Raw genomic sequence first — 54872 nt, forward strand, 5'->3', positions numbered from 1 at the left:
GTCGTAGGCCGCGCGGGCCCGTAAGGCACCGGAGCGAGGGGACCCCGAAGCGTAGCGTAGGGGCCGTATGATGGGAGCAGGCGGCTTTGCCTACTTTGGCCAAGACCAAAGTAGGCCGCCGCAAGGGCGGAAAGGTGACTAAAAGTCGCCATCGTCGCCGAATGCGCATACATCTATCGAAACAAACACTCTGAAAGCCGAAGCCGAAGCCGAAGCCGAAGCCGAAGCCGAAGCCGAAGCCCAAATCAATGCGCCCCAGCCCCCTTACTCAAATCACTCTCCGCCCATTCGGTATAAATACAGGCATCCGCCACCGCCCACCGCACCTTGACCTTATCCCCCGCCCGCATCGGCATCCCCGCCGCCGACAGCGCCTTGACCGTCATCTCCGTGCCACCCTGGGTCACCACATGACAAGTCTGGCTTTCACCCAGGAACAGCACCTCACCCACCGTGGCACCCACCTCGTTCCACCCCGCCGGCAACGGCTCGCGCGCCGCCTGCTCGACAGTCAAAGCCAGGGCCTTCTCCGGCCGCACCATGATCAGCGCATCCTGCTCGGCGGCCAGCCCCGGGGTCAGGCGAATCGCCAACTGCTGCCCCTCGAAAGCCCCAGCCCCATGGCTGCTGGCCCTGATCCGCAGGAAGTTGGAATTGCCCAGGAACGAAGCGACAAACGCGTTCGGCGGGTTCTGGTACAGGTCATACCCAGTTCCCAGCCCCACGATCTTGCCGTGGCTGAAGATGGCGATGCGCTGGGACAGGCGCATCGCCTCTTCCTGGTCGTGGGTCACGTAGACGATGGTGATCCCCAGCCGACGGTGCAACTGACGCAGCTCGTCCTGCAGGTCTTCACGCAGTTTCTTGTCCAGTGCGCCGAGCGGCTCGTCCATCAGCAGGATGCGCGGCTCGTACACCAGCGCCCGGGCGATCGCCACCCGCTGCTGCTGCCCGCCGGACATCTGCGAGGGTTTGCGATGGGCGAACTTCTCCAACTGCACCAGCTTGAGCATGGCGTCCACGCGCTTGTTGGTCTCGGCCGCGCCGAGTTTGCGGATGGCCAGGGGGAAGGCAATGTTGTCGCGCACGTTCAGGTGCGGGAACAACGAGTAGCGCTGGAACACCATGCCGATGTCACGCTTGTGCGGCGGCACGTTGACCAGCGACTGGCCGTCCACCAGGATCTCGCCGCTGCTGGGGGTCTCGAACCCGGCCAGCATCGACAGGGTGGTGGACTTGCCCGAGCCGCTGGAGCCGAGGAAGGTGAGGAACTCGCCGTCCTGGATCTCCAGGTCGAGGTTGTCCACGGCGGTGAAGTCGCCGTAGTGCTTGTTCAAGCCGCGCAGGCTGACCAGGGTCTTGTTCGGCGCGTCGTCTTTGATCACTGCACTCATTGTTGTTTTCTCCGGGCGCTCAGGCGTTGTTTTCGGTGCGCCGGCGCAAGGCGGCGGCAATGACCATGACCAGCAGCGACAGGCCGATCAGCAGCGTCGAGGCGACGGCGATCACCGGGCTGAGGTCCTGGCGCAGGGTGGTCCACATTTTTACCGGCAGGGTCTGCAGGTCGGGGCTGGCCATCATCACACTCAGCACCACCTCGTCCCACGACACCAGGAAGGCGAACAGGCCGCCGGCGATCATCCCCGGGCGGATCGCCGGGAAGGTCACCTTGACGATCGCCTGCAGGCGCGAGGCGCCGCAGATCACCGCGGCATCCTCGATCGACTGGTCGAACAGCTTCAGCGAGTTGATGATCGAGATGATGGTGAAGGGCAGGGCGACGATCACGTGGCTGACCACGAAGGCGAACAGCGTGCCGGTGTAGCCCAGCTTGAGAAACAGCGCGTACACCGCCACGGCGATGATCACCAGCGGTACGATCATCGGCATGGTGAACAGGCCGTACAGCAGCTCACGGCCCGGGAAGCGGCCGCGCACCAGGGCGAACGCGGTGGGCAGGCCGAGGGCCACGGCGGCGAAGGTGGTCAGTACGGCGACCTTGAGGCTGGCCAGCGCGGCGTCCATCCACTCGGGGTTGGAGAAGAACTGCACGTACCATTTCACGGTCCAGTCCGGCGGCGGGAACACCAGCCATTGGGACGAGCCGAACGACAGCAGGATGATGAACACCACCGGCAGCAGCAGGAACGCGGCGATGACCCCGGTGGTCAGGTACAGGCCCGTGCGCAACGGGCGGCTCATGGCATTGGGTGACAGCAGCATGGCGGATTACCTCGCGTTACCGACCGGGGATTCCGGCTGCAGTTTCAGGTACAGGTAGAAGAGCACCAGGGTGATCAGCACCAACAGGGCGGCCGCAGCACTGGCCAGGCCCCAGTTCAGGAACGATTGCACCTGCTGGATGATGAACTCGGGCAGCATCATGTTCTGCGCGCCGCCCAGCAGGGCCGGCGTCACGTAGTAACCGAGGGACATGACGAACACCATCAGCGCGCCGGAGAACAGCCCCGAGCGGCACAGCGGCAGGAACACCTTCCAGAAGTTGGTCCAGGGGCTGGCGCCGCAGATGGAACCGGCCTGCAGCACCATCGGGTCGATGGCGTGCATGGTCGCCTGCAGCGGCAGCACGATGAACGGGATCATGATGTAGCTCATGCCGATCACCACGCCGGTGAGGTTGTGCACCATCTCCAGCGGCGCATCGATGATGCCCAGCGCCATCAACACCTTGTTGATCACCCCCGAACTCTGCAGCAGCACCAGCCAGGAGTAGGTGCGCGCCAGCAGGCTGGTCCACATCGACAGCAGCACGATGTTCAGCAGCCAGCGGCCCCAGCCCTTGGGCACCAGGGTGATCGCCCAGGCCAGCGGGAAGCCCAGCAGCACGCTGATCAGGGTCACCAGGCCAGCTACCGAGAAGGTGTTGAACAGCACCCGGGCGTAGGCCGAGTTGGCGAACAACTGCTCGTAGTTGCCCAGCCCCGGCACCGGCTCCAGTACACCGCGCAGCAACAGGCCGATCAGCGGGGCGAAGAAGAACAGGCCAAGAAACAGCAGGGCCGGCAGCAGGTTACGGCTGCCGCGCCAGCGTTGGCTCAGGGGCGGGCGGCGGTCGTCCGCCCGTGGCGCGCCGGTGCCGCTGGGGGCACCTTGCGCGTTGTGCAGGGCATTGATGGCGACTTTCATTTGACCAGCCACTCATTCCAGCGGGCCGCGATGGCCTGGCCGTTCTTGGCCCAGTAGGCGAAGTCCAGGGTCACCTGGTCCTGGGCGTAGGCGGTCGGCAGGTTCTTGGCGAGGTCCTTGTCGAGCTTGGCGACGCTGTCGACGTTCACCGGTGCATAGGCGGTCTTGTTGGCGAACTCGGCCTGGCCTTCGGCGCTGCTGGCGTTGGCCAGGAACTTCATGGCCGCGTCCTTGTTCTTGGCGCCTTTGGGGATGACCAGGAAATCGGCCATGACCAGGTTCTGTTTCCAGCTCACGCCGACCGGCGCGCCGTCCTGCTGCAGGGCATACACGCGGCCGTTCCAGAACTGCCCGAGCGAGGCTTCACCCGAGGCCAGCAGTTGCTGCGACTGGGCGCCGCCGCCCCACCAGACGATGTCCTGCTTGATGGTGTCGAGCTTCTTGAAGGCGCGGTCCAGGTCCAGCGGGTAGAGCTTGTCGGGGGCTACGCCGTCGGCCAGCAGGGCCAGTTCGAGCACGCCGGGGCTGGGCCATTTGTACAGGGCGCGTTTGCCGGGGTAGGTCTTGGTGTCGAACAGGGCCGACCAGTCCACTGGCTTGTTGGCGCCGAGCTTGCCCTCGTTGTAGCCGAGCACGAAGGAGAAGAAGAACGAGCCGACGCCATGGTCGGAGACGAAGCGCGGGTCGATCTTGTCGCGCTTGATCTGGTTGAAATCGAGGGGTTCGAGCAGGCCTTCGCTGGCGGCGCGCAGGGCAAAGTCGGCTTCGACGTCGACCACGTCCCACTGCACGTTGCCGCTTTCGACCATGGCCTTGAGCTTGCCGTAGTCGGTGGGGCCGTCCTGCACGACCTTGATCCCGGACGCCTTGCTGAAAGGTTCGGCCCATGCCGCTTTCTGCGCATCCTGGGTGGTGCCGCCCCAGCTGACGAAGTTCAGGCTATCGGCCGCCTGGGTGGCCTGGCAGGCCAGGGTCAGCAGGCTGGCGGACAGCACTGCGGTTACTCGTTTGCTCAACAGCATGGTTACGCCCTCGTTACTTTTGTTATTCGAGGCGGGGCTGGTGGTGCGCCCGCCAATAATGTTCGGGGAGCTGCTTTCACTGTGTGTCGCGTGGCCGTCTTGTGATTGTAGGTACGGCCGAAGAATTCAAGGTCTACGGGATATCATATTATGGTATTCCAAACTTTTCGCAAGAGGGATGGGCGACCGGCCATCACTCTGTTGCCCGCGAAAACGACGCGGACCCTGTGGGAGCCGGCTTGCCGGCGATTGCGCCAGTTCAGGCACCACCGCTATGCCAACTGACTCAATCGCTGGCAAGCCAGCTCCCACAGGGTCCGCGCTGTTACACAAGGGTTGAATCAGCCAACCATCCCAGGCTCGAACGGAATGCTCTGCACCACCTCCAGCTCATACCCCGCCAACCCCGCATACTTCAGCGGCGGCCCCAGGTGGCGCAGCTTGCCCACGCCCAGGTCCTGCAGGATCTGCGCGCCGGTGCCGACTTCCGAATACACCTTCGACTGGCCGCGCTGGTAGGGGCGCAGCGGCTGCGTCAGTTGCGGTACACGCTCCAGCAGCGCCTGGGAAGACTCATGGTTGGCGAGGATCACCACCACCCCGGCGCCTTCCGCGGCTACCTTCTGCAGCGCCGCCCACAGGGTCCAGTTGGCGGGCCCTGCATACTCGGCGCCGACCAGGTCACGCAGCGGGTCAATCACATGCACGCGCACCAGCGTCGGCTGCTCGCGGCGAATGTCACCCATGACCATGGCCATGTGCACACCGCCCTCGATGCGGTCTTCATAGGTGACCAGGCGGAATGTGCCGTGCACGGTGGGCAGTTCGCGCTCACCGATGCGCTTGATGGTCTGCTCGGTGCTCAGGCGGTAGTGGATCAGGTCGGCGATGGTGCCGATCTTGATCCCGTGACGGGCGGCGAATACTTCCAGGTCCGGGCGCCGGGCCATGGTGCCGTCGTCGTTGAGCACTTCGACGATCACCGAGGCCGGGGTGAAGCCGGCCAGGCGGGCCAGGTCGCAGCCGGCCTCGGTATGGCCGGCGCGGGTCAGCACGCCGCCTTCACGGGCACGCAGGGGGAAGATGTGGCCGGGTTGTACCAGGTCTTCCGGGCGGGCATCGGCGGCCATGGCGGCGGCCACGGTACGGGCCCGGTCGGCGGCGGAGATGCCGGTGGTGACGCCGCTGGCGGCCTCGATCGACACGGTGAAAGCGGTGCTGAACACGCTGCCGTTGGCCGGCACCATCTGCTCGAGGCCCAGGCGCTGGCAGTGGTCGTCGGTGAGGGTCAGGCAGATCAGGCCACGCGCCTCGCGGGCCATGAAGTTGATGGCCTGGGCGTCGCAACGCTCGGCGGCGATCAGCAGGTCGCCCTCGTTTTCGCGGTCTTCGTCATCCACCAGCAGGACCATCTTGCCCTGGCGGTAATCCTCGAGGAGTTCTTCGATGCTGTTGAATGCCATGTTGCACGCTCACGGTGATGGGGTGATTATTATGGTATACCATCATACATAAATATCACTGAAGCAGGAGTACGACGCATGAAGGCCTACTGGATCGCCCATGTGGACGTCAGCGACCCCGAGCAGTACCAGCAGTACACCCAGCGCGCCCCGGCGGCGTTCGTTGCCTTCGGTGGGCGCTTTCTTGCCCGTGGCGGGCGCAGCGAGGCGATGGAGGGGCGGCCCACTCCTCAGCGTAGCGTGGTGATCGAGTTCGATTCGTATGAGCAGGCGCTGGCGTGCTATCGCTCGGATCTGTATCAGGAGGCTTGCCGCCACCGCCAGGGGGTGGCGAAGGCGGAGGTGATCATTGTCGAGGGGGTTGAGCCCTGATGCTTGAGCTGGGGTACTGGGGCTGCTTCGCAGCCCTTCGCGGGTAAACCCGCTCCCACAGGGATAACCCAGGCCAGCAATGTGGGAGCGGATTTACCCGCGAAGGGCCGCAAGGCGGCCCCATTCACACGTCTTCTTTCGCCTGCCCGCGGGTACGCAGCAGCGACAACAGCACCCCGCCCAGCAACAGCCCGAACGTCACGCCCAGCGACACCCCCGCCGGCACCTTGCCCACCAGCCCGTGCCAGAAGATCTTGCAGCCGATGAAGATCAGCACCATCGCCAGCGCGTACTTGAGGTAGACGAAGCGGTGCATCAACGCCGCCAGGGCGAAGTACAGCGAGCGCAGGCCGAGGATGGCGAAGATGTTCGAGGTGTAGACGATGAATGGGTCCTGGGTGATGGCGAAGATCGCCGGCACGCTGTCGACGGCAAACACCAGGTCGGCCAGCTCGATCAGCACCAGGGCGAGGAACAGCGGTGTGGCGTAGCGGATGGCCTGTTGCTCCCCGGGCGGGGTGAGCCGCACGAAGAAGCGCGGGCCGTGGATCTGTTCGGTAACCCGCATGTGCCGGCGCACGAAACGCAACACCGGGTTGTTGGCCAGGTCCGGGTGGCTGTCGTCCTTCGACAGCGCCATCTTCACCCCGGTGAACAGCAGGAAGGCGCCGAAGATGTACAGCACCCAGGCAAAGTGCTGTACCAGTGCCGCGCCCACGCCGATCATGATCGCCCGCAACACCACCACCCCGAGGATGCCCCAGAACAGCACGCGGTGCTGGTAGCGGCGGGGGATGGCGAAGAAGCTGAAGATCATCGCCATGACGAACACGTTGTCCATCGACAGCGATTGCTCCACCAGGAACCCGGTGTAGAACTCCAGCGCCGACTGCGCGCCCAGCTCGTGCCAGACCCACACGCCAAACAGCACGCCGACACTGAAGTAGCCGGAATACAGCAGCAGGCTTTCGCGCATTTCGATCTCGCGTTCCTGGCGGTGCAGCACACCCAGGTCAAGCACGAGCAAGGCGATGACAATTGCGATGAACACCAGCCACAACCAGGTGCTGGTACCGAGGAATGGATTAACGAGAAATGCATGCAGAGCTGTCATGAGCCCCTCCTTGATTGTCGACGTTGCCAGGCAACAGTGATTCCGACATGGCGGCGCAAACCGTCAGAGGGGCCCGGCATCACATGGTCTTGAGGCTAGTTCTGAATGCCGGGGATGCCGATGACAGGGCTGTTACATTTCTTTTCCAACAAGGCATTTATTACGAATCATTAGCAATTGTAAAAATTTCGTAAAAACCCTAGGATGCGCCGCAGCCGTCGCAGAACGGGCGCGCCACTTGGCGTAGCGCAGGTACAACCATAAAAAATGGCAGTGATTAGCCCCTTACGTAGCGAGCTTCACAACACACTAGGGGTCGACAAGCGTGCAACAGCAGTACTCTCTGAACACGGTTCAAGGGGCAGGGAACGCCACCACCGTCCGCCAGCGCCACCCGCTGGCCTTGGCCATTCTCGCCGCCACCCTCGCCACGCCGGTCGGCATGGCCTGGGCAGAGCAGGCCGGCGGCACGGGCACCCTGGAGCTGGGCGCCACCTCCATCACCGACTCGTCGCTGGGTGAAACCACCGAAGGCAGCGGCTCCTACACCACCGGCGCCACCCGCACCGCCACGCGCATGGCGCTGTCGCCGCGCGAGACGCCGCAGTCGGTGAGCGTGATCACCCGCCAGCAGATGGATGACCAGAACCTCACCAGCATCAGCGATGTCCTGAGCAAGACCCCGGGCGTCACCGTCAACAAGCTCGACAGCAACCGCGCCAGCTTCAAGGCCCGTGGCTTCGACATCGACAACTTCCAGGTTGATGGCATCCCGGCGGCATTCCGTTTCGGCAACGGCATCGACCAGACCGACATGGTCATCTATGACCGGGTGGAGGTGCTGCGTGGCGCCACGGGCCTGCTCAGTGGCTTCGGCAGCCCTTCGGCGACCGTCAACCTGGTGCGCAAGCGGCCTACCCGCGAGCTGTCGGGCTATGTGTCGCTGGGTGCTGGCAGCTGGGACACCTACCGCGGTGAATTCGACATCGGCGGCGCGCTGACCCCCGAAGGCAATGTGCGCGGGCGCTTGGTCACGGCCTATGAAGACGGCCAGTCGTTCATGGACAACCTGTCCGAGAAGAAACAGGTGATGTACGGCATCGTCGAAACCGACCTGAGCGAAGACACCCTGCTCAGCGTTGGCCTGAGCCGTCAGACCAACCGCCCGGAGGGTTCCTCCTGGGGGCCATCGACGCCTCTGCTGGACAACAAGGGCAACGAGTTCGGCATGTCGCGCTCGTTCAACCCGGGCGCCAAGTGGAGCGCCTGGGACAATACCGCCGACAACCTGTTCGTCACCCTCGAGCAGCGCCTGGCCAACGACTGGACCCTCAAGGCCTCGGCCACCCGCAGCGAGACCGATTCGCCAATCACCCTCGGCTCTGCGGCCAGTGGTTATCCGGACTCGGCCACCGGTGCCGGCATGGGCGTGTGGCTGGGGCGCTACCGCTACCAGACCGACCAGAACGCTTACGACCTGTATGCCAGCGGGCCGTTCCAGATGCTCGGCCGTGAGCACGAGCTGGTGGCCGGGATCTCCCATCGCGACACCCGGGCCCATGAAGAGAGCTGGCCGTTCCTGTTCGGCAGCGCCAACATCTACCAATGGAACGGCGACTACCCCGAACAGGATTGGGGCCGCCCGTTGTCGAAGGTCGACACCCGTCTGCGCGAAGATGCCGCCTACCTGACCGGTCGCTTCAAACCCACCGACCGGCTCTCGATCATCCTCGGCGGGCGCCTGTCCAACTGGCAGCTCGACAGCACCCGCCTGGACACTACCAGCGGCGAGCGCAGCAAGACCCAGGACCTGGAAGAGAACGGCGTGGTGGTGCCCTATGCCGGCCTGGTCTACGACCTGGACGACACCTGGTCGGTGTACGGCAGCTACACCAGCATCTTCAAACCGCACGAAAGCGAGCAGGACGCCAGCGGCAAGATGATCGAGCCGGAGGAGGGCGATGCCTACGAGCTGGGCCTGAAGGGCGAGTTCTTCGATGGCCGCCTGAACGCCAGCCTTGCCGTGTTTGAAGTGCAGCAGGACAACCTGGCGGAGCTCGAACGTACCGACCCGACCACCAACCGCGGCATCTACCGCTCGATCCAGGGCGCCAAGACCCGAGGCTTCGAGCTTGAGCTGGCGGGTGAGTTGACGCCGAACTGGCAGGTGCAAGGCGGTTTCACCCACCGCATCACCCGTGATGGCGAGCACGACAAGATCTCCACCATCGAACCGGAGAACCTGCTGCGCCTGTCCACCAGCTACCGCCTGCCCGGGGTATGGAACAAGCTGACCGTGGGGGGCTCGGCCAACTGGCAGAGCAAGGTGTGGAAGGACCTCGACAGCCCGGTGGCGGCTGACCAGACCATTCGCTACACCCAGTCGGACTACCTGATCCTCGACGCCATGGCCCGCTACCAGGTGACCGAGCAGTTGTCGGTGACCCTCAACGGCAACAATCTCACCGACAAGAAGTACTTCAACAACCTGGGCTTCTATAACGGTGGCTTCTACGGTGATCCGCGCAACTTCATGCTGACCACCCGCTACGCCTTCTGAGCCTGACCTCGCCTGTTGCGCACGTACCGGGGTTGCCCCGTGCGTGCGCAGTCAATTACCGATGCTTGACGGCATACGCCTGGCGCACATCGCTGGCCCAGCCATCGAGCACGGCCTTTACGTTGTCGGCGGTCATCGGCTGGCGGTCGTTTTCCAGCGGCACGCCAGTCCCGGTGAGTACCGCCGCGCCGATCAGCCTGCCGCTGGTGCCCGCCTCGAAACGCAGCTCGCTGGCAATTTCACTGTCCAGGTCTCGCCAGCCTGCAGCGCTGCTCACCCCGGCCGCAACCAGGGTCACCGGCAGCCATTCATAGAAGCGCAAACCTTGGATATGGGCGTCGACCCGGCTGATGACCGGCCTGATCACCAGGGTGTTCGGGCCTGGGCGCTCGACCACGGTCATGACCTTGCCCAGCTCGTTGCGCAGCGCCGCGTCGTAGTAGCCGGTGATGCTGGCCAGCGTGCTCTGTGGGATGCGAGCGGTCGGCGTGGGCGCAGGGTAGAGCTGGCTTGGTGCGAGGTACACCTGGATATAGCGGCCGCGCGGCAGTTTAGGGTCGACCCAGGTCAGGGCGGTGCCGCCCGAAGGCGTCGGGTGCGGGCTCAGCACGCTGTAGTCCGGCAGGTAGCCGGCAGGCGGCGGCGTCTTGCTGCTGCACGCAGACACGCCCAATACGCAGGTCAGCAGCACGGCACGGGCAGGCATGCGCTTCATGCTTGGCCTGCGGCGGCATCGCTCGCCACGTCCTGTGGCGAATGCTCGATGTGCAGTTGCCCCTTGGCCATCATCCAGTGGATGAGTTCGTTCGCCGTCACCGTATGGCTGTATTCCACCCATTCGCCGTGCGCCGGGCTGTAATGTTCGAAGTAGCGCCGCAGGACGATCTGGCCATTGTGCTCGCCCAGTTCAAGGCTTGCCTGCTGGATGGTCAGGGCTGCGCCGTCGCCACGAGTGCTGGTGCGCTGGTTGAGGATCAGGGCAGGGCCCTCGGTGCTGGTGCTGCGGTGCGAGACGTTCATCGGTGCCCCCTGTGATCGAAGGCCTGCAGGGTGCCCCAGGTTGTTTGCCGGCGAATGTCGGGGTGATGTCCACACTGTAGGAATGTTACGCGGTTGAAATAAATGACCGCAGCCGCGCAATGGTTTTAGATACGCCCTTTTTCTGGACCCAGTGACCGTGAGCAGACTGCTGATCGTCGACGACGACGTGGAAATCCTGGCCCTGCTGAAGCAGTTCTTCATGCAGCATGCCTACGAGGTCGAGTTGGCCGCCGACGGCCAGGCCATGTGGGCGGCCATTGCCCGGCAAGCCCCGGACATCATCATCCTCGACCTGATGCTGCCGGGCGAGGGCGGCCTGAGCCTGTGCCAGAAGGTCCGTGCCCAGACCGGCATCCCGATCGTCATGCTCACCGCCATGGCCGAGCTGAGCGACCGTATCGTCGGCCTGGAACTGGGCGCCGACGACTACCTGACCAAACCCTTCGACCCGCGTGAGCTGCTGGCCCGCCTGCGCGCCGTGCAGCGCCGGGCCGGTGGCCAACTGCCCCGTGCCGAGGCCGTGCGGCCGCTGATCGGCTTCGCCGGCTGGCAGCTGGATGTCACCTGCCGCGAGCTGCGCTCGCCCGAGCAGGTGATGATCCCGTTGTCCGGCGCCGAGTTCGACCTGCTGGTGGTGTTCCTCGAGCACCCGCAGCGCATCCTCACCCGCGAGCAACTGATCGACCTGACCCGTGGCCAGGGGCATGACGCCTTCGACCGCAGCATCGATGTGCAGGTCAGCCGGCTGCGGCGCAAGATCGAGCCCGACAGCAAGCGGCCGGACTTGATCCGTACCGTGCGCAACGGCGGCTACCTGTTCACTGCCAAGGTCACCCGCTCATGATCGGCCGGTTGTTGCGACGCGACACCCTGCGCTGGCGGATCGCCCTGACCATCTTCGCCGCCATGCTGGCGTCGCTGGCGCTCAATGCGCTGTTCGTCCAGGTGGCTGGCACCTGGGCGCGCCCGCCGATCGAGCGTACCGGCCTGCTCGAACAGATCGCCGTGACCACGCGCCTGCTGGAGGCGGCGCCGGTACCGTTGCGCGGGCAACTGGCGCAGGCGGCGAGCAGCCCGGCCTTGCAGGTGACCTGGAGCGGCCAGCGTGAAGCGCTCGGGCTGCCTGCCGCGGGCATGGTGGTGGAGGCCGAGCGGATCCCGGCGTTGCGGCCATTACTGGGGCAGGGCAGGACGATCGAGGCGTTCAACCCCTCGGATTGGCCAGCGGGCAGTGCCCAGGCGCATTACGGCGCACTGGTGCGCCTGGCCGATGGCAGCTGGCTGACGTTCGTCCCGCCCGAGCGCAGCTGGGGGCTCAGCGCGCCGTCACGCATTGCGGTGATCCTCGGCCTGGGGCTGATCGCCACGCTGCTGGTGGCCTGGCTGGCCACGCGGCAACTGGCCAACCCGCTGCAGCGCTTCGCCAGCGCGGCGCGCCGCTTCGGCGGCGACCTGCAGGCCCCGCCCATCGATATCGAGGGGCCGCAGGAGATCCGCCAGGCCATCGTCGCGTTCAACACCATGCAGGCGCAGATCCAGCATTTCGTGCGCGAGCGCACGCAGATGCTCGCGGCCATCTCCCATGACTTGCGTGCACCACTGACACGCCTGCGCCTGCGCAGCGAGTTCATGGAGGACCTGGAACACCAGCGCAAGCTGGTGCGCGATGTCGACGAGATGCAATCGATGATCAACGCGGCCCTGGCGTTCTTCCGCGAAGGCACGCAATTGGAGCAGGCGACGGTGTTCGACTTGTCCGAGCTGCTGCAGACCATCCTCGACGACTACTGCGACCAGCACATCGACGTCGACTTCAGCGGCCCCGCACACCTGGTGCATTGGGGCCGGCCGTTGGCGCTCAAGCGTGTGGTGGTCAACCTGCTGGAGAACGCGATCAAGTATGCGCGCGCCCCGCGCATCGCCTTGAGCCGTGAGGCCCATCGGGTGCTGATCGAAATCAGCGACGAGGGGCCGGGCATCCCCGAAGCGGCACTGCAGCAGGTGTTCGAGCCGTTCTTCCGCCTGGAGGGCTCACGCAACCGGCATACCGGCGGCGTCGGGCTTGGCTTGTCGGCGGCGCGGGCGATGGTGCGCGAGCAGGGTGGCGAGCTGACCTTGCACAACCGCCGGGGCGCGGGGCTGGTGGCACGGATCGAGCTGCCAGACTACCGCTGAGGCTCAGTACACCCAGACCTCGACCCGGCGGTTGCGCAAGCGCCCCTGTTCCAGGTCGTTGCCCGCGACCGGCAGCTCGTCGCCCATACCGGTCACTTCCTTGACCTCCACGCCCTGGCGCGCCAGCTCACGGCGTACCGCCATGGCCCGCAGGCGCGAGAGCAGGGCGGCGCGCCCCGGGGTTTCCTTGGGGTCGCCAAAACCCACCAGGACCGCCTTGCGCTGCAACTTGCCGGCCTGGCGCAGGTAGTCGCCGACCCGCTGCACATCGCGCAGGGCCTTGTTGTCGAGGCCGGCGCTGCCCTCCTGGAAACGGAAGTTGACCGTCAGGCGGTTGGCTTCGCGGGCAAGGCTCAGGTAGCGCACTGGCATGTCCGCTTGCGCCGGCACCGGCAGCGCCTTGATCTGCTGCGAGACGAAGCCCTGCTCGGCGACGATGGCCTGGCCGGCGGGGCTCTGGGCGAACTCGGCCAGGGCCCGGGCCTGGGGGATCGCGTTGGCCGGCAGGTAGAAGAACAGGCGCCGCGACAGCGGGTAGTCCTCGCTGGCCACCAGCGCGCGGCTGGGTGGCAGGGCAGCGGCTTCACCGTCGGCCACCGCCAGTACCTTGGCCCCGTGCACCGTGGCCAGGCCGCTGAAACCGATGGCCTGGCGGTCGGCCTTGACCTGTTCGGCCAAGGCGTCGGCGGCTTCGAAGCGCCGGGCCTGGGCCGACAGTTCGCCGTGTCGTGGGTCGAGCACCAGCGCCTTGAAGGTTTCGAAGGTGCCCGAGCGGTCGTCGCGGGCGTACAGGTGGATAGCGCCGCCGGGCACCCCCAACTGCTCCCAGCGTGAGAGCTGGCCGGAGAAGATCTGCGCCAGTTGCACGGTGGTCAACTGCGCCAGCGGGTTGTCGGGGTGGACGATAACCGCCACCCCATCCAGGCCGATCACCTGTTCCGAACCAGCCCCGCGCAGGTCGCCCAGGGCTTGCAGTTGCTGCGCTTCGCGGTCGCTGATTGGCCGCGAGGCGGCGGCCAGGTCGGCATCTCCCCGGGCCAGGGCGGCAAAGCCTGTGCTCGAACCATGGGCGGCGATGTCGATACGCAGCGGCTGGCCGTTGCGGCTCTGGGCGCGGATCAGGGTCTCGTTGGCTGCTGCGCCGGGCTGGCTGTCGATCGCACTGGCGCCTTGCGCCTGCAGCAGCCCGCGCACCAGCGCCGGGCCCAGTGCGGCGCCGATGGTGTTGGAGCCCTGGATGCGCAGTTGCACAGGTTCAGCCACGGCCAGCGCGGGGATCAGGCAGAGCAGAAGGGTGAACAGGCGGTGCATGCCGGGGACCTTTGGCACAGAGTTGCGCCGCAGATTACGACAGGGGCGTGACTGTTGGATGACAGGTACCGGCAGCTGACTTTTGATGCCTTCAGGTGTATGGCGACAGGTTTGCAGCGCTCTCAAGATCGAGCGCCGCCCGCGCGGCGCTTCGCGGGTAAACCCGCTCCCACAGTTTGTTTCGGGCCAGTCTTTCCTGTGCCATCACCTGGTCCGCCTTGTTGGTACGACGCGGTTTCAGTGTGGGCGTTGCCGCCGCCCCACAGGGCTCAAGGCATGCACCAAGGCAGGCGCCGGTACTTTCCCAGGAATAATTGGCCCGAAACAAACTGTGGGAGCGGGTTTACCCGCGAAGCGCCGCGCGGGCGGCGCTCGATCTCATAGGCGCTGCAAAAATATCGGCGAGCCCCAGGTGGCCCTCACCAAGCTTCCCGCCAAATCAACGCGCCTCAGGCACGATGATGTGCGACGGCACCTCACTGGCCCGCCGCCGGGCAACGCAGTAATACAGCACACTCGGCACCACCAGCCCGATCAGCCAGGACACATCCACGCCGCCCATGTGCGCAACCATGGGCCCGGTATACAGCTTGGTGTCGATGAACGGCATCTGCACCAGCACGCCGAAGGTGTACACGCCGATCCCCGGCCAGTTCCAGCGGCCATAGCGGCCGTTGGGGTCGGCCAGTGCCGGAATGTCGTAGCGTTCCTTGGTGATGAAGTAGTAATCCACCAGGTTCACCGCGCTCCAGGGCACGAAGAAGGTCAGCAGGAACAGGATGAACGACTTGAACGCCGTGAGGAACGAGTGCTGGCCGAGCAGGGCGACCAGCGTGGCGGCGCCGACGATGGCCAGCACGAACACCAGGCGCTGGGCGCGGCTGATCGACAGGTGGCCACGAAAACCGCTGATGATCGTGGCGATGCACATGAAGCTGCCGTAGCTGTTGAGCGTAGAGATGGTCACCTTGCCGAATGCGATGCAGAAGTACAGCAGCGCCGCCGTGGTGCCGGCGCCGCCCAGGCCGACGATGTAGGCCACTTCACGCCCGGAGAACTGCCCACCGGCGATGGCGACGGCGAACACCCCCAGGACCATCGACGCTTGGGCGCCGAGCACCGAACCCAGGCCGGCGGCAAGGAACGTCTTGAGGGGCGAGGTGTTGCTGGGCAGGTAGCGCGAATAGTCGGCCACATAGGGGCCGAAGGCGATCTGCCAGGACGCCGCCAGGGAGACCGCGAGCAGGAAGGTCGACCAGCTGAAATGGCGGTTGGCGAGCAGTTCGTTGATGTCGGCCAGCATCAGGATGCGGCTGAACAGATAGACGAAGGCAATGATCCCCAGCACGCTGGCCACGCGGCCGATCCAGTGAATCACCCGGTAGCCGGCCAGGGTCGCCAGCACGATCACCCCGGCGAACAGCAGAATGCCGGTGCTGTCGCTGACGCTGAGCAATTGGCCGATGGCCTGGCCGGACAGCACCGTGCCGGTGGCGGTGAAGCCCATGTACATCAGGCACACCAGCACCATGGGGATGGCTGCGCCGTAGACCCCGAACTGCACGCGGCTGGAGATCATCTGCGGCAGCCCCAGGCGCGGGCCCTGAGCGGCATGCAGGGCCATCACCGCGCCGCCGATCAGTTGGCCGATGAACAGGCCGATCAGCGACCAGAACACATCGCCGCCGAGCACCACGGCCAGGGCGCCGGTGACGATCGCGGTAATCTGCAGGTTGGCACCCAGCCACAGGGTGAACTGGCTGTAGACGCGTCCATGGCGTTCGGTTTCGGGGATGTAGTCGATCGAGCGCCGCTCGATCACAGGTTTGCTGGACATCGGGGAGTGCTCCGCTTCGTTGTTTTTGTGAAGGGCGGCGGCTATCGGCAGGACGCAGGGCGGATGGCCGAGGCTTGATCTGAGCATGTCTATACAAGTCCGGTCAAGTGAAGCTTGCGGCCGATTTTTCCTACTGTCATGGAGCCGATACAGCGCACTGTTACGCAAGGTCGGTACACAACTGTGCTGGTCCCTTGGCTTGCAACCGCCTTATGCTGTAACGAAATATGTCTAGAACAAGCCTGCAGAAGGAAAGCGTGCCATGCCACTCAAGGACCTGCTGATCGCCCTGGTGGTGATCATCGCCTGGGGCGTCAATTTCGTGGTCATCAAGGTCGGCCTCGACGGCCTGCCGCCGATGCTGCTGGGTGCCTTGCGCTTTCTGCTGGTGGCGTTTCCGGCGGTGTTGCTGGTGCGGCGCCCGAATTTGCCGTGGCGCTGGCTGATCGCCTACGGTGCGACCATCTCCCTGGGGCAGTTCGCTTTCCTGTTCCAGGCCATGTACAGCGGCATGCCGCCGGGGCTGGCGTCGCTGGTGCTGCAATCGCAGGCGTTCTTTACCCTCGGTTTCGCTGCGCTGTTCCTCGGTGAGCGGCTGCGCCTGGCCAGTGTGCTCGGGCTGCTGGTGGCGGCCGGGGGGCTGGCGGTGATCGGCAGCGAGCACAGCAGCCACGTGCCGCTGATCGCCTTGCTGCTGACCCTGTGCGGCGGCGCCATGTGGGGCATGGGCAACATCATTACCCGGCGTTTCGGCAAGGTTGACCTGGTGGCGCTGGTGATCTGGGGCGGGCTGATCCCGCCGCTGCCGTTTTTGGCGCTGTCGTGGTGGCTGGAAGGGCCGGAGCTGATCGCCCATGCACTGCTCAACATCAGTTGGAGCTCTGTGCTGGCCCTGGCCTACCTGGCGTTCGTCGCCACCATGGTCGGCTACAGCCTGTGGAGCACGCTGCTGTCGCGCCACCCGGCAGGCAAGGTGGCGCCGTTCTCGCTGCTGGTGCCGGTGATCGGCCTGAGTTCCTCGGCGTTGCTGCTGGGCGAGCGCTTGAGCCAGATGCAGGTCTGGGGTGGCCTGCTGGTGATGCTGGGGCTGCTGATCAATGTGTTCGGGCCACGGTTGGGGCAGCGCTTGAAGGCAGCCAGCGCGTAGGGCTTCAGGGGGCATAGGTCGGTATTACGGGGTTGGTGCGGTAGCAACTGTCTTGTATTGCTTGTTCTGGCCTCATCGCCGGCAAGCCGGCTCCCACACCGTCCGCACGAGCCTCAAGCCAGGCGCTGTCCCTGTGGGAGCCGGCTTGCCGGCGATGCCGCACACCCTCTGTTAGACTCGGCCTCTTTTGCCATGTCAACGGAGCAGCCCATGATCATCTCTACCACCAGCCAACTCGAAGGCCGCCCCGTGGCCGAGTACCTCGGCGTGGTCAGCGCCGAATCGGTGCAGGGGATCAACTTCGTGCGTGATTTCTTCGCACGCTTTCGCGACGTCTTCGGCGGCCGTTCGCAGACCCTGGAAGGCGCACTGAAGCTGGCCCGCGAGCAGGCCACCGAGGAGTTGCAGGCGCGGGCACGGCAGTTGCAAGCCGATGCAGTGCTGGGCGTGGACTTCGAGATCAGCATGCCGTCGGTGCAGGGCGGCATGGTCGTGGTGTTCGCCACCGGCACGGCGGTGCGCCTGAAATAGCAAAATGCCATTGGTCGGGCCAGGGGATTTTGTCCGACTGGTCTGCAAATGACCGGCTAGTCTCACTTCATCAGGCCGCCGCTTCACTTGGGCAAACACGCTGTTTGCCGGCGCGGTCAGCATTGGAGGGAGTCACGGGCATGAACGAATCCTACGTCGAAGACTTGAACGATTCATTTCCGATCAACAATCAGGTGTGGTGCGGCCAGTCGGCGTTCCGGCTGGGTTTCGCCAACATGACCCTGGACGAGTCGGAGCAGCTGCAACCGGCGCACCTGCAGCGCGCCAAGAAGGGTCGCTTCACCCCGCGGCTACCGCCGAAAAAGTGAACCTGCGCAACCAACACCCCGCCCAACGGCGGGGTTTTTTTTGCATTCATTGATCCTGCGCATGGCAACGCAGGGTCGTGCTCGTCGCAGGCCGGCCGCTGTGGTTTGCTTGCGCGATTCACTCAGGGAGTACCGATTCAATGCGTATCAGGGAAGAAACCTACTGGCAGTGGGCTGACCCACAGTTGCACAGCCGCAGCCACGACGAGGCGCTGAGCGACGGCACCTGCATCGAGGTGCAGGTGCGTCTGTCGCGCCTGGGCGCCACGCAGATGTTCCTTGGGGTGTATGCCCAGGGTGGCAGGGCGTTGGTGGAGGAGTACTACCCGGCACGCCCTGGCGAAACCATGACCCGCGCGCTGGTGTGGGGCGTGGACCGGGCCCGCGCCCTGGCTACGGGTGCCTTGCCGCTGCCCGTGCCGGCGCCGCGCCGGCTTCAGGCCTGAGGGTGGCGGTTGCGGCTGGCCTGGACGATACGTTCGGCGGGCACCCGTAGCTGGCGCAACAGGTATTCGGCAAAGTCGGCGGGCCAGGGTTGCAGGGCAATGGCCCGGGCCATGCAGTCCAGCCACTGCGCGCTGTGGCTTTCGTCGATTGGCCATTGCGCGTGGAACGACGGAATGGCGATCGAGCCATAGCGCTCGCTGTACAGGCTCGGCCCGCCCAGCCAGCCACTGAGAAAGCACGCCAGCTTGTCACGCGAAGCAGACAGGTCGTGCGGGTGCATGCGCCGTAGGGGCGCGGCATCCGGCCGCTCATCCATCAACCGATAGAAATCGTCGACCAGCCGGCGCAGGCCATCGATGCCGCCGGCGGCCTGGTAAGAGGCATCGTCGGTGCCGTAGGTGGGGGTGTTCATCAGATGCTCCGCTGCACAGAAGCGGCCATTCTAGCAGGCATGAAAAAGCCCGGCCTTGTGGGGCCGGGCTCAAGCTGTGGTGGACGACGGGGTGTGTCAGTTCAGCGTGTCGATCACCTTGACTGCCTGGTGCTCGCGGGCGCCGGGCCATTCTTGTTGCAGGGTCTGCAGTACGCGGCCGACGAAACCGGTGTCGGCGGCGGCCTTCTTGCCGACGTAGCCTTGGCCACGGCGGTAGACCTTGAAGCGGGCACGCATGCTGGGCATGTGCGATTCGAATTCGTTTTCGACCGTGTTTGGCGGCAGGCGGTCCAGGCGTACTTCGCCGGACTGGCTGACCCACAGCAGATGGTCGTCGAGGCTGTCCTTGCGCGCGGCGAACAGCTGGGCCAATTGGTCGATGGTTGGATTGTTGTTCAAGTTCATCATAAAGCCCCCATTACCCTATTCGTTGGGTGAAGTTCGTTGTGAAGTTCACATTCGGCGCCACAACATGTAGCGCGCTAACCAAAGCTGCTACAGCAGCATCGCAACAGGGGCTTTCTCACGCTGCCTTCTGGGCAGTTTCCCTCTCCACGGACGGCCTGCGTTACCGCGCAAGCCGTCTGGAACACCCTTGCCACCGCTCCCGATCAGGGAGACGGCCTCATCATGCCCAAGGCCCGGGAAGGGCGTCAATAGGTTTGTAGTGAATATTTTTAGTCACTACATGCTGTCCGACAATCTTGCATTTGCTGTCAGACCAAGCCGTTATCGCCGTGTTCAAGGAAGCCTGGGCGTTGCCGCAGCCGGGCATGGTAGGCCTCCAGCGCCGGCAGCGGCGGGTGCTCCAGCGGGGTGCGGCGCCAGCGGTTGAGCGACAGGCCGATGACCACGTCGGCCAGGCTGAAATCGCTACCGGCGATATAGGCGCCGGTGACCTGCAGGCGTTGCTCGAGCAGGCCCATCCGGGCGTTCCACAACGCGCTGCTGGCGGCCAGCTGTGCCGGGTCCTGGTGGGCGGGCGACTGGCGCACCAGCGACATGAACGGGTAGCGCCAGGCGTCGTTGAGGTCGGTGGCCTGCCAGTCCAGCCATTGGTCCACGGCGGCCCGGGCGCGTGGCGCCGACGGGTACAGGTGGCCGCCGTCGTACTGGTTGGCCAGGTAGCGCAGGATGCTGTTGGACTCCCACAGCACGAAATCGCCATCGACGATCACGGGCACCATGGCGTTGGGGTTAAGGGCCAGGAACGCGGGCGTGTCGGTGGCCTGGAAGCCGCTGCCCCAGTCTTCGCGCTGGTAGGGCAGGTTGAGTTCGGCGCAGGTCCACAGCACCTTGCGAACGTTGATCGACGAAGCCTTGCCGAGGATCTTCAACATGCTCATTGCTCCAGGCTGGAGAGGATGCGTTGCGCGGCGCGCACGCGTTCCTCGTTGGGGTAGTTGCGGTTGGCGAGCAGGACGATGCCCAACTGTTTGGCGGGCACGAAGGCAGCGTAGGCACCGAAGCCGCCGGTAGCGCCGGTCTTGTTGTACCAGGCTGCCGGTTCGGCAGGCGCTGATGGGTTCAAGGCACGGGTGGCCTGGGGCTCGCGGATCATTTTCGCGCCGTTGCCGGCCAGCAGGGTGTCGAGCGTGACCGGATAGGGGTAGCGCTCCCAGCCCAGGCCCTGGGTCATTGCGCCGACCTGGAAGTAGCCGCTCTGGGTGATGGCGATGGCCTTGCGCAGGGCTGGATCCAGCTCGGCGGGCTGCACCTGCAACTGCACGTAGCGCAGCAGGTCGCTGGCGCTGGTCTTGATGCCGTAGGCCTGGTCGGCATAAGGGCCCGGATTCACCCGCACGGGTTTGTCGGCAGCATCGTAGCCCTGGGCGTAGAGCCCGCGCTCCTTGCTCGGAACCTCAAGATAGGTGTGCTTGAGGCCCAGGCGTGGCAGCAGGTCCTGGGTCATCAGTTCGGCGAAAGGGCGTTGCTGCGAACGGGCGGCGAGGTCACCGAACAGGCCCAGGCTCGGGTTCGAATAGCAGCGCTGGGTGCCGTGCTCGGTAACGCGCTTCCAGTTTTGCAACCAGGCCAGGGTCTGCTCGGGCGTTTGCACCTCGTCCGGGAACTGCAGCGGCAGGCAATCGCCGCTGTAGGCGCCCAGCTCCAGCACGCTGGCGCTGCCGATTGGCGCATTGGCCAGGGCCGGCTGGTAGCGGCTGGCGGGGGCGTTGAGGTCAAGCTTGCCTTCGGCGCTGGCCAGGGCGGCGAGGGTGGCGGTGAAGGTCTTGCTCAGCGAGCCGATCTCGAACAGGGTGTCGCGGGTCACGGGCTGTTTGTCGTGCTTGTTGGCCCAGCCATAGCTGAAGTAATGCGACTGGCCATTGGCGTAGACCGCCACGGCCATGCCGGCGATGCCTTGTTCGCGCATCAGCGGCTGGATGATGCCATCGACCTGGCTTTGCAGGTCATCGGCCAGCAGTGGTGGTGCCACGAGAGCCAGGGCGGCGGTAAGCAGTGCGCGGTGGGTGCGGATCATCGAAAAGGGCTGTCCTTGTCAGGGGCGGGGAGGTGGTGTCCGTTGCGCGACACTGGCAGGGGTTCCAGCGTTAGCGGCGCAAGGCCCGAAACCTTATCGTCTGGCCTTGCACAATGACAAGACGGAACCTGTGATGAAGTATCTGCGCATGCTGTTCGACAATTTCACCCTGGCCTTGCTTGGGGTGGTGCTGATTGCCACCGTGCTGCCCTGTTCCGGCGAGGGCGCGCTGATGTTCGGCTGGTTGACCAACCTGGCCATCGGCCTGCTGTTCTTCCTGCATGGCGCCAAGCTGTCGCGGGAGGCGATCATCGCCGGTGCCGGTCACTGGCGCCTGCACCTTCTGGTGTTCTCCTGCACGTTCGTGTTGTTCCCGTTGCTGGGCATGGCGTTCAAGCCGCTGTTCGTGCCGCTGGTGGGCAATGAGCTGTACCTGGGTGTGCTGTACCTGTGCGCCCTGCCGGCCACGGTGCAGTCGGCCATCGCCTTCACTTCGCTGGCCCGTGGCAACGTGCCGGCGGCGATCTGCAGCGCCGCGGCATCGAGCCTGCTGGGCATCTTCCTGACGCCGCTGCTGGTCATGATGCTGCTCGGTGCGTCCGGCGATACCGGTTCGGGGCTGGACGCCGTGCTGAAGATCACCTTGCAACTGCTGGTGCCGTTCGTGGCTGGGCAGATTGCTCGGCGCTGGATCGGTGACTGGGTCAAGCGTAATGCACGCTGGCTGAAGTTGGTCGACCAGGGCTCGATTCTGCTGGTGGTCTACACCGCGTTCAGCGAAGCGGTGGTCACCGGCCTGTGGCACACCGTGTCGCCGCAACACCTGGCTGGGCTGTTCGCCGTGTGCGGGATTCTGCTGGCGGTGGTGCTGTTGGGCACCCGCGTGCTCGGGCGGGTGCTGGGGTTCAGTGTCGAAGACCGCATCACCATCCTGTTCGCGGGCTCCAAGAAAAGCCTGGCCACCGGCGTGCCGATGGCCCAGGTGTTGTTCGTGGGCAGTGGTATCGGGGCGATGATCCTGCCCTTGATGCTGTTCCACCAGATCCAGCTGATGGTTTGCGCGGTCCTGGCGCAGCGTTATGCCGCGCGGGAATCCGCGGGTGAGGCGGCGACCGCAGGCTAGCCGAGGGTGCGCTCGATGCCGCCCAGTACCAGGCTCTCCATCAGCGCCAGGCCCTGCGCTTCGCCCAGGTCGCGCTCGCGCAGCCAGCCTGGCAGCTGGTTGAGCAGGGTCGCCAGCACATGCCCGGTGGCGGCCAGGGCGGCGCCTTCGAGCCGTGCTTGCGGGGCGATCAGGCGCAGCAGGCCGGCTTCATAGCGCTCGCGCAACAGCAGCAGGCGCGCCTGCTGTGCCTCGCTGAGGCAACAGAAGTCGCGCTCGGCCAGGCGGAACTGCAACGGACGTTCGCCATGCAGCTGCCAGTGCGCGGCAATCAGGCAGGCCAGCACCGGCTTGCCCTTGGCCAAGGCCCTGCGGCCTTGGTCGAGGGTGGCCTGGAGCTCTTCGTAGAGCTCCTCGATCAGGTCGTAGAGCAGGTCCTGCTTGCTGGGGAAGTGGTGGTACAGCGAGCCCGCGGTCAGCCCCACATGCGCCGCCAGCTCACGCATGCTGACCTGGCCGAAGCCCTTTTCGGCGAACAGCGCCATGGCCCTGTCACGCCGCTCTTCGAAGTTGGCACAGCGCATTGCCGCGTTGACCGGGGGCATGGCGTGCTCCTTAGTAGGTGAAGAAGCCGCGACCGCTCTTGCGGCCCAGATAGCCGGCGGCAACCATTTCCTTGAGCAGCGGGGCAGGGCGGTACTTGCTGTCGTTGAAGCCCTCATGGAAGGCCTCCATGATCGCCAGCAGGGTGTCCAGGCCCACCAGGTCGGCCAGGGCCAGCGGGCCGATCGGCTGGTTGCAGCCCAGGCGCATGCCGGTGTCGATGTCCTCGGCACTGGCCAGGCCTTCCTGGCGCACGAAGATGGCCTCGTTGATCATCGGCACCAGGATGCGGTTGACCACGAAGCCCGGGCGGTTACCGGCGGTGATCGGGGTCTTGCCGAGCTTTTCGGTGACCAGCAGCGCCTGGGCGTAGGTGCTGTCGCTGGTCTGCAGGCCACGGATGATCTCGACCAGGGCCATCATCGGCACCGGGTTGAAGAAGTGCACGCCGATGAAGCGCTCGGGGTGCTCGATGCAGGCGGCCAGTTGGGTGACCGACAGTGACGAGGTGTTGGTGGCGATCAGGCAGTCGTTGCCGACGTTGAGCGCCACCTGCTGCAGGATGCGCTGCTTGAGCTGCAGGTTCTCGGTGGCCGCCTCGATCACCAGCTGCGCGCTGGCCAACTGGGCGTAGTCGGTGCTGGTGCGGATGCGGGTTTTCGCCGCCGCTGCGGTGCCTGCATCCAGGGTGCCCTTGTTGACCTGGCGCTCGAGGTTCTTGCCCAGGGTGGCCACGCCACGCTCCAACGCGGCGTCGGACACGTCCACCAGCAACACCTGGTAGCCGGCCACCGCGCACACCTGCGCGATTCCGTTGCCCATGGTGCCGGCGCCGATCACGGCGATCTGTTCGATAGTCATGTTGCCGGCTCCTTACACGCGTTCGAAGACGACGGCGATGCCCTGGCCGCCGCCGATGCACATGGTGGCCAGGGCGTAGCGGCCCTGCACACGCTGCAGTTCATGGATCGCCTTGGTGGCGATGATCGCGCCGGTGGCGCCTACCGGGTGGCCCAGGGAAATGCCCGAGCCGTTGGGGTTGACCTTTTCCGGGTCGAAGCCCAGGGCGCGGGATACGGCGCAGGCTTGGGAAGCGAAGGCTTCGTTGGACTCGATCACGTCCAGGTCGGCGACGTTCAGGCCGGCCTTTTCCAGCACTTTCCTGGTCGCCGGGATCGGGCCCAGGCCCATCAATTCAGGTTCGACGCCAGCATGGGCGTAGGCCACCAGGCGTGCCAGCGGCTTCAGGCCCAGGCGTTGCACGGCCTCACCGGTGGCCAGCACCAGGGCGGCGGCGCCGTCGTTGATGCTGCTGGCATTGCCGGCGGTGACGCTGCCGTCTTTCTTGAACGCAGGCTTCATGCCGGCCAGTTGCTCGGCACTGGCTTCGCTACGCACGTTCTCATCGACGCTGAACTGCACGCTGCCTTTGCGGGTCTTGATCTCGATCGGCACGATCTGGCTATCGAAGCGGCCTTCGGCAATGGCGCGGGCGGCGCGGCGCTGGCTGGTCAGGGCCACTTCGTCCTGCATTTCGCGGGTGATGCCGTGGGCCGCCGCGACGTTCTCGGCGGTGATGCCCATGTGGAAGTGCTCGAACGGGTCCTGGAGGATGCCGACCATGTAGTCGATACCCTGCAAGTCACCCATGCGCGCGCCCCAACGTGCTTGTGGCAGCAGGTACGGGCCGCGGCTCATGGACTCGGCGCCGGCGGCCAGGGCGATGTCGCTTTCACCCAGCAACAGGCCCTGGGCGGCCGAGACGATGGCCTGCAGGCCCGAGCCGCACAGGCGGTTGACGTTGAAGGCGGGGGTTTCCTTGGGCACGCCGGCATTCATCGAGGCCAGGCGGCTCAGGTAGGCGTCGCGGGGTTCGGTGGGGATCACGGTGCCCATCACCACGTGGCCGATCTGCTCGGCGCTCACACCCGAGCGCTCGATGGCGGCGCGGGTTACCTGGGTGGCCAGGTCGGCCAGCGGCAGGTCCTTGAGCGAACCGCCAAAACTGCCGATGGCCGAACGCACCGCGCTGACAACGTAAATTTCTGTGCTGCTCATAAAGGCTCCGTTTGCAAAGACATGGCGGGGCGGGGGCCGGCTCTGCGAGAATGGCGCCGCCTCAGGGTGGATCGAGTCTAGGCAAAGGCCTCAAGGCGGCCTATGCCGGATCTGTTCAGTCAACCTGGCATTTTTTGCCACTCAGCATAGACAGCGAACTTCAGCCATGCGCGATAGCGATACGGTCGCGGTGTACTTTCTCAACGCCATGCTGCACGCCTTGCGAGAGCGCCCGCAGGCGCGCGATGCCCACCTGCGCGCGGTGGGCATCGAGCCTGGGTTGTTGGCCCAGCCCCAGGCGCGGGTACCGGCCAAGGCCTTCGCCCAGTTGTGGCTGGCGTTGATCGACGAGCTCAACGATGAGTTCTTTCATCTCGACAGCCACGGCATGCCGCTGGGCAGCTTCGCCCTGATCTGCCGTGGGTTGATCCAGGAGCCCAACCTGGACAAGGCCTTGCGCCAGTGCCTGAGCAGTTTCGCGCTGTTTTTGCGTGACCTGCACGGCACCGTCACGGTGCGCGGTGCGCGTGCGGTGATCAGTGTGCAGTCGAGCATCGAAGACCCGCTGACCCGGGTGTACGCCGAGGAAACCTACCTGGTGCTGGTGGTCGGCCTGCTGTGCTGGCTGGCCGGGCGGCGCATCGCCATCGACCGTACCGAGCTTGCGTTGACGCGCCCGGCCCAGGAGGACGACGCCTTGCTGTGGGGGCCGGACCTGCGCCTGGGCAGTGGCCGCACCGAGGTGGAGTTCGACAGCGCCTGGCTGCGCTTGCCGGTGATGCAGGATCTGCCTGCCCTGAAGACTTTTTTACGCAGTGCGCCCCAAGGGCTGGTGATCCGCTTTCGCAATCAGAACGGGCTGGTGGCGGAGGTGTACCGCCACTTGCGCGCCCGCCACTATGGGCAGTGGCCAACCCTGAATGCCATGGCCGAGCGGCAACGGCTCAGTGCCAGCAGCTTTCGCCGCCAGTTGGAGCGCGAAGGGCGTTCATATCAGCAGATCAAGGACGAAGTGCGTCGGGCGATGGCCTTCGAGCTGTTGCGCGAGGGTTGCCTGAGCATTGCCGAGATTGCAGAGCAGACCGGTTTCCAGGAGCCCAGCGCGTTTCACCGGGCGTTCAAGAAGTGGACCGGGCAAAGCCCGGGCATTTACCGGGCCAAGCTTAGAGTGGTCTAGAGCCATCTCAGTTGAGATGCCATGAGTTTGTGTTTGATTCGAGCCTGCTGGAGCCGCTGCGCGGCCCCAAATACGGCTAAGTCTTAGGCCGGCACCATCGCAAAGCCCACGCCAAAGCGGTTCCAGGCATTGATGGTGGCGATGGCCAGGGTCAGGTTGGCGACTTCCTTGGGCTCGAAGTGCTCCTGCAACGCTTCATATTCACCCTGTGGCGCGCCATGCTCGGGCAGGCGGGTCAGGCTCTCGACCCAGGCCAGCGCGGCTCGCTCGCGCGGGGTGAAATAGCGGGTTTCACGCCATACGCTCAAGGTCTGCAGGCGGGCTTCGGTCTCGCCGGCTTTGCGCGCATCGTTGGCGTGCAGGTTGACGCAGTAGGCGCAGCCGTTGATCTGCGAGGCGCGCAGGCGGATCAGTTCGAGCAGCGAATGCTCCAGCCCCGATTGGATCAGGGCTTGCTCGAGGCCGACCATGGCTTTGTAGGCTTCTGGGGCAGCTTTGGCCCATTCGATACGTTCGTGCATGGTGGTTCTCCGGGAAGGTGATCAGGTGTGCAGCCACCTTAACGCCGCCCGGCAGCGCGCCGAATAGCCAATCCAACGCTTTGCCAGGAGGCCAATCCGGCATTCGCCTGGCCACTGAGGTGCATCCAATCTCTTCATTTCTACCGCTGCGGCCAAGCCGGGATAATGGCCGGGTCAATTGCGGAGTACCGATTCATGTCCCAAGAACACTTCATGCGCGAGGCCCTCGACTTGGCCCGCGCCAATATCCAGGCCGGTGGCCGCCCGTTCGGTGCCGTGCTGGTGTACCAGGGCCAGGTGATCGCCCGCGCCGTCAACGAGATCCACAGCACCCAGGACCCGACCAGCCACGCCGAGATGCAGGCCATCCGCCAGGCCGCCCAGGCTTTGGGCCGGGCACGCCTGGACGGTGCCGAGATCTATGCCAGTGGCCACCCGTGCCCGATGTGCCTGGCGGCCATGCACCTGTGCGGTGTCGAACGTGCCTGGTTCGCCTATGGCAACGACGAGGGCGAGCCCTACGGGCTGTCCACCGCCGCGGTTTATACGCAGATGGCCCGCCCGCCGCAGCAGCAAAGCTTGCCGTTGCGCCCGCTCAAGCCCGCTGGCGAAGCGGGCCTGTATGCCCAATGGCAGCAGGCCAGCCAAGCATGAGGGGCGCCCTGAACCTGTTGCTGGTGGTGTTGCTGGCACTCAACCTGCGGCCGATCCTCACCAGCATCGGGCCACTGCTCGAGCCCATGCGCCAGAGCACTGGCCTGGGTTACCAGCAGGCGGCCTTGCTGACGGCGCTGCCGGTGCTGTGCATGGGGCTGGTGCCGCTGCTGCAGCCGTGGCTGCGGCGCTGGCTGAGCGAGCATGGCGGCATGCTCGCCGGGTTGGCGGCGATTGCCCTGGCTTGCCTGTGGCGACTGCAACTGGACAGCGCCTGGGCACTGATCGCCAGTGCGGTGGTCGCCGGGCTGGGGGTGGCGCTGGTGCAGGGCATGATGCCGGGGCTGGTCAACCGCTGGTTCCCCACGCGGCTGGCGGCGACCATGGGCTTGTATTCGGCAGCCCTGATGACCGGTGGCGGCCTGGCGGCGGTGCTGGGCCCCTCGATCACCGCGCACTTTGGCCATTGGCAGGCGGGGCTGGGCGTCTGGGCCTTGCCCGCGTTGCTGGCCGTGGTCGCCTGGATTGCCCTGCGGCCACGCCAGGCCACCCCCAGGCTGGCTGGCACGGGTGGCGGGCACTGGTTCGGCAATCGCCGCGCCTGGCTGCTGGCGCTGTACTTCGGCCTGATCAATGGCGGCTACACCAGCATGGTGGCCTGGCTGCCGGCCTATCACCTGGAGCATGGCGGCACGGCCCAGGGCGGTGGTGAGCTGGTGGGGTTGATGACCATCTTCCAGGTGACCGGCGCCCTCGGCTTGCCGCTGTTGCTGCGCCGCCTGGCGGATCGTCGGCCTGGCTTGTGGTTGGCGCTGCTGATCCAGCTGGGCGGCTTCCTCGGTCTGCTGCTGGCGCCGGCCAGCGCCATGGGCCTGTGGGTGGCGATGATCGGCCTGGGCCTGGGTGCGTGCTTCAGCCTCAGCCTGACGCTGACCCTCGAACACCTGCGCACACCGGCTGAAGCCGGCAGCCTGGCGGCCTTCGTCCAGGGCGTGGGGTTCATCGTCACAGGCATCGTGCCGTACATCACCGGCTGGCTGCGCGATGTCAGCGGCGACTTCCAGGCGTCCTGGGCCCTGCTGACCTGCACCGTGCTGGCCATGCTGCTGGTCACCGCGCGCTTCGCCCCGGGTGGCTATGCCCGGGCCATCGCCCGGCCAGGGCAGGCAGGCGCCGCAGCGCTCAGCTGAGACGCTGCAGGGTATCGCGGACCCGGTCCAGCGCCGGGTCGATATCCAGCAGCTCGATGGCGCCGAAGCCCAGCAGCAACCCCGGACGTACCGGGGCCTCGCTGAAGAACGGCGCCAACGAATACAGCCCCACCTCGACCTTGCGCGCCAGGTTGATCAGCAACTCCACATCGACTCCCGGCTTGGCCAAAGCGCTCAGGTGGAAGCCAGCACTGGCCGGCACGGCCTCGAACCAGGGCGCCAGATCGCCGCCAAGGCGCGCCAGGATCCGTTCGCGGCGGGCGCTGTAGACCTCGTGGCAGCGACGGATGTGCTTGCTCAGGTGGCCTATGCTTTACTCTATATATAGAATGCAGACAGACAATACCAAACCCCTGAAAACACTGGCCAGCAGCCTCCCGCACCTGTCCATGTGCCTGATCGACAAAATGGACAGTGCCAACAATAGTTGTCTCAGCTGCTCTAGCACAGACCTCCCTGGTATCTGCGATGCAGCGAAATCGCAAGCCTCTTGCTGGACTTAAACGAACGCCTCTCACCGTGGTGTCGCACCGCTTTTCGCGCGTATGTAACAGGCATCAGAACTGTTCGGATTGGTAAAAGGAATGCTATCGGGTCGACGGCGTAACCAGTGGTGAACCTAATCTGGAGTACCCCGCAACGCCTGCAAGCGCATGCAGAACCAGGCCGATTTTATGGATGAACAGAAACAGAGCAGCGAAGTGCTGAATGCCACCTCGCTTCTCATTGGGTTTCTTAGAAATGCGTTTAACGCGGCAAACGGATCAAGCTGCAAGCGGAAGTGGCCAACGAAGGCGATGCAGCGGTTTGCTCTGTCCCGCAGGCGAGAGTCAGAGTCCGAGATCCAGCTCCAACTGCATTCCGACCACATGCAATCACTCGTTTCGACTCACCAGTCATGCTGCTAGGCGGCCTCCGCCCAATCCAACAGATCCTCCAACCCGGCCTTCTTCACTTCCTACTCCATGTTGTAGCTCTCAAAGATCTCTCCACCCACCAAAGAAACCAGGTGCTCAAAGAGCCGGTAATGATGGTGCTTCTGGTCGAGGTTCTGCCATTCCCTCATGAAGTCGCGGGGCAGGGGAGAGCTCGCCGACACCGATTGCGGAATGAAGAACGGGCAGAACATTTTGCTGGTCACATCGAATCCGTCGCCGCTCGCGGTCTTGGTGAAATCCATGCACATTAGGCTCTGTACGAAATGGGATGTCGCAAACACCGTATGGAACAGGCCAGCGAGACCATGGCTGCATAGCTTTTCGCGAGCTTGTCTAAGCGTGTCACGATGCGGCGATTCTCTTTCAGCCAGCCAAGCAGGCGCTCGATGATTTTGCGCTGTTGGTACTTGAGTCGATCAAACAGTCTTGCTAAGCCAGGCTTGGGTTTCCGCTTCATCGAGCGCAGCGGGATGACGGGTTGCATTCGATATTGGTCGCAGTAGTGGCGTAGCGCCTCGGCGTCGTAGCCCTTGTAGGCAAGCAACCATTTACAGCGTTTAGGCGGGCGTACACGTTGGCTCGATGGAATGCTGACCTCGTTCAACAGGGGTTGGGCATAGCTGATGTCACTGGCTTGACCGTCAGACAGAAGGAAGCGCAATGGTGTCCCGTTGGCGTCGCAAAGCATGTGGTTTTGGTTGTCAAGCCGCCGCTGCTCCGGCTCTACAAAATCTCAGTGTTTGAGGGGTGGTAATTGGGTTTCTCGGGATTTCGTACAGAGCCTAGTGTCCTGTCTCGGAAATAAGCTGTTCACTTTTGGCGGCGTCTTGGGTGCCCTGCCGGCGTTGCCACTCCTCGCCATAGCCCTGCTATGACTCGTCGCGGCACCTTGGCCGGACACCCAAGCCACTCGCCAAAAGAGAACGTATTTCCGAGACAGGACACTAGTTGATGTAAGTCATAACCGTACTATGAGCGTTGCGTCTCTCAATGCATTGAAAAATGCTGTGAGCGGAGAGGTATTGTCGAAAAATACCAGTGAAAAAATATTGCGATTTTGCTAAGGAATTAGTGAGTGCTGCCGATGATATACTTTCAATAGCTATCTAAGGAGCTGTGCATGTCTGACGGTATGTTTTCCATGGTTAAGAGTGTTTTTCCAAATTTTGTGGCTGGAGCTAAAGATCTACAGCGTTCTATAATTGCTCCGACCGAATTCTTCAAAGATATGAAGCTACGTAATTACTGGTGCGCGCAAGCCAGCTTGATCGGGCTCGTAATGGCCGTTGCGTTATCATTACTAAGCTTTCCTTCGCTGAAAGGGGTTGGTATAGAGCTAAGTAAGGACTTTCTATCCGTCATGGTTGTCCTGAATTGTATGTTTCTGATCCTCTATGGAGCTTGCTTTTGGTTGGGGGCACGCTTCATGCTCGGAAAGGGGGAGTTGTTTTCTACAATCAATTCATTTTTTTATATCTCGATTTTCCTGGTCTTCATGAAGATCGTTGAGATGCCAGCGCTGGGTTCAAGAATGACGGCTTTAGCGCATAGCTGTGAGCTTGGGGAGTTTGGAGTGAATGTCACTGCAGCGATATCCGCAAGTTCTGTTTCCAGTGCGTCGAACGTTTTAATTGGCGTGTGCTACCTTGCATTTACCGTTTTTTCGGTAAGGCTCCAGCGCGGCCTCAATGACTTCGGTGTCGTAAAGGGGGTGTTGTCTGCGATTTTTGGGATGATGTTCATAGGTTTGGCTGTGATCTATATTCAAGAGCCTGCGGTGTATGCATTGGTCTGTGGCTACTTGGGCCAACAGTGACTAACTATGTTATGCTTGGTCGGCTGGCGTTCGTAATATGCTGTTGCAGTGCGATCGTTACCTTCTTATCTATTTGAAATTGCGGTCTTGGCTTTGAGTGTACATTTGTAGATGATAATTAGTCCCGACTGAATACCCATCATTGCAAGTGTCCAATTGCTGATCTGTCCTGTTCGATCGACATCAATATTGAGGCCTAGCCATCCATGTCGGATCGAAAGTGCGGAGACCATAAAAATGACAATTGTTGGAAAAACCCCGATGGCGAGAGGCCATTTTCTAAAGTTCTCATCAAAGCATTTTAATAGGCCGGCGAGTGCTAGAGCCCCGGCGATCACCAACAAAAACAAGCTTGGTATCCGCTTCGGATTTCCTCCCCAAAGTTCGAATGACCAGAGAGCAATCGCGCAGCTAAAAGTGCCGCTGAATGTAAGGAGAAGCTTTAACGTCCAGTTCAAAAATAGGCTCCATAACGATGTTTATTGCTCTGGGGTTTGGGTGATAAGTTGAGAAATCGTGAACCAACCCCTCTGTCAACTCAGGATAGATAAGCGCAAGCCTTGTCACTGATTTCGGGAACCAGATACGAGAGCAGCCGATTGAACCTCGGATCGTGACGGATCCTCATTAGGCAGGCAGAGATAACCAGGTGTTGTCCGACACTGACCGGATGTTCTCGATCACGCCGAATAGACTCCCGCTGTTGCGCTTTGCGCCTTGTATTTGATCCCAAAGTGAAAAGCAGCCGGCCTAGAGGCCGAAGGGCGGCGATCTGCCCATCAGTACGCAAGGCGGCGGTCAAAGGAGATCTATGGGCCAGGACGCTGATCCGTTACCAGACAATGTCGGGCTGACATTCAGGATTTAAATGTGGTCATCTAGGTTGGCGTCTCGCGACTGTGACAGCTCTGTGAGGTGGAGAAAACCAACGCGGGGGCCATCACCCATTCACTGAGATGGCCTCTCGCAGTTGGCAGGGCATAGTGCCCGTTAGAGCTTGAATTCGATGAGTTCGCCAAGCCCTTGCACCATCATCGCCACATGTACGGTCGTGTCTTTGTAAGCGCCCAAGGAGTCCATCACCTCCTTGAACTGTTGCCAGGCGATGTTCTCGGCCTCACTCCGCTTTTGAGTAATGGTCGTTTCGTTCAGGTGTACGGTGCCCTTGAAAGCTGTCTCGACAGTTTCGAGTTTGACCCATTCCTCGACCTCAATGCGGTTCAATTTTTGACGCAAGCGAACGGCTTGATTTTGATGTTGCCGATCAGTTTCTGTGTACGGAGATACGCTGTAGGTCAGCAAGAAGGAGTGGCTATGATACTGCCTTGCTAAATTAGTTCGTAGATTGAGGCGTTGCGTCATAGCCACGCAGATGATGTCGAGCATCACAAAACTAACGATGCGCCCATTTCTCATGCACCAGCCTGAGCTATGCCCTGAACGTCTAACCTGATGAACCTATACTGCCTTAACTCTTTCCCCAACCAATATTCAAGCGCCGCTAGCTAGCCTTTAGCTACCCCTCCCCATGATAGGAACTCCCTTGACCACCTAGCTGCGGGCTTTCTTAGACCTACGATAAATCGTACCTGCACCATCTCAGCCTAAGAGGTAAGCGCGGGGATAGCTCATCAATGGGCTACATTACTCACTTGAAGCACAACTGTTTTCCTAGCGTGCTCAAGGAGATGTCCTGGGCGCATAGAAAGCAACCAAGTGAAATGACCCGCACCGCTCGCCTCCTCGCCAATATCGTGCAGACCTTGGGTTTCCCAATGGCAGAGGTCAACATGTGTCTGTACCCACCAAGTGGACGCTGCTTCTCGGCTGATGCCAGCCATCGTTAGCATTGAACCCTGCAGAACGACATGACTCCACCACAGGCAAGTTCGTGAAATCACTCCGTGATGAGGTCATGCCATGAACGCTATCGACTTACTAATCCAAGATCATAAGCTAGTGAAAAAGCTGCTCGAAGAGCTTTCCACCACGACGGAACGAGCGGTGAAACGGCGAGCTGAGTTGCTGCAGCGGATCGAGCAAGAGCTGCGCATCCACACCACCTTGGAGGAAGAAGTCCTCTATCCGGCCATCAAGGAAGCAGGTGGCAAGGAAGAAGCCAAAATGTACTACGAAGCCAAGGAGGAGCACCGCACTGTCGACTCCCTCGTACTCCCTGACTTGCTCCATACCGAAACCGGCACCCTTGAGTTCGCCGGTCGGGTCAAGGTCATGAAAGAGCTGCTGGAGCATCACATCGAAGAGGAAGAAGGTGAGCTCTTCCCGACGGCCAAAAAGCTCCTCAGTAAGGATGTTCTGGAGGAGCTTGGGCAGACCATGGAAACGCAGAAGAAGATGCTCAAGGGCGAGCAACGCGCTGCCTGATAACGCCTTCGCCTGCCAGCTCATCTCACGCTGGCAGGCTGTCGAACCTAGAAACGTCTGTTGGCAAGGTTTCATGGCGCATTGTCAGATCAGACTAACCCGCTTGATCTGCTGGGGAAAATTTTAGAAATCGCTTCCGAAAAACGCTGGGTGAGATTCCAACACGCTGACAGAACAACCGCCTGAAGGAATTACTGTCTTCATAACCAACCCTGTCTGTTATTGAGTCGAAGCATATCCGCATGGCCCCGAGGCATTGACCAAGTGACGTACACAGATTGACTAGTACGCACCCCGTCTAGCAAAAGAAAGCTGCTGCATTGCTGAGCTAGCTCGCGTGAGGCGAACCGACGAATTATATGCAACATCATATCTACAACCGAGCTAGCTCCAGCTGAGCTTATGATGCGGCCTCGCTCGCAGAGGATGCGTTGCTCCTCTAAACGAACATTCGGGAATTTTCGACGGAACAAGTCGGCAAATGCCCAATGGGTGGTGGCCTCAATGCCGTCGACGCGTACATCGTGCCAACCTACAACCTCCTGGATGACCTCGCAGAAGAGTTCGGTTTTACTGAGGCTGGCCAGAAGCTCAAGGTCGCCCGGGATTACACGCGCTTCATGGTCAAGGCGGGTAGGGCTGCGACATGTGATTACGTGGAAGCAAACCGACGCGACACTGCAGTGCGATTCGTGGTGGATGCCTTCAACGGTAAGGTTGACTCCATCCTCTCTCGCTCTAAATCCGATAACCACGGCAAGCTTGAGCAAGAGATTCGCGACGCTGCGGCCTTGGTCAATCTCAATGGTGCTTCATTCCGCAATGCGCGGATCGCCGAAGAGTACCTGAACTCTCGCTTGGAAGAGCTGCGCTGGGCGGTAACGGCAAAGCTGCTTAAAGACCAGGAGCGCGAGGAGCAACGCCAACTGCGCGAGCAAATCCGCGAAGAAGAAAAGGCGCGTCGGGAGTTCGAGCGGGCGATCAAGGAGGCCGCCAAAGAAGAGGCCAGCTTGCGCAAGGCGTTGGAAAAAGCCCAGGAGCAAGTCGCTGCAGCGAGTGCTGCAGAGCGAGCCGAGTTCGAAGCTCGCCTGGCACTTCTGCAGGAGCAACTGCAAGCTGCCGAGGACAAGAACCAGCGCGCGATCTCCATGGCTCAACAGACGCGTGCGGGCCATGTTTACGTCATCTCCAACATCGGCTCGTTCGGCGAGCAGGTCTTCAAGATCGGTATGACCCGTCGACTCGAACCTCTGGATCGAGTGCGCGAGCTGGGTGATGCAAGCGTGCCGTTTGAGTTCGACGTCCATGCGATGATCTTCAGCGACGACGCCCCTGGACTTGAGAAGCAGCTCCACCGTCACTTCCTTCGGGAGCAGGTCAACAAGGTCAACCCGCGCAAGGAATTCTTCCGCATCGGCCTGCCTGCTATCCGCGCGGAGCTGGAGCAGTTGGGCGTAGAAACGCAATGGACGATGAGTGCCAAGGCCCTTGAGTTCAAAGAGACCCAGCGCATCGAGCAGCAGATCATCGAGAACCCTGCCATCGCTGCTGAGTGGACGCGCCATCAGCTGGAGGTGGAGGCTGCTATCGAGCATTCGGAAGAAGAGGCTTTGGCTTCGGCCTAAGCGTTCTTCAATAGTGGTGAATCAGTTTTCCAAGAAAGCCGAACTGGCGATGCCGCTGGTTTGGCCCCTATCTACAGGAGTTGTAAGTGGCTAAGTTCTTCTGGGTTGTCACCATCATCATGTCGCTCTTCGGTGGGCTGTTTGCGATTGTGGGTATCCATGCTGCAAATGGGGCTCCGCAAGAAGCCGCTTCGGCAGCCATTGGGCTCGCCTGCGCCGTGATCCCTTACTGCATCGCTCGGGCAATCGGTGAGATGCGCTCGCTAGACTGACGCTCACTGGGTTGATTTAAAGGGCGGTGCCTCGTCGATGTGGGCACCGCCATATCTCTTGTGCCTGCTGCGTGGATTGGCCAGGCGAGAGGAGCCCTCGGCCCAAAGCAGTTCTCCTGGCCATCACTCCTAGGGAGACAGAGCTCCATCTACTCAGTGTGTGGGGGAGCTTTCCGTTCTGAGAACTTGACGATGCGAAGCCCCTCAAGTTCCTGAATCTTCCTTTCAAGCTTATCGACATGACGCAACAGCATGATTTCCCGGGCAAGAATCTGATCGGCCAGCTCTTTGTAGTGCTCGGCTCGGTCACGCTCTGCTTTGGCCTTCCTTTTCAATTCCGCCTTGCTGACTGGGGCTGTACGTGTGCCTGACTCCGTTTGCTTCTTTGCCGCTCGATCGATAGCGTCACGGATGTTGCGATGCTGGGAGCGACTGGCTTTAAAGTAGCCACGTTTGTAGCCAGCTTCCAATGCGACGGTGTCATAGTTGATCGGATCGTCTGGCGAAACAACCAACGGCTCGCCGGCCTCCAGGCGAACCAATGCGTCCCATGCCTTCCTGAGGTCATCTTCTTTCATGCGCTAATCCCCATGGTCTGGGCGAACTCCGTGAGTTCAAACAAGGTTTGGTTTTCAGCATTGCGCTCTGGGCTATCGACGTCACAGTGAGAGACGAGCACCTTCTGAACCTCAATGAGCTTGAGGACTTTGGAGGGTTTGATGGCCGCTGACTTGCAACCGTCGCAGCCGAGGAAATTCACGGAGATGCGTTTGTGGCAAACCTCACCGGAGGTACAGCCCCCCACAGGAGTGGGCTGGTAATGCAGTTCGCCCCGTTTCATGCGTTTCAGGGTGCCATCAAGAACCTTGGCATAAGAAACCTTATTAGAATTATTTTTGTTTTTTCCTTTCAGCCAGATACCGTGTGGCCCATGTAGAACTTCATTGCTGAATAGAAATTCATTTGTGTATTGCCATGATCGAACCTGCTGTTCTGCATCTTGATATACTCGAACGAAAGCATCTTTATCTCCTTCAGCCTCTTTAAGAAGATCTACGGCGAATGAAGAACCTCTAGCATAGTAAAGTGACATCTCCAATGTGACATGATGCAGTATGGCCTTCAGTGCAGGAAGGCTTACTAATCCACTGCGGATAGCATAAACTGCTGTAGAGCGCCTAAGCTGATGTATCCGTACAGGCCAAGGCTGACCAATAGAGAATTCACTTTCTGCTCTCCAAACGCGTGTAGGACAAACACTCTCCAGCTCACAAGCATCCTCTTCTTTAATAAGGGGGGTTGAAAGCATTTCTTCAAAGTAATAAGGTGTATAATTTCCCCATACTGGACGAGGAGAGTCAATTTTTGCGCTGGGGCGACGCCCTCCGCTGAATGATAGATATGCAGTGGAAATAAATATTGACTGATTGGTAAAGTGTACGTTCTGACTATTGTAGATTATCTCAGCGAGTTTGCATGCGGACTCGAATGGCATGTCAACATCAGGAGATGAGATCCATTTTGTGGGGGTAGGTGCCTTTTTGAACTTTGTAGTATGCCCATGAAGAAACCTCCTACGGGAGGATACGCCGCCTACCAAGACACGCTCTAACGAGTCCCCCCTAAGACTGTAGGCTTCGGACGCGCGCATACCGCTAAATACATGAATCAGCATAATATTGCAGTATTGCACAAGCGCGAGATGTCTCGCCAAGTCCGGAAGAATAGAAATTCGATACTTTTCGAAGTATGCTTTAAGTCCAAGCCTTGTTCCGCATTTGGGGAGAGTAAGATTTTGAATTTTTGCGCGCCCATACTCTGGGTTGCTATAGATGTTTAGGATAAGCTTTTTGAGACGAGGCGAGGAGTCCAAGAAATCTTGAGAGACCTCTTTGTAGTTGTTGATAAGTTGAAGGTAAATCGAGGTTGGAATAACCGCTGTTTGCAAATAGTTTTTTTCTGATGAATCGCTTCTAAACTCTCCTCGGGATCGCGTAGGCTTGAAGCCGACATAGCGAAATGGAAGAACTGATAATTTGTAGAGCAGTGCACGGAGGTCTGCGGTTTTGGACGCTGATTTATTAATGTGTGTGGAGAGTATTTTTTCGACGTGATAACTTGATGATAATGCTTCGAAAAGTTGAATGCTTTGGTTTTTGGTGTATTTGCGCAGGCTTGCAAGTAATATGTTGAAACGATTGATGGTGTTGTAGGAAAGAGGGGCGTTTGTACTTTTGTAAGCATGTCTCATAGTTGCAAGTAGGATGCACTTCGATTGTTTGATGTCGAGATGTTCTTGTTCGGATATTGGGTTGTTGTTGCGTTCAATTAAAAGCTCGTAGCGTACTTTTAGTGCGGTGTCAGGCTCGTTAAATTGCCAAACATTATTTTTAAAGTAAGTCGTCAAGTTGTCCCTTGATGTAAAAATAATGAAGTCATCAGCGGGGTACGTGAACGTAGTCGCTGTGGCAGCCCAAGGCGTTGTTTCTTCTCCTGGGAGATATTCTACTAGGTGAACCTTTCGTAAAGTCCTCATTACAAGACTCCAATAGTGATCATCATGTCATATTTGTTTTGCCAGTAGGGATCAAGATCTTGATCCTCATAAACTTCAGTGCGAATCTGGTTTGCTAGTTTTCGCGCTTGCTCATCGTGTTTTTCAATTTTGTTAAGAATGAACTTTAAGCGTGAAGCTGTCGGCCCCCAGTAGGTTTCATATTCATCATGAGAAATTGCAAGGGCACGAAGCTCTTCGATAACAAATAGCATGCTCCACAGCTTCCTAATGTCTTGCTCGTTCATATGGATGAACAGGTTTTGGCAAAATAAACATCCTAAAAAATTGCGGCAGTCCGGTTCGATTGTATGGTGCTCTTGAATAGTGGAAGGATTGATTGCTGCGCCGGTGCACCCACCCGCTGATGTAGTGACTATCTTCTTCTTAACCTGGTTTGCACGGTCACCCACAGCACTGAAGAAGATTGTGGCTTCCTCGATATTTGTTTCTACATGCCCAGTAGAGTAACTCTGTAGTGCCGTAAGCTCTGTGTGTCCCCCAGCACGAGCAGCGACGCTAATCCCGGCCTCTTTAGATTTGTAATGAAGGTGGTAGGCTCGAAGTTGCTTAAAATTTAGTTGAGGTAGACCAGGGAAGATGAAGTGTGTGATTGTACTCAACGCCTGGCTTGGGTACATGTCGCCCATTTTTCGAGGGGGCTCACCAAATACAAAGCGACCAAACAAGTAGTCGAATTCATAATCGCCAACAAGGAACGCTCTAATGGCCAGATAGCATTCAAATTCTTTAGCGAATCGTGCTTGAAAGCCTATGTTTATCTCTTTTTTAGCCCTATTTTTAATGACTCTCTGGTTTTGTGCACCGCGCTCCACAACTGAAAATTTGTCCCAGATTACGTCGGTGATAGGCTGCTGGTTAGCAGCTGTTACTAGAGCGAAAGTGTGTAAAAAGCAATCGTGTGCGACCCGGCATATCCGATGTAGGTGTTTAGCGTCGGTTTCGTCGGGCAAGTAGACATATGATCTTCGGGGTTTCGGTTGTTTTATACCGGTTACAGGGATAACTCGTTTTTTTTCGAGTATTGACATGACTACTTCTAAGCACAAGTGGAAGCTCTCTGTACCTCCCTGATGTAGTTTGAGAGCTTGCGACTTTAGATGAGACCAAGCTGCAGCTTGCCGAGTGGGGGTGATTTGTTCTAAGGCGCCTACCGAAACTAATGCGGGTTTAGCAGGGATCGCCCATACAAACTCGCTTCCGGCACTGAATCCATACGGTAGACGTCTATCGCTGTTCATGAATTTATAAATGCTCATGCACAAGTCGGTTAGTGGGGTGATGAATGCGTCCAGTTCATCGTCTGTTGGAGGGGTGGTGTGCTTGATCGTTTCCTTGCTATAGGGTATGAGTTTGACCCCAAGAAGAAAGTTGGTGTCGCTATCTGGGAAAATTATCGCACTCAGATAAAGTGCTTGAGATAGCTTACAGTGCGCATGATTGTGGGATATTGTTGTCTTATCCACTGCATTGTTTAGGTATCTGGAGTACTTAACGATGCATGAGTGTAGGGTGGCCGGGTCGGTGAAGATACACCCTGCATTCTGATTGTCACACCAATCTAAGAACTCGCGGCTTCGTGCAAAGCTTGCTCTAAGAGTTCTGGCGGAGCACCCTTGGAAATACCGTTCCGTTATATGAGTCGCCCACTCTTGTACGAAAGGTATTCGAGTGACCTCATAGGATGCGAGGTCAACGGAATAACCTTTTCCAGCGGTCGAACGTGTTCTTCGCGCGAACAATAGTGGAGCGAAGTCGAGTGTTCCCCCGCTGCAGGGGAGGCGTAAAGCAAGCAGCGATGGTCGACAGTCACGAATCAGCTGAAAGGAAACCTGAGGCGGGTGTTCAGCTAATTTTATCGTGTTGTTTCGCCTCATTGTTATAAGTGTCATGGGCATCTCCAAAAGAGCGACGTATTCGCTCTTCTAAATGCCGTTCCCACTTGTCTTGAGTGAGTGCGTCGATTTTGCTTTTTTTAATGCCTTCCAGATAGCGTTCAGTGGTTACAATTTTTTTTTGGCCCAAGCGATCGCAAACAGTTGTCAATACCTGAGTCATAGTAAGCTCATTTTTTTCATAGCGTTCAAGAAGCGAGCAAGCGAGATTATTGGCAAAAGTGGCGCGCAGATTATGGAACCTGACTTTTACCTTTGATCCTTGCAAGATAAGTCTGGGCTGGAGTTGATTACGAATGAAACTATGGATTGCTCCGCCTTCTTGCGGGTTTTTATAATTTTGTTGGTAGGGATCATTTCTTCTGGAGTAGTAAGGGCGGCCAGTCTTAGTCAGGTATACGTAGTTATCGTTGCTGTTGGCAAGAGGTGATTTGCTGTTTCGAAGCTTGTAACGTTCCGATTGCAAATAGATGAGAACCATCTCTTTTAAAAAGCGGGGGATGTATATACAGTTTTTTCTGTTGTATTTTGAGTCAATCGGTGTGCCGTAGCCAATATTCATCCTCAAGTATTCGCCTGTGGCGTCATCTTTGAAGATCGATCTTGGGGTGGTCAATATAGACTGCATTCTTGGGCCGGCCAAAATGGCAGTAAGGAAGACTAATGTCATTTCTGTGTTGTTTAATGCTAGCAATGCATCAATGATTTCAGTTTGCTCATGTGCATTATAGGCTTCAAGCTTCTGCGACTTTGAAGCCTTTCTCTTACCTATAAGTCGTAAGTCAGTTGTAATGTATTCTTTTAATCTGGTAAAGCCTTGGTCATCGTGGTACTGGAGGTTTTTTGTACTCTCCTTCCACATAGGGTTTTCAGGTTTCAGGCCCCGGGATTTATTCAGCCAGCGATAAAAATTTTCGACTTTTGAGATGTGTTGGTTAGAAGTTTCGGACGTGTCCGGGTTGAGGAGAGTTTCTGCTCCAAGTTGCTGGCTATATGCATAAGTTGGGCGCCTGGCCTTAGGTTTTGGGAATGTAAACATGTCTAGCTCTTCATCGATTAAAGTGTTTACAAAATCAACGAGGCTTAGTGCTATTTTTTTTAGTGTCGGTCGTGATGTGGGCTTATATTCAAAAGCTAGTTTCGAAAGGTATAAGTTACCAAGTGGCCATGGCGACCCGTCTTCCACGTGTATGAGTGCTGGGAAATGATTATACGACGCTACATTCGCATCTTCGATAAGGCGGTATGCATACAAGTCTGATGTAAGTCCGGGTGTCGGATAAAATGGACTCTGATCGTCTTTGAAGTCACGCTCTGCGTATTCGTTATGAAGTTTATCGCCAGTAAGCACTACTGGCTCAATAGCTGGAAGATAGGGGATCATGTTGATCCGGATTTTTCCCTTCGGCGCTTCGTTCTTCATAACATGGCTCATTGTTAACTATATGTACCGTAGCGAGGGTGCGGGTCTAATGTCAAGAGCTTTGTATGGGCTGCTAGATGTTGTCGATGAGAGGGTAAGTCCTAGGGCAATAAGCTACGTAATTCCCAAAAAATATTATTTTTTGCTAAATAATTGTTTTTGGAAATTCAATTTTATGGCGTCGTCCTTTCCGCGCCCGTATTCAAGGGGCTTGGAGGGGGCTGGGGATGGGGGAGGCTTATTTATTTATGCTTATATTGATTTTGTTTCTGATGGATTTTGGTGATTGTTTTTGGAACTCTTAGGCGAGTAATGCATTTATTGAGCGCGCCCCGTCTGGCCGCACATTTGGGCCTGTCCTGTGGCAACGGACGCCAAGAGGCTGGTTATTGAGCCGCCTTTCTCAAGCCTTTTGCATATTCGTTCGGTGAACGATAGCCCAGTGCTGAGTGCAGTCGACTGATGTTGTAAAACCCGTGGATGTAGCTTGCGATTGCTAGGTGCGCCTTCTGCTTGCTGGGGTAAACCCGGCAAGCCTCCTCTCGCTTCAATGTGGCAAAGAAACTCTCAGCCACGGCGTTATCCCAACAATTTCCCTTTCGGCTCATGCTCTGCGTGAAGCCTTTCCTGGCCAGCGCGAAGCGGAATTTGCTGCTCGCATATTGGCGCCCTTGATCGGAATGGAAAACCACGCCGTATAGGCCAAGGCTCGCGTTCCAAGCGTTTATGAATGCTCGCTCGACCAAGTCGTCTGGCATCCGATCAGCCAAGCTGTAGCCCAATACCTGGCGCGTCTGGATGCTCAGAACCACTGCCAAGTACAGCCAACCCTCTCTGGTGGCGATGTAGGTAATATCACTGACCCAGGTTGGCCTTGTGTTGTTCACTGAAAACTGACGATTGAGCACGTTACTCGCAACTGGCAGGAAATGGCGACTGTCGGTAGTGCAGGGCTTGAAGCCACCTTTGCATTTGCCTCGTATGCATTCTTCATGCATCAACCGATTGATTCGCTTATGGCCCACTGCATACGCCTTTTGGCGAAGAGCCTCGACCAGTCGAGGGCGACCGTAAGTGTTCCGGCTGGCTTCAAATGCCTTGCGCAGGTCAATTCGAATTTGCGCATCTGGGTCTGGGCGGTCTCGCCGCTGCTGATAATCGTAAAACCCTGAAACCGAGACGCCTATCACCCGGCACAGTAAACGCACCGGGAATTGAGCCAGTTCGCTAGCGACGAAGGCGTATCTCACCTGGACTCTTTGGCAAAGAATACCGCCGCCTTTTTTAGGATTTCACGCTCCAACCTGAGCTCGGCAATTTCTGCTCGAAGTCGCGCCAATTCGCTTTCATGCTCAGTGACGGGGCGACGGACAGGGGAGCTAAAAGGTAGGCCTTTTCGAGACGCATCAACCCAGTTGTCCAGTGTTTTGACGGACATCTCTAGCTTTATTTAATGCTTTGGAAACTGAAGGTAGCTGTCGGAGGATCTACGGAAGGGGGCGGTGGCGGCATCACTAGGTCGGGCGCTCGCTTAGACTAGAGCTGGCTGTCTGCAAGGTATCTGTGGAGTAGCTGATTTTGGCTGTCAACTATAGGGTATCGCCAATGAAGCGCGCCAGGGCCCATTGCTGCAGGCTCGGGCTGTGCCAGTCGGTCAGGTGCTTGGCCACGCAGGCGGCCTGCAGCACCGCTGGTGGCAGCACCGCATAGCCCAGGCGCAACTCGGGCAGCAAGGTCTTGGAGAACGTGCCGACATAGGCCACCAGCCCGTGGCGGTCCAGGCGCTGCAAGGCTTCGGCGGCCGGCCCCTGGTAGCGGAATTCGCAGTCGTAGTCGTCCTCGATGATCAGCGCACCCAGCGCGGCGGCCCGGGCCAGCAACGCCTGGCGCCGCCGTGTGCCCATGGGCATGCCCAGCGGGAACTGGTGCGAGGGGGTGACGTAGATCAGCCGGGTACCGGCTTCGATTTGTTCCACGCACAGCCCCTCATCGTCCACGGGCACCGACTGCACCTGTGCGCCGAGGGCCAGGAACAGCTGCCGCGCCGGTGGGTAGCCGGGGTCCTCCATGGCCACCTTGCAGCCCGGCTCGACCAGCACCCGGGCGATCAGGTCCAGGGCCTGCTGGGCACCATTGCACACCAGCACATCGGCGGCGCTGCAGTGCACGCCCCGGGCGAAGGCGATGTGGTGGGCGATGGCTTCGCGCAACTCGGGCAAGCCCTGCGGCGAGAATTGCCGATCGGTGTGCCGCTGGCTGCGCCGCAGAGCGTATTGCAGGCAGCTGCGCCACTGGTCGTAGGGGAACTGCGCCTTGCTTGAGGCGCCGCCGATGAAGTCATAGCGCGAGGGGGCATCCAGCGCGCGGCGCCCCAGCACCGTGGCGCGCAGGCGCCAGCGCTCGAGGGCGTCGGCAGCGGCCAGCGGGATGGCCTCGGCGGCGTCGGCTTGCATGGGCTGGCGAGGGGTGATGAAGGTGCCGCGGCCGACCACGCCGCTGAGCAGGTTGTCGTAGGTCAGGCGCGAGTAGGCTTCGGCCACGGTCTTGCGTGATACGCCCAGTTGCTCGGCCAGCAGGCGCGTCGGCGGCAGCTGGGTGCCGGCAGCCAGGTGGCCGCTGTCGATGCCGGCGCGCAATTGCTGGTAGAGCTGGTCGGCAAGGCCTTTGCGGCCTTCGAGGCGGATGTGCAGTTCCATCAGGGGTTGTGTCCGAAGCGCAGGGGTGTCAAAGCTTCGGGCTTCGCGCGGCAAGCTGCAAGAGGGCCGAACGGGCGGCCCTTGCACAACGCGTCAAAGGCGGGCGGTACTGATGGTGATATAGCCCTTGTCGGGCAGGGCGATGCGGATCACCGTTTCGTCCTGCGGTGCCTTGCGTTTCTGCCGGATGCTGATGCCATCGACGGCCGCAGCCTGCATGTGCGCCGGGATGGCGCGACCCTGTTCGTCGAAGAAGGCTTCGCTGGCCAGCAGCTCGACGCGCTCGATCAGTTGGCGGGTGTGCTCGTCGGTGGCGCAGAAAAAGCGCACGCCGGACAGGTGCGGGTTGTCATCGGGGTTGCTGACCTCATGGGCCAGCAGCTGGCGCAGGGTGTGTTGCAGGGCTTCGGTGTGGCGGCTGTGCTCGGGCATGGTGAGGCCTCGTCGGGTGGGCTGGCCGCGCAGGGCGGGCATGACGACATCCAGGTCCGATCATGTTTTTGCAGGCGTAAGACGGAAAGCGGGCTGCTTCCGACTGAATTGTAGGAAGAGTCATAAATTATGCGAGTGCCCCGCGCCTTGCCTTGATCCGGATCAGCGCTGTCGCCGCTATGCCCGCTGCGGCACAATGGCCGACCTGTCCCCTGCGTAGCACCGAGGTTTGCCATGCACAGCCACTTCCAGCCCGTCGACCTGACCAAGGCCTATCGCCTGCTCAACCACGGCCCCACCGTGCTGGTTTCGGCCAGCCATGCCGGGGTCGACAATGTGATGGCTGCCGCCTGGGCCTGCGCCCTGGACTTCGACCCGCCCAAGGTGACCGTGGTCCTCGACAAGAGCGCCCGTACCCGCCAGCTGGTGGAGGGCAGTGGCTGGTTCGTGCTGCAGGTGCCCAACGCCGCCCAGGCACGGCTCACCCACCAGGTGGGCAGCCAGAGCCTGTTCGACCAGCCCGACAAGTTGGCGCGTATTGGTGTCGAGCTGGCCCGCGTCGCGGGGTTCGAGGCGCCGTTGGTCAACGGCTGCTCGGCCTGGCTGATGTGCCGGGTGATCGACGAGCCGCATAACCAGCAAACCTACGACCTGTTCATCGGTGAAGTGGTCGCGGCCTGGGCCGATGACCGGGTGTTCCGCGACGGGCACTGGGCCTACGAGCATGCCGACCCCGACTGGCGCAGCCTGCATTACGTGGCGGGCGGGCACTTCTATGCCATTGGCGAGCCGCTGGTGATCGACCAGGGCGAATGAACCGAGCCCGTCATTCTCCGCAGCAGTGCGGCTTGCCAGGGGCGCCTTGGTAGCGGTCGTGGTGGCGCACCCAGTCCATCGTCCCGCCCTCGTTGCGCCCCAGTGGGGCCAGGTCGAGGAAGTTGTAGGTATTGACCAGGATGTCCAGCCCGCGAGCGTAGGTGGAGTAGGTGTGATAGACGCTGCCGTCGCGGTCGCGAATGAACGCGCTCAAGCCCGGAAGCTCCGCCTCGTTGCCTGTGTAGGGCGCGTAGTTGTACTCGGCGCTGCCATCGGTGGCCACGCTCACGCCAAAGTCCTGGTTGAAGCGGCTGCCATGGGAGGAATACCAGGGAAAGCGCCAGCCCATGCGCTGGCGGAACGCCTGGAATTCGCCATAGGCTGCCCGTGATACTGCCACCAGCGACACGTCATGGTGAGCCAGGTGCAGGTTGGCGCCGTCGAAATGGTCGGCGAGGAAGGAGCAGCCCGGGCAGCCTTCGTTCCAGCCCTCGGCGAACATGAAGTGGTAGACCAGCAGCTGGCTGCGCCCGGCGAACAGGTCGGCCAGGGCCAGTTCGCCGTCGGGGCCGTGGAAGCGGTAGTTTTCCTCGACCCGTACCCAGGGCAGGGCACGGCGGGCGGCGGCGAGCTCATCGCGCTGGTGGGTGAGGGCTTTTTCATGCAGCCACAGCTGCCGGCGGGCGGCGAGCCATTGGCTGCGGGTTACCACCGGGTGATTGTTGTCGGGCGTGTTCATGAGGCGCGCTCCGCGCTGGGGGGATTCATTGAGTGGTCGAATGGGGGAATGAGGAATCGACGGGGAGCGGGCGGGGGCGACGAGTGGTGGGGTGGGTTGTTTACAGCTTGAGAAAGTGTGTGGGCTGACAGGTGCCTGCCTGGACATCTCCAGCGCCCTTGAGATCGAGCGCCGCCCGCGCGGCGCATCGCTGGCAAGCCAGCTCCCACATTTGTTTCGGGCCAATTATGCCTGTGAGGGTACCGCTGCCCGCCTTGGTGCATGTCTCAAGTCGAGTGAAGCGCCAGTGGTGCCCACCTCAATACCGCGTCGTACCCACAAGGCGAACAGCGATGAAATCACAGGAGTGACTGGCCCGAAACAGATGTGGGAGCTGGCTTGCCAGCGATGCGCCGCGCGGGCGGCGCTCGATCTCACAGGCGCTGCAAATCCCACGGCATGCACCTGTCAGCCCACATGCAATCTCAACCCTCTCCCTGCATCCGCTCGATCAACACCCACAACCTCGGGTCATTGAAATCGTCGATCACCAGCCGCGCCCCAGCCTCATGCAGGCGCTCGGCCGTCTGCGTGGTAGCCAACCCCACCGTAAAAATTCCTGCATCGCTGGCCGCCTTGACCCCCGGCAACGAATCCTCAAAAGCCAGCGCCTGCCCGGCTTCAGCCTGCAAACGCTGCAGCCCGGTCAGATAGGGCAGCGGGTCCGGCTTTGGCCTGGCCAGCTCATCGGCCACCAGCACATGTTCGAAACGCCCATTCAATCCCATGGCCGCGAGCATATGCTCGGCGTTCAGCCGCGGTGCATTGGTCACTACGCACACGCCCACCGCATGCTGCCGGGCATGGTCGAGCAGGCGCAGCAGGCCGGGCAGGGGTTCGAGGCTCGGTGACAGTTCGCGGAACAGCGCCTCCTTGCGCTCGGCCAGGGCCTGGCGCTGGGTCGCATCGGCCTGAGGGAACAGATCGGCAAACAGCAAGCCGTTGGAACGGCCGCTGACCTGCAGGTCGAACTGCTCCTGGGTCAGTTCGCGCCCATCGTAATCGTGCAGGAGCTGGCGGAAGGCCTGCAGGTGCAGGGTGTCGGTGTCGGTGAGCGTCCCATCGAGGTCGAACAGCAAGGCGGTGAGCATCGGGCATCCTGGCATTGAAGAATCAATTCAGCAGCATCATAGCCAAAGCCGACGACGAAGGGGGCTGTTCAGTGTTTCACAAAAAGAGTACAAATGTGCTCCATGGACAATCTGACCCCCAAACGCCGCGCCATTCTCGACTTCATTCGTGAGCGCATCACCGAACATGGCCAGCCGCCCTCGCTGGCCGATATCGCCGAGCGCTTCGGGTTTGCCTCGCGCAGCGTGGCGCGCAAGCACATCACCGCCCTGTGTCAGGGCGGCTTCATCGACGTCACCCCCAACCAGGCGCGCGGTATCCGCCTGGCCGAGCCGCTGCGCCGGCCGGAGATTCTCGAACTGCCGGTGCTCGGCCAGGTCGCCGCAGGCGCGCCCATCGGCCCCGATCTCGACATTCACGAGCAACTGCTGCTCGACCCCAGCCTGTTCCGCCGTACCCCCGACTACCTGCTCAAGGTGCGTGGCGACTCGATGGTCGACGACGGCATCTTCGATGGCGACCTGGTCGGCATCCGCCAGCAGGGCGAGGCGCGCGACGGCCAGATCGTGGTCGCCCGGCTCGACGGCGAGGTCACCATCAAGCGCCTGCAGCACACCCGCGACGGCTACCGCCTGTTGCCACGCAACCCGCACTACCAACCCATCGACGTAGGCCCCGAGCACGAGTTCTTCATCGAAGGCGTGTTCTGTGGCTTGCTGAGGCGTGACTGATGGGCGCGGTGGTCGACCTCGACCGGCTGCTCGACCAGCGCCAGGTGTGGCGCGGCCGGCAGGCCCAGGCCCGGCCGATTGGCTTGCAGCCCAGCGGGCATGCCGCGCTCGATGCACGGCTGCCAGAGGGCGGCTGGCCGGCGGCGGCATTGAGCGAGTTGTTATTGGCCAGCCCAGGTGTGGGTGAGCTGCAGTTGCTCTGGCCGACGCTGGCACGGCTGACCGCCGCCAGTGAGCGGGTCGTGCTGGTGGCCCCACCCTTTATTCCCTATGCCCCGGCCTGGCAGGCAGCGGGTGTCGACCTGCGCTGGCTGGTGCAGGTCGACAGCGAGCGCGACGACGCCCTGTGGGCCGCCGAGCAATGCCTGCGCTCGGGCAGCTGCGCGGCGGTGCTGTGCTGGCCGGAGCGCGCCGATGACAAGGCCTTGCGTCGCCTGCAGGTGGCGGCGGAAACCGGTAACGCACTGGCGTTCGCCTGCCGCCCGCAGCAGGCCGCGCTCAACCCATCACCCGCCGCGCTGCGGATCGCCATCGACACCCGCCCGCCCCAGTGGCGGGTGCTCAAGTGCCGGGGCGGCCTGCCCCCCGCCAGCCCTATTGCCCGGGGCTGAAGCACCATGCTCTGGGCCTGCATCCTGTTCCCGCAGTTGGCGCTGGACAGCGTCCTGCGCCAACGCGACGACCCTGACACCCCGCTGGTGCTGTTGGGAGGGCCTGGCCAGCGCCGTGTGCTGCAGGCGGTCAGCCCGGCCGCCGCCAGGCTGGGGTTGCGCGCCGGGCAGCCGCTGACCGCTGCCCGCGCCCTGGCCGATGGTTTCACCTGCGTCGAAGTCGAGCCCGCGTGCATCGACCAGTTGCAACAGCTGCTGGCCGCCTGGGCCTACCGCTTCAGCGCTCAGGTCAGCCTGCATTATCCGCGGGCGCTGCTGCTGGAGGTGGGCTCGAGCCTGCAACTGTTCGGGCCCTGGCCCCTGTTCGAGGCACGCCTGCGCGAAGAGCTGGCCGGGCTGGGCCTGCGCCAGCGCATTGTGCTGGCCAGCAACCCGGTGGCGGCGCGGATGCTCGCCAATGCCCACGATGGGCTGGCCGTGACCAGCCCGGACCAGACCCGGGCAGCCTTGCTCGACCTGCCCATCGAACGGGCCGGCCTGCCACCTGAGGCCAGCGTGGCCTTCGCACGCATGGGCCTGCACCGGCTGGGCCAGGTCGTGGCGTTGCCCCGTGATGCCCTGGCCCGGCGTTTCAGCAGCCAGGTGCAACTGCACCTGGATCAACTGTTCGGCCAGCGCTCGCTGGGGCTGGCGTTCTACCAACCGCCCGAGCGCTTCGAAGCACGGCTGGAGCTGAACTTCGATGTCGAGTCGCACCAGGCCCTGTTGTTTCCCTTGCGCCGGCTGCTCAACGACCTGGCGGCGTTCCTCGCCGGGCGCGATTGCGGCGTGCAGCGGTTCGAGCTGTTCCTGGAGCACGCCGAGGGCCCGGATACCGTGCTCAAGGTTGGCCTGCTGGCTGCCGAACGTGATGGCGCAATGCTCTTCGAGCTGGCGCGAGGGCGCCTGGAGCCGCTGCGCATTCCGGCGCCGGTGCGCAACCTGCGCCTGGTGGCGGCCGATCTGCCGCCGTTCGTGCCCCAGCACCAGGCATTGTTCGACCCACGCGCCCAGCAGGCACAACCCTGGGAGCAACTGCGCGAACGCCTGCGGGCACGCCTTGGCGATGAAGCCGTCAAGGGCCTGCGCGCCGAAGCCGATCATCGTCCCGAATGTGCCTGGCAGGGCGCGGAGCAGGGCGCGCCAGGCCAGTTGGTCGTGGCGCCGGGCAGCCGCCCCGGCTGGCTGCTGCCTGAACCCCAAGCGCTGCCCGAGGCTGGCGTGCAACTGCTGGGGCACGCCGAACGCATCGAGTCCGGTTGGTGGGACGGCGGTGATGTGCGGCGTGATTACTACCGTATCGAAACCCGCGATGGCCTGCGCGGCTGGGCCTTCCGTGACCTCTCGGCCCCCGGGCCGCTCTGGTTGCAGGGCTGGTTCGCGTGAACGGGCAGGGCTACGCAGAGCTGCATTGCCTGTCGAATTTCAGCTTCCAGCGCGGCGCCTCCAGTGCCGACGAACTGTTTCGCCGTGCCCGTGAGCAGGGCTACCAGGCCCTGGCGATCACTGACGAGTGCACCCTGGCGGGCATCGTCCGGGCCTGGCAGGCCGCCCGTGAGCATGGCCTCAAGCTGATCGTCGGCAGTGAAGTGCGGGTGGAACAGGGGCCAAAACTGGTGCTGCTGGTGCAGGATCTCGGCGGTTACCAGAACCTGTGTGCGCTGATCACCCGGGCACGGCGCCGGGCGCCAAAGGGCAGCTACCGGCTGCTGGCCGAGGACCTTGCGGCCCATCATCAGGGTTTGCTGGCATTGTGGGTGCCCGAGGCCGATGCGCCAGTCAGTGTCGGGCAGCAACTGCATGCACTGTTCGGTGAGCGCCTGTGGCTGGCCGTGCATCTGCATCGCGCAGCCGACGATGGCGCACGCCTGGCCCAACTGCACGCCTTGAGCGCACAGCTGGCCGTGCCGCTGGTGGCCTGCGGCGATGTGCACATGCACGTGCGCGGGCGTCGCGCGCTGCAGGACTGCATCACCGCGATCCGCGCCCATTGCCCGGTGGCCGAGGCGGGGCGTTACCTGTTCGCCAATGGCGAACGTCACCTGCGCCCGCTCGATCAGTTGCACGAACTCTATCCACCGCACCTGCTGGCCGAAACCCTGGTTATCGCCAAGCGCTGCAGCTTCGATCTTTCGGCGCTCAAATATCAGTACCCACGCGAGCTGGTCCCTGAAGCTCATACGCCCGCCAGCTGGTTGCGCCAACTGTGCGAGCAGGGCCTGCCCAGGCGTTGGCCCAATGGGGTAACCGACAAGGTACGCGGCCTGCTGGACAAGGAGCTCACGCTGATCGAGGCACTCGGTTATGAAAGCTACTTCCTCACCGTGCACGACATCGTCGCCTTCGCCCGCAACCAGCACATTCTTTGCCAGGGCCGCGGTTCGGCGGCCAACTCGGTGGTGTGTTATGTGCTGGGCATCACCGAGCTCGACCCCACGGTGCACCGCCTGTTGTTCGAGCGCTTTCTGTCACGCGAGCGCAACGAGCCACCGGACATCGACGTGGACTTCGAGCACGACCGCCGCGAAGAAGTGATCCAGTATGTGTTCCGCCGCTATGGCCGGCACCGGGCCGCGCTCACCGCTGTGGTCAGCAGTTACCACGCCGCCGGTGCGGTGCGCGATGTGGCACGGGCGCTGGGGTTGCCAGCCGATCAGGTGGACGCCCTGGCCAAGTGTTGTGGGCGCTGGAGCGACCGCATTCCCGATGCTGAACGCCTGGCCGAGGCCGGTTTCGATGCGCAGAGCCCCTCGCTGCGGCGCATCCTGGTACTGGCCGGTGAGCTGATCGGCTTCCCCCGGCACCTGTCACAGCATCCGGGTGGTTTCGTCATTTCCCAGCAGCCCCTGCACGAACTGGTGCCGGTGGAAAACGCGGCGATGGAAGACCGCACGGTGATCCAGTGGGACAAGGACGACCTGGACATGGTCGGCCTGCTCAAGGTCGATGTGCTGGCGCTGGGCATGCTCAGCGCGCTGCGCCGCTGCTTCGACCTGATTGCCCTGCACCGTGGGCGTGAGCTGACCCTGGCCAGCATCCCCGGAGAAGATCCGGCCACCTACGCCATGATCAGCCGTGCCGAAACCATGGGCGTGTTCCAGATCGAATCGCGGGCGCAGATGGCCATGTTGCCCAGGCTCAAACCCAATACCTTCTACGACTTGGTGATCGAAGTGGCGATCGTGCGGCCGGGGCCGATCCAGGGCGATATGGTCCACCCTTACCTGCGCCGCCGGCTGGGCCAGGAGCCGGTCAGCTACCCCTCGGAAAAATTGCGCGAAGTGTTCCACCGTACCTTGGGCGTACCCCTGTTCCAGGAGCAGGTGATGGAGCTGGCCATGGTCGCTGCCGACTACAGCCCTGGCGAGGCCGACCAGCTGCGTCGCAGCATGGCGGCGTGGAAGCGCCACGGCGGCCTTGAACCCCATCGGGTCAGGCTGATCGAGGGCATGCTGCGCAATGGCTACGAACTGTCTTTTGCCGAGCGCATCTTCGAGCAGATCAAGGGTTTTGGCAGCTATGGTTTTCCCGAGTCCCACGCCGCCAGTTTCGCCCTGCTGTGCTACGCCAGCAGTTGGCTGAAATGCCACGAACCGGCGATCTTCACCTGTGCCTTGATCAATAGCTGGCCCATGGGTTTCTACAGCCCCGACCAGCTGTTGCAGGAAGCACGTCGGCAGGGCATTGCGGTACGCCCGGTGGATGTCGAGCACAGCCAATGGGACTGCACCCTGGAGCCGGAGGGCGAGGGCGCGTTGGCCATCCGCCTGGGGTTGCGGCAGATCCGCGGCTTTGGCGAAGGCGATGCCCGGCGCCTGGAGCAGGCGCGGGCACAACGGCCCTGGCGCGATGTCGAGGACCTGTGCCTGCGCGCCGGGCTCGACAGCCGCGCCTGTGCCCGGCTCGCCGATGCCGGTGCGCTGCGGGCGCTGGCCCGCGACCGGCACCAGGCGCGCTGGCAGGTGGCGGCAGTGCAGGCGCAGCTACCGCTGTTCGCCCAGCTCGAGGCAGCGCCAGAAACGCCGGTCGAGCTGCCCGTACCCAGCGTGGCCGAGGACCTGGTGGCCGATTACGACACCCTCGGCACCACGCTCGGCCCGCATCCGCTGGCCTTGCTGCGCCCGCGCTTGCGCACCTTGGGCTGTCGCAATTCAGCGCAACTAGCGGAAGTCGAGCATGGCGACAGCATTGCCGTGGCCGGCATCGTGGTTGGGCGCCAGCGCCCGCAAACGGCCAGCGGCGTGACCTTCGTCACCCTCGAGGACGAGCATGGCATGGTCAATGTGGTGGTCTGGCGGGCGCTGGCCGAACGGCAGCGACAGGCGCTGGTGGGCGCGCGGTTGCTCAAGGTGAGCGGGCGGCTGGAACACGAGAAGGGCGTGCGCCATCTGATCGCCCGGCGGTTGGAGGACATCAGCCCCTTGCTGCAGGGGCTGGATGTGCGCAGCCGCGATTTTCATTAGGCCTGCAGCCCGATCGCTGGCAAGCCAGCTCCCACAGGAGAGTGACTAACTTTGTGGGAGCCGGCTTGCCGGCGATTGGGGCGCAAAGCGGCCCCATCTCTCACACCATCGCCAACCTCTGCTTGCGCGTCGGCGCCGCAAACGCCTGGTCAATCGCCTGCAAGTCCGCCTCGGTCAGCACCAGATCTTGCGCCGCTGCATTCAAGCGCACATGCGCCGGGCTCACCGCCTTGGGAATCGCAATCACCCCTTCGCCACGGGTGACCCAGGCCAGGCTCACCTGCGCCGGCGTCGCAGCATGACGCGCAGCAATTTCAACCAGCACCGGGTGATGCAGCAATCGCCCGGCCTGGGCCAGTGGGCAGTAAGCCATGGTCGGCAGCTGCTGCTGGCGGCTCCAGGGCAGCAAGTCGAACTCGATACCACGCTCGGCCGGGTTGTACAGCACCTGGTTGGTGGCGCAGGCCGGGTTGTCCAGTTCCTGCAGGTCATCCAGGTCGAAGTTGGACACGCCCCAGCGGCGGATCTTGCCCTGCTCGATCAAGCGCTCGAAGGCCTCGACGGTCTCCTCGAGCGGATACTGCCCGCGCCAATGCAGCAGGTACAGGTCGATGCACTCGGTGCCCAGGCGCTTGAGGCTGCGTTCGCACGCCATCGGCAAGCCGCGCCGGCTGGCGTTGTGCGGGTAGACCTTGCTGACCAGGAATACCTGGTCGCGACGCCCGGCGATGGCCTGGCCGACCACCTGTTCGGCGCCGCCCTCGGCGTACATTTCGGCGGTATCGATCAGGCTCAGGCCCAGGTCGATGCCTTGTTGCAGCGCCGCCACTTCGGCCGCCTTGCTCCCTGGGTTTTCGCCCATGTACCAGGTGCCCTGGCCAATGGTCGGCACGCGGGTTCCCGCCAGATTCACGTAACGCATGTCACCTCCTGTGGATGGGTATGGGTCAGCAGCACGTCGAGCAGCGCTTCGGCGGCCCGTGACAGTTTGTGGTCGGCCAGGGCGATCACGCCGATGCGCCGCTCCACGGTGGGTTCGACCAGCGGCACGCAGCGTGCGCCGAGCTCTTGCATCTGGCCGATGCACAGGGCCGGCACGGCGCTCACGCCCAGGCCGCTGGCGACCATGCGGCCGATGGTCGACAGCTGGTGGCTCTCGAATGCCACCGCCAGCTTGCCGTGCCCGGCCACCAGGTGCTGTTCGAGTAGCAGGCGTACTGCCGACGGCCGTTGCAGGGCGATGAAGTCTTCGGCCAACAGCTCGTGCCAGCGCACCTGGGGCTGGCGGGCGAGGGGCGAGTCGGCGGGCACCACGGCGACGAAACGGTCCATGTACAGCGGGTGGAAGCGTAGCGCCTCGCTGCCGTCGGGCTCGAAACCGATGCCCAGCTCGACGCGGCGGTGGCGCACCAGTTCCAGCACCTGTTCGTTGATCACGTCGTGCACGGTGACGTTCACTTTCGGGTAGCGCTGGCGGAACACTTTAAGCGACTGCGGCAGCAAGTTGCCGGCGAAGGAGGGCATGGCCGCCACCGACACCCTGCCCAGCTGCAGGGTGAAGCGCTGGCG

51 protein-coding genes and 5 pseudogenes (1 of these 56 running past the window's edge) are annotated in these 54872 nt (G+C 61.8%); 21 read left to right on the forward strand and 35 right to left on the reverse strand.

Annotated features, from left to right (window positions below):
* Positions 1–245 precede the first annotated feature (245 nt).
* The 5 genes from ACQ4N9_RS08495 to ribBA form a co-directional block, all read right to left on the reverse strand.
* On the reverse strand, positions 246–1394 hold the full coding sequence (locus ACQ4N9_RS08495; protein WP_390968758.1) for an ABC transporter ATP-binding protein: 1149 nt from the start codon (positions 1392–1394) through the stop codon (positions 246–248).
* A gap of 19 nt (positions 1395–1413) precedes the next feature.
* Positions 1414–2223, reverse strand: coding sequence for an ABC transporter permease (locus ACQ4N9_RS08500; protein ID WP_430932637.1), 810 nt, complete (start codon positions 2221–2223; stop codon positions 1414–1416).
* 6 nt (positions 2224–2229) lie between these two features.
* Positions 2230–3147, reverse strand: a complete 918-nt coding sequence (locus ACQ4N9_RS08505; RefSeq protein ID WP_125463844.1) for an ABC transporter permease — start codon at positions 3145–3147, stop codon at positions 2230–2232.
* The gene (locus ACQ4N9_RS08510; protein WP_125858432.1) at positions 3144–4169 is read right to left on the reverse strand and encodes an ABC transporter substrate-binding protein; all 1026 of its coding nucleotides are present in this window, start codon (positions 4167–4169) and stop codon (positions 3144–3146) included. The genes ACQ4N9_RS08505 and ACQ4N9_RS08510 overlap by 4 nt, the downstream gene beginning before the upstream one ends.
* Positions 4170–4510: 341 nt before the next feature.
* Positions 4511–5632, reverse strand: coding sequence for a bifunctional 3,4-dihydroxy-2-butanone-4-phosphate synthase/GTP cyclohydrolase II (ribBA, locus tag ACQ4N9_RS08515; protein ID WP_390968761.1), 1122 nt, complete (start codon positions 5630–5632; stop codon positions 4511–4513).
* Between the two features lie 78 nt (positions 5633–5710).
* Here ribBA and ACQ4N9_RS08520 point away from each other — a divergent pair, with 78 nt between their 5' ends.
* Positions 5711–6004 (forward strand): DUF1330 domain-containing protein, encoded by a 294-nt coding sequence (locus ACQ4N9_RS08520; protein WP_125858433.1) that lies wholly within the window; start codon positions 5711–5713, stop codon positions 6002–6004.
* A gap of 124 nt (positions 6005–6128) precedes the next feature.
* Here the strand turns inward: ACQ4N9_RS08520 and ACQ4N9_RS08525 are convergent, their stop codons facing one another.
* Entirely contained in the window at positions 6129–7118 is a 990-nt protein-coding gene (locus tag ACQ4N9_RS08525) for a TerC family protein (protein WP_390968763.1), read from the reverse strand.
* Between the two features lie 325 nt (positions 7119–7443).
* On the opposite strand from ACQ4N9_RS08525, the gene ACQ4N9_RS08530 reads away from it, so the two are divergent.
* The gene (locus tag ACQ4N9_RS08530; protein ID WP_390968765.1) at positions 7444–9678 is read left to right on the forward strand and encodes a TonB-dependent siderophore receptor; all 2235 of its coding nucleotides are present in this window, start codon (positions 7444–7446) and stop codon (positions 9676–9678) included.
* 55 nt (positions 9679–9733) lie between these two features.
* On the opposite strand, the gene ACQ4N9_RS08535 is transcribed toward ACQ4N9_RS08530, so the two are convergent.
* Together ACQ4N9_RS08535 and ACQ4N9_RS08540 are read right to left on the reverse strand one after the other, a co-directional pair.
* Entirely contained in the window at positions 9734–10393 is a 660-nt protein-coding gene (locus tag ACQ4N9_RS08535) for a DUF3313 domain-containing protein (RefSeq protein ID WP_390968767.1), read from the reverse strand.
* The gene (locus tag ACQ4N9_RS08540; RefSeq protein WP_390968768.1) at positions 10390–10698 is read right to left on the reverse strand and encodes a hypothetical protein; all 309 of its coding nucleotides are present in this window, start codon (positions 10696–10698) and stop codon (positions 10390–10392) included. Before ACQ4N9_RS08540 ends, ACQ4N9_RS08535 begins: the two co-directional genes overlap by 4 nt.
* 157 nt (positions 10699–10855) lie before the next feature.
* Here ACQ4N9_RS08540 and ACQ4N9_RS08545 point away from each other — a divergent pair, with 157 nt between their 5' ends.
* Together ACQ4N9_RS08545 and ACQ4N9_RS08550 are read left to right on the forward strand one after the other, a co-directional pair.
* On the forward strand, positions 10856–11563 hold the full coding sequence (locus tag ACQ4N9_RS08545) for a response regulator (RefSeq protein WP_178125851.1): 708 nt from the start codon (positions 10856–10858) through the stop codon (positions 11561–11563).
* Entirely contained in the window at positions 11560–12894 is a 1335-nt protein-coding gene (locus ACQ4N9_RS08550; RefSeq protein WP_390968770.1) for an ATP-binding protein, read from the forward strand. Before ACQ4N9_RS08545 ends, ACQ4N9_RS08550 begins: the two co-directional genes overlap by 4 nt.
* A gap of 3 nt (positions 12895–12897) precedes the next feature.
* Here the strand turns inward: ACQ4N9_RS08550 and ACQ4N9_RS08555 are convergent, their stop codons facing one another.
* The gene (locus ACQ4N9_RS08555; protein ID WP_390968772.1) at positions 12898–14205 is read right to left on the reverse strand and encodes a substrate-binding domain-containing protein; all 1308 of its coding nucleotides are present in this window, start codon (positions 14203–14205) and stop codon (positions 12898–12900) included.
* 439 nt (positions 14206–14644) lie between these two features.
* On the reverse strand, positions 14645–16042 hold the full coding sequence (locus tag ACQ4N9_RS08560; protein ID WP_390968774.1) for a purine-cytosine permease family protein: 1398 nt from the start codon (positions 16040–16042) through the stop codon (positions 14645–14647).
* A 262-nt stretch (positions 16043–16304) separates the two neighbouring features.
* Between ACQ4N9_RS08560 and ACQ4N9_RS08565 the strand changes: the two genes are divergently transcribed.
* From ACQ4N9_RS08565 to ACQ4N9_RS08580, 4 genes are all read left to right on the forward strand, one after another.
* On the forward strand, positions 16305–17189 hold the full coding sequence (locus ACQ4N9_RS08565) for an EamA family transporter (protein ID WP_390968776.1): 885 nt from the start codon (positions 16305–16307) through the stop codon (positions 17187–17189).
* Positions 17190–17399: 210 nt separating this feature from the next.
* On the forward strand, positions 17400–17720 hold the full coding sequence (locus ACQ4N9_RS08570; protein ID WP_110995759.1) for a YbjQ family protein: 321 nt from the start codon (positions 17400–17402) through the stop codon (positions 17718–17720).
* A 140-nt stretch (positions 17721–17860) separates the two neighbouring features.
* On the forward strand, positions 17861–18049 hold the full coding sequence (locus ACQ4N9_RS08575; protein WP_125463870.1) for a hypothetical protein: 189 nt from the start codon (positions 17861–17863) through the stop codon (positions 18047–18049).
* Between the two features lie 140 nt (positions 18050–18189).
* The gene (locus tag ACQ4N9_RS08580; protein ID WP_347149968.1) at positions 18190–18495 is read left to right on the forward strand and encodes a hypothetical protein; all 306 of its coding nucleotides are present in this window, start codon (positions 18190–18192) and stop codon (positions 18493–18495) included.
* Here the strand turns inward: ACQ4N9_RS08580 and ACQ4N9_RS08585 are convergent.
* From ACQ4N9_RS08585 to ampC, 4 genes are all read right to left on the reverse strand, one after another.
* Entirely contained in the window at positions 18486–18908 is a 423-nt protein-coding gene (locus ACQ4N9_RS08585; RefSeq protein ID WP_390968778.1) for a group II truncated hemoglobin, read from the reverse strand. The genes ACQ4N9_RS08580 and ACQ4N9_RS08585 overlap by 10 nt on opposite strands.
* Positions 18909–19004: 96 nt before the next feature.
* Positions 19005–19337 (reverse strand): hypothetical protein, encoded by a 333-nt coding sequence (locus ACQ4N9_RS08590; RefSeq protein ID WP_110995763.1) that lies wholly within the window; start codon positions 19335–19337, stop codon positions 19005–19007.
* Positions 19338–19645: 308 nt separating this feature from the next.
* Complete coding sequence (locus ACQ4N9_RS08595) at positions 19646–20269, reverse strand: glutathione S-transferase family protein (RefSeq protein ID WP_390968780.1); 624 nt, start codon at positions 20267–20269, stop codon at positions 19646–19648.
* A 2-nt stretch (positions 20270–20271) separates the two neighbouring features.
* Entirely contained in the window at positions 20272–21411 is a 1140-nt protein-coding gene (gene ampC / locus ACQ4N9_RS08600; RefSeq protein WP_390968782.1) for a class C beta-lactamase, read from the reverse strand.
* A 133-nt stretch (positions 21412–21544) separates the two neighbouring features.
* Here ampC and ACQ4N9_RS08605 point away from each other — a divergent pair, with 133 nt between their 5' ends.
* On the forward strand, positions 21545–22534 hold the full coding sequence (locus ACQ4N9_RS08605) for a bile acid:sodium symporter family protein (RefSeq protein ID WP_390968784.1): 990 nt from the start codon (positions 21545–21547) through the stop codon (positions 22532–22534).
* On the opposite strand, the gene ACQ4N9_RS08610 is transcribed toward ACQ4N9_RS08605, so the two are convergent.
* The 3 genes from ACQ4N9_RS08610 to ACQ4N9_RS08620 are packed head-to-tail and all read right to left on the reverse strand — an operon-like array spanning position 22531 to position 25174.
* Positions 22531–23118: a TetR/AcrR family transcriptional regulator gene (locus ACQ4N9_RS08610; RefSeq protein ID WP_110995767.1), complete on the reverse strand. Its 588-nt coding sequence runs from the start codon at positions 23116–23118 to the stop codon at positions 22531–22533. The two genes, ACQ4N9_RS08605 and ACQ4N9_RS08610, sit on opposite strands and share 4 nt — an antisense overlap.
* A 10-nt stretch (positions 23119–23128) precedes the next feature.
* On the reverse strand, positions 23129–23977 hold the full coding sequence (locus ACQ4N9_RS08615; RefSeq protein WP_390968786.1) for a 3-hydroxybutyryl-CoA dehydrogenase: 849 nt from the start codon (positions 23975–23977) through the stop codon (positions 23129–23131).
* A 12-nt stretch (positions 23978–23989) separates the two neighbouring features.
* A complete protein-coding gene (locus ACQ4N9_RS08620) occupies positions 23990–25174 on the reverse strand; it encodes an acetyl-CoA C-acyltransferase family protein (protein WP_390968788.1) in 1185 nt (394 codons plus the stop codon).
* 166 nt (positions 25175–25340) lie between these two features.
* On the opposite strand from ACQ4N9_RS08620, the gene ACQ4N9_RS08625 reads away from it, so the two are divergent.
* Positions 25341–26351 (forward strand): AraC family transcriptional regulator, encoded by a 1011-nt coding sequence (locus ACQ4N9_RS08625; RefSeq protein WP_390968789.1) that lies wholly within the window; start codon positions 25341–25343, stop codon positions 26349–26351.
* 83 nt (positions 26352–26434) lie between these two features.
* Here ACQ4N9_RS08625 and ACQ4N9_RS08630 read toward each other — a convergent pair whose 3' ends face one another.
* On the reverse strand, positions 26435–26872 hold the full coding sequence (locus ACQ4N9_RS08630; protein WP_125463880.1) for a carboxymuconolactone decarboxylase family protein: 438 nt from the start codon (positions 26870–26872) through the stop codon (positions 26435–26437).
* A gap of 195 nt (positions 26873–27067) precedes the next feature.
* Here ACQ4N9_RS08630 and ACQ4N9_RS08635 point away from each other — a divergent pair, with 195 nt between their 5' ends.
* Both ACQ4N9_RS08635 and ACQ4N9_RS08640 read left to right on the forward strand, forming a co-directional pair.
* Positions 27068–27526, forward strand: coding sequence for a nucleoside deaminase (locus tag ACQ4N9_RS08635; RefSeq protein ID WP_390968792.1), 459 nt, complete (start codon positions 27068–27070; stop codon positions 27524–27526).
* Positions 27523–28716, forward strand: coding sequence for a cyanate transporter (locus tag ACQ4N9_RS08640; protein WP_390968794.1), 1194 nt, complete (start codon positions 27523–27525; stop codon positions 28714–28716). The genes ACQ4N9_RS08635 and ACQ4N9_RS08640 overlap by 4 nt, the downstream gene beginning before the upstream one ends.
* On the opposite strand, the pseudogene ACQ4N9_RS08645 reads toward ACQ4N9_RS08640, so the two are convergent.
* The 3 genes and pseudogenes from ACQ4N9_RS08645 to ACQ4N9_RS08655 all read right to left on the reverse strand — a co-directional run.
* A pseudogene (locus ACQ4N9_RS08645) lies at positions 28709–29044 on the reverse strand (PLP-dependent aminotransferase family protein); the annotation flags it as partial. The gene ACQ4N9_RS08640 and the pseudogene ACQ4N9_RS08645 overlap by 8 nt on opposite strands.
* Positions 29045–29695: 651 nt before the next feature.
* A complete protein-coding gene (locus ACQ4N9_RS08650) occupies positions 29696–29917 on the reverse strand; it encodes a hypothetical protein (protein WP_390968796.1) in 222 nt (73 codons plus the stop codon).
* 5 nt (positions 29918–29922) lie between these two features.
* Positions 29923–30395, reverse strand: a pseudogene (locus tag ACQ4N9_RS08655) (IS5 family transposase); the annotation flags it as partial.
* A gap of 400 nt (positions 30396–30795) precedes the next feature.
* On the opposite strand from ACQ4N9_RS08655, the gene ACQ4N9_RS08660 reads away from it, so the two are divergent.
* Positions 30796–31491, forward strand: a complete 696-nt coding sequence (locus tag ACQ4N9_RS08660; RefSeq protein ID WP_390968798.1) for a hypothetical protein — start codon at positions 30796–30798, stop codon at positions 31489–31491.
* 65 nt (positions 31492–31556) lie between these two features.
* Here the strand turns inward: ACQ4N9_RS08660 and ACQ4N9_RS08665 are convergent, their stop codons facing one another.
* Both ACQ4N9_RS08665 and ACQ4N9_RS08670 read right to left on the reverse strand, forming a co-directional pair.
* The gene (locus tag ACQ4N9_RS08665; RefSeq protein ID WP_390968800.1) at positions 31557–31949 is read right to left on the reverse strand and encodes a hypothetical protein; all 393 of its coding nucleotides are present in this window, start codon (positions 31947–31949) and stop codon (positions 31557–31559) included.
* 532 nt (positions 31950–32481) lie between these two features.
* On the reverse strand, positions 32482–32877 hold the full coding sequence (locus ACQ4N9_RS08670) for a hypothetical protein (RefSeq protein WP_430932649.1): 396 nt from the start codon (positions 32875–32877) through the stop codon (positions 32482–32484).
* A gap of 534 nt (positions 32878–33411) precedes the next feature.
* Here ACQ4N9_RS08670 and ACQ4N9_RS08675 point away from each other — a divergent pair.
* Entirely contained in the window at positions 33412–33876 is a 465-nt protein-coding gene (locus ACQ4N9_RS08675) for a hemerythrin domain-containing protein (RefSeq protein ID WP_390968876.1), read from the forward strand.
* 94 nt (positions 33877–33970) lie between these two features.
* Here ACQ4N9_RS08675 and ACQ4N9_RS08680 read toward each other — a convergent pair.
* Positions 33971–34391: pseudogene (locus ACQ4N9_RS08680) on the reverse strand (GlxA family transcriptional regulator); the annotation flags it as partial.
* Between ACQ4N9_RS08680 and ACQ4N9_RS08685 the strand changes: the two are divergent.
* Together ACQ4N9_RS08685 and ACQ4N9_RS08690 are read left to right on the forward strand one after the other, a co-directional pair.
* Positions 34365–35501: a DUF4041 domain-containing protein gene (locus tag ACQ4N9_RS08685; RefSeq protein WP_430932651.1), complete on the forward strand. Its 1137-nt coding sequence runs from the start codon at positions 34365–34367 to the stop codon at positions 35499–35501. The pseudogene ACQ4N9_RS08680 and the gene ACQ4N9_RS08685 overlap by 27 nt on opposite strands.
* Positions 35502–35587: 86 nt before the next feature.
* Complete coding sequence (locus tag ACQ4N9_RS08690) at positions 35588–35773, forward strand: hypothetical protein (RefSeq protein WP_196172852.1); 186 nt, start codon at positions 35588–35590, stop codon at positions 35771–35773.
* Between the two features lie 149 nt (positions 35774–35922).
* Here ACQ4N9_RS08690 and ACQ4N9_RS08695 read toward each other — a convergent pair whose 3' ends face one another.
* The 7 genes and pseudogenes from ACQ4N9_RS08695 to ACQ4N9_RS08725 form a co-directional block, all read right to left on the reverse strand.
* Complete coding sequence (locus ACQ4N9_RS08695) at positions 35923–36351, reverse strand: hypothetical protein (RefSeq protein WP_390968890.1); 429 nt, start codon at positions 36349–36351, stop codon at positions 35923–35925.
* Positions 36348–38180, reverse strand: a complete 1833-nt coding sequence (locus ACQ4N9_RS08700) for a hypothetical protein (protein ID WP_390968892.1) — start codon at positions 38178–38180, stop codon at positions 36348–36350. The genes ACQ4N9_RS08695 and ACQ4N9_RS08700 overlap by 4 nt, the downstream gene beginning before the upstream one ends.
* A 128-nt stretch (positions 38181–38308) precedes the next feature.
* Positions 38309–39607: a hypothetical protein gene (locus ACQ4N9_RS08705; RefSeq protein ID WP_390968893.1), complete on the reverse strand. Its 1299-nt coding sequence runs from the start codon at positions 39605–39607 to the stop codon at positions 38309–38311.
* Between the two features lie 586 nt (positions 39608–40193).
* Positions 40194–41666 carry a hypothetical protein gene (locus ACQ4N9_RS08710; protein WP_390968895.1) on the reverse strand — a complete coding sequence of 491 codons (1473 nt, stop codon included), beginning with the start codon at positions 41664–41666 and terminating at the stop codon, positions 40194–40196.
* A 386-nt stretch (positions 41667–42052) separates the two neighbouring features.
* Positions 42053–42940, reverse strand: a pseudogene (locus ACQ4N9_RS08715) (IS3 family transposase); the annotation flags it as partial.
* A gap of 324 nt (positions 42941–43264) precedes the next feature.
* Positions 43265–44362: pseudogene (locus ACQ4N9_RS08720) on the reverse strand (PLP-dependent aminotransferase family protein); the annotation flags it as partial.
* Positions 44363–44455: 93 nt separating this feature from the next.
* Positions 44456–44794 (reverse strand): hypothetical protein, encoded by a 339-nt coding sequence (locus ACQ4N9_RS08725; RefSeq protein WP_390968905.1) that lies wholly within the window; start codon positions 44792–44794, stop codon positions 44456–44458.
* Between the two features lie 234 nt (positions 44795–45028).
* On the opposite strand from ACQ4N9_RS08725, the gene ACQ4N9_RS08730 reads away from it, so the two are divergent.
* Positions 45029–45610, forward strand: coding sequence for a flavin reductase family protein (locus tag ACQ4N9_RS08730; RefSeq protein ID WP_153787981.1), 582 nt, complete (start codon positions 45029–45031; stop codon positions 45608–45610).
* 10 nt (positions 45611–45620) lie between these two features.
* Here the strand turns inward: ACQ4N9_RS08730 and ACQ4N9_RS08735 are convergent, their stop codons facing one another.
* Complete coding sequence (locus ACQ4N9_RS08735; protein WP_390968897.1) at positions 45621–46349, reverse strand: DUF899 domain-containing protein; 729 nt, start codon at positions 46347–46349, stop codon at positions 45621–45623.
* Positions 46350–46813: 464 nt separating this feature from the next.
* Entirely contained in the window at positions 46814–47479 is a 666-nt protein-coding gene (locus ACQ4N9_RS08740; protein WP_390969148.1) for an HAD family hydrolase, read from the reverse strand.
* Positions 47480–47572: 93 nt separating this feature from the next.
* On the opposite strand from ACQ4N9_RS08740, the gene lexA reads away from it, so the two are divergent.
* From lexA to ACQ4N9_RS08760, 4 genes are read left to right on the forward strand one after another with little or no spacing between them, the layout of a single operon-like run.
* A complete protein-coding gene (gene lexA / locus ACQ4N9_RS08745; protein WP_189654545.1) occupies positions 47573–48190 on the forward strand; it encodes a transcriptional repressor LexA in 618 nt (205 codons plus the stop codon).
* Positions 48190–48801: a translesion DNA synthesis-associated protein ImuA gene (gene imuA / locus ACQ4N9_RS08750; protein WP_125858453.1), complete on the forward strand. Its 612-nt coding sequence runs from the start codon at positions 48190–48192 to the stop codon at positions 48799–48801. Before lexA ends, imuA begins: the two co-directional genes overlap by 1 nt.
* Positions 48802–48807: 6 nt before the next feature.
* Positions 48808–50226, forward strand: coding sequence for a Y-family DNA polymerase (locus ACQ4N9_RS08755; RefSeq protein WP_390969151.1), 1419 nt, complete (start codon positions 48808–48810; stop codon positions 50224–50226).
* On the forward strand, positions 50202–53303 hold the full coding sequence (locus tag ACQ4N9_RS08760) for an error-prone DNA polymerase (protein WP_390969331.1): 3102 nt from the start codon (positions 50202–50204) through the stop codon (positions 53301–53303). Before ACQ4N9_RS08755 ends, ACQ4N9_RS08760 begins: the two co-directional genes overlap by 25 nt.
* 100 nt (positions 53304–53403) lie before the next feature.
* Here ACQ4N9_RS08760 and ACQ4N9_RS08765 read toward each other — a convergent pair whose 3' ends face one another.
* Entirely contained in the window at positions 53404–54225 is an 822-nt protein-coding gene (locus ACQ4N9_RS08765) for an aldo/keto reductase (protein ID WP_390969153.1), read from the reverse strand.
* Positions 54213–54872, reverse strand: partial view of a LysR family transcriptional regulator gene (locus ACQ4N9_RS08770; RefSeq protein ID WP_110995782.1) — the 3' portion only. It continues 246 nt past the right edge of the window; 660 of the gene's 906 nt are visible here — the last part of the coding sequence; the start codon falls outside the window, past its right edge — the gene reads right to left on this strand; it ends in the stop codon at positions 54213–54215. The genes ACQ4N9_RS08765 and ACQ4N9_RS08770 overlap by 13 nt, the downstream gene beginning before the upstream one ends.

It is taken from the genome of Pseudomonas sp. ES1 (assembly GCF_050586605.1).
GTDB lineage: Bacteria > Pseudomonadota > Gammaproteobacteria > Pseudomonadales > Pseudomonadaceae > Aquipseudomonas > Aquipseudomonas sichuanensis.

Bases quoted from the DNA above. Each gene is read 5' to 3' on its own strand.
- ACQ4N9_RS08495 (WP_390968758.1), bottom strand. From the start codon at position 1,394: ATGAGTGCAGTGATCAAAGACGACGCGCCGAACAAGACCCTGGTCAGC.
- ACQ4N9_RS08500 (WP_430932637.1), bottom strand. From the start codon at position 2,223: ATGCTGCTGTCACCCAATGCCATGAGCCGCCCGTTGCGCACGGGCCTG.
- ACQ4N9_RS08505 (WP_125463844.1), bottom strand. From the start codon at position 3,147: ATGAAAGTCGCCATCAATGCCCTGCACAACGCGCAAGGTGCCCCCAGC.
- ACQ4N9_RS08510 (WP_125858432.1), bottom strand. From the start codon at position 4,169: ATGCTGTTGAGCAAACGAGTAACCGCAGTGCTGTCCGCCAGCCTGCTG.
- ribBA (WP_390968761.1), bottom strand. From the start codon at position 5,632: ATGGCATTCAACAGCATCGAAGAACTCCTCGAGGATTACCGCCAGGGC.
- ACQ4N9_RS08520 (WP_125858433.1), top strand. From the start codon at position 5,711: ATGAAGGCCTACTGGATCGCCCATGTGGACGTCAGCGACCCCGAGCAG.
- ACQ4N9_RS08525 (WP_390968763.1), bottom strand. From the start codon at position 7,118: ATGACAGCTCTGCATGCATTTCTCGTTAATCCATTCCTCGGTACCAGC.
- ACQ4N9_RS08535 (WP_390968767.1), bottom strand. From the start codon at position 10,393: ATGAAGCGCATGCCTGCCCGTGCCGTGCTGCTGACCTGCGTATTGGGC.
- ACQ4N9_RS08540 (WP_390968768.1), bottom strand. From the start codon at position 10,698: ATGAACGTCTCGCACCGCAGCACCAGCACCGAGGGCCCTGCCCTGATC.
- ACQ4N9_RS08550 (WP_390968770.1), top strand. From the start codon at position 11,560: ATGATCGGCCGGTTGTTGCGACGCGACACCCTGCGCTGGCGGATCGCC.
- ACQ4N9_RS08555 (WP_390968772.1), bottom strand. From the start codon at position 14,205: ATGCACCGCCTGTTCACCCTTCTGCTCTGCCTGATCCCCGCGCTGGCC.
- ACQ4N9_RS08560 (WP_390968774.1), bottom strand. From the start codon at position 16,042: ATGTCCAGCAAACCTGTGATCGAGCGGCGCTCGATCGACTACATCCCC.
- ACQ4N9_RS08565 (WP_390968776.1), top strand. From the start codon at position 16,305: ATGCCACTCAAGGACCTGCTGATCGCCCTGGTGGTGATCATCGCCTGG.
- ACQ4N9_RS08570 (WP_110995759.1), top strand. From the start codon at position 17,400: ATGATCATCTCTACCACCAGCCAACTCGAAGGCCGCCCCGTGGCCGAG.
- ACQ4N9_RS08575 (WP_125463870.1), top strand. From the start codon at position 17,861: ATGAACGAATCCTACGTCGAAGACTTGAACGATTCATTTCCGATCAAC.
- ACQ4N9_RS08580 (WP_347149968.1), top strand. From the start codon at position 18,190: ATGCGTATCAGGGAAGAAACCTACTGGCAGTGGGCTGACCCACAGTTG.
- ACQ4N9_RS08585 (WP_390968778.1), bottom strand. From the start codon at position 18,908: ATGAACACCCCCACCTACGGCACCGACGATGCCTCTTACCAGGCCGCC.
- ACQ4N9_RS08590 (WP_110995763.1), bottom strand. From the start codon at position 19,337: ATGATGAACTTGAACAACAATCCAACCATCGACCAATTGGCCCAGCTG.
- ACQ4N9_RS08595 (WP_390968780.1), bottom strand. From the start codon at position 20,269: ATGTTGAAGATCCTCGGCAAGGCTTCGTCGATCAACGTTCGCAAGGTG.
- ampC (WP_390968782.1), bottom strand. From the start codon at position 21,411: ATGATCCGCACCCACCGCGCACTGCTTACCGCCGCCCTGGCTCTCGTG.
- ACQ4N9_RS08605 (WP_390968784.1), top strand. From the start codon at position 21,545: ATGAAGTATCTGCGCATGCTGTTCGACAATTTCACCCTGGCCTTGCTT.
- ACQ4N9_RS08610 (WP_110995767.1), bottom strand. From the start codon at position 23,118: ATGCCCCCGGTCAACGCGGCAATGCGCTGTGCCAACTTCGAAGAGCGG.
- ACQ4N9_RS08615 (WP_390968786.1), bottom strand. From the start codon at position 23,977: ATGACTATCGAACAGATCGCCGTGATCGGCGCCGGCACCATGGGCAAC.
- ACQ4N9_RS08620 (WP_390968788.1), bottom strand. From the start codon at position 25,174: ATGAGCAGCACAGAAATTTACGTTGTCAGCGCGGTGCGTTCGGCCATC.
- ACQ4N9_RS08625 (WP_390968789.1), top strand. From the start codon at position 25,341: ATGCGCGATAGCGATACGGTCGCGGTGTACTTTCTCAACGCCATGCTG.
- ACQ4N9_RS08630 (WP_125463880.1), bottom strand. From the start codon at position 26,872: ATGCACGAACGTATCGAATGGGCCAAAGCTGCCCCAGAAGCCTACAAA.
- ACQ4N9_RS08635 (WP_390968792.1), top strand. From the start codon at position 27,068: ATGTCCCAAGAACACTTCATGCGCGAGGCCCTCGACTTGGCCCGCGCC.
- ACQ4N9_RS08640 (WP_390968794.1), top strand. From the start codon at position 27,523: ATGAGGGGCGCCCTGAACCTGTTGCTGGTGGTGTTGCTGGCACTCAAC.
- ACQ4N9_RS08650 (WP_390968796.1), bottom strand. From the start codon at position 29,917: ATGGATTTCACCAAGACCGCGAGCGGCGACGGATTCGATGTGACCAGC.
- ACQ4N9_RS08660 (WP_390968798.1), top strand. From the start codon at position 30,796: ATGTCTGACGGTATGTTTTCCATGGTTAAGAGTGTTTTTCCAAATTTT.
- ACQ4N9_RS08670 (WP_430932649.1), bottom strand. From the start codon at position 32,877: ATGCTCGACATCATCTGCGTGGCTATGACGCAACGCCTCAATCTACGA.
- ACQ4N9_RS08675 (WP_390968876.1), top strand. From the start codon at position 33,412: ATGAACGCTATCGACTTACTAATCCAAGATCATAAGCTAGTGAAAAAG.
- ACQ4N9_RS08685 (WP_430932651.1), top strand. From the start codon at position 34,365: ATGGGTGGTGGCCTCAATGCCGTCGACGCGTACATCGTGCCAACCTAC.
- ACQ4N9_RS08695 (WP_390968890.1), bottom strand. From the start codon at position 36,351: ATGAAAGAAGATGACCTCAGGAAGGCATGGGACGCATTGGTTCGCCTG.
- ACQ4N9_RS08705 (WP_390968893.1), bottom strand. From the start codon at position 39,607: ATGAGCATTTATAAATTCATGAACAGCGATAGACGTCTACCGTATGGA.
- ACQ4N9_RS08710 (WP_390968895.1), bottom strand. From the start codon at position 41,666: ATGAAGAACGAAGCGCCGAAGGGAAAAATCCGGATCAACATGATCCCC.
- ACQ4N9_RS08725 (WP_390968905.1), bottom strand. From the start codon at position 44,794: ATGCCCGAGCACAGCCGCCACACCGAAGCCCTGCAACACACCCTGCGC.
- ACQ4N9_RS08730 (WP_153787981.1), top strand. From the start codon at position 45,029: ATGCACAGCCACTTCCAGCCCGTCGACCTGACCAAGGCCTATCGCCTG.
- ACQ4N9_RS08735 (WP_390968897.1), bottom strand. From the start codon at position 46,349: ATGAACACGCCCGACAACAATCACCCGGTGGTAACCCGCAGCCAATGG.
- ACQ4N9_RS08740 (WP_390969148.1), bottom strand. From the start codon at position 47,479: ATGCTCACCGCCTTGCTGTTCGACCTCGATGGGACGCTCACCGACACC.
- lexA (WP_189654545.1), top strand. From the start codon at position 47,573: ATGTGCTCCATGGACAATCTGACCCCCAAACGCCGCGCCATTCTCGAC.
- imuA (WP_125858453.1), top strand. From the start codon at position 48,190: ATGGGCGCGGTGGTCGACCTCGACCGGCTGCTCGACCAGCGCCAGGTG.
- ACQ4N9_RS08755 (WP_390969151.1), top strand. From the start codon at position 48,808: ATGCTCTGGGCCTGCATCCTGTTCCCGCAGTTGGCGCTGGACAGCGTC.
- ACQ4N9_RS08765 (WP_390969153.1), bottom strand. From the start codon at position 54,225: ATGCGTTACGTGAATCTGGCGGGAACCCGCGTGCCGACCATTGGCCAG.